The organism is Curvibacter lanceolatus ATCC 14669 (assembly GCF_000381265.1).
Taxonomy (GTDB): domain Bacteria; phylum Pseudomonadota; class Gammaproteobacteria; order Burkholderiales; family Burkholderiaceae_C; genus Curvibacter; species Curvibacter lanceolatus.
The window spans coordinates 1-57,671 of record NZ_KB906275.1; the positions used below are offsets into that span (position 1 = coordinate 1).

A 57,671-nucleotide genomic window follows, 5' to 3' on the forward strand; every position below is an offset into this window, starting at 1 on the left:
GATGCAGAACGGATACATCGAAAGCTTCAATGGCAAGTTCCGCGACGAGCACCTCAACGAGAGCTGGTTTGAGACCTTGCACCAGGCCAGAACATCCGTGGCCATCTGGCGCACGGACTACAACGAAGTCAGACCACACAGCAGCCTGGGCCGCATACCACCGGCTCGTTTTGCCGAGCTGCATCGCCAGCGCGCTGGCGATGCAGCTCAACAACCTTCAATTCAAAAACAAATCGATTAACCTTGAACTTGGACTTCCACTTTTGATTGGTACGTCTGTAGGGGGCAGGTCACTGCAAATTGACTTTGTCGACGGCGTCGTAAAACGGCTTGTCATAGCCGTTGTCATGGTTGTGAACAAATAGTAGCCCGCGGACTTCATGGGCCTCGCCGTCGTCGACCGAATATTTGGCTCTCCACGAATCAGAACATCGCGCGCAGTCGATCGTCATGCACAACGACTTGAAAGCGCCCCGTAGTCGTGTCGACGTGATCGAATCTTCTGCGTAACTCTTCAAGTCGGTGTGCAGATACACCGTCTTCCCCAGATACGGGTCTCGGTAGTGAAAGACAACATCGCCCGGATGTGTCCCTTTCGGCTTCCCTCCATCCCCGACGTGCTTTTCGTTCGAGCACTCGAAGTTGTCGTCGGTCTTGGGATGCGTTTTCCAAAGGAAATGCTTGAAGATGTCCCTCGAAAGGCGCGCTGCAATCTCGCCAATGTTTATGGTCTCCGCCACAACTCCTCCTTATTCCACAACTGCGGCTGATCGGAATGCCAGCTACGCCTGTCGTAGATAGTCAAGACAATCTAGCACATCGCCCCGAGCCGTTACATATCAGCAGCCAGGCGACCGCCGTGCTGCCCCTCGCGGGTCCAACATGTCAGGCGCAGGCTCGCCAGAAGGCTCATTCCCCTATGACTGGAACGCGGCGGATACCGCGAGTAGGGTAACCAAGACCGACTGACCGAGATCGCTGCAGAGCCGACATCCACAGTCGAACGGCGGCTCTAGGCTGGATGCAGACCCTCAGTTTTTTGAGGCTGGGTGTCGGCAACTGCCGATTCCTGTCGTTCAGCGCTCGCTAGGGCGGCCGGCCGGAGTGCACTGAAACCTGCCAGTCATCCACAGGATTGACGAAGCACGGCAAGGCGGCCGGTCAACGATTGCTCCCTAGCGTGGCGAACAGGCGCTGCCGACCCGTTGCAGTCCGTCAGGCAACGACAAGGCGACCATAGACCATCGGATTCCTGGTCTTGATCTTTCAAAGACCGACTCTGGACGGCCCCGGCCAACGGGAGAAAAACTCTAACGTTCGTTGGCGTTCTGAACGCCTTGTCGCTGAAAGCGCAGGCCCTGGAGGCCGCGGACCGCTTTGGCTACCTGCACGTCTCATTGGCATCGACGCGATAAAGCCGGACGACTTTCTCGCGAGGCCTCCATCAAAGACGTCTCGTCGGAAGTGACGGATACGAGCCTCAGCGAAGGCCCTCTGGCGCATCGGCGTCGACCTTCCTAAAGGTCACCGAAATTCGACGAACCCGAGGCCTCTTGTACTCCGTCTGACGCATAGGAATTTCGTGGAGCCAGCGACTCCGCGCTTCTCCGGCTAGCAAGGCAACGCTTCGACGAGGGAGTGGCTGAACGAACTTCAAGGTCTCGCCCGGGACCTTGCGCGTGAAGATCATGTCCCAGGTCTCAAGCAGGCTGATGGTCGCAACTGGTCCACGGAAACAATCGGGACAGTCGATGTGCTTGGATATGCCCTGCGGACCGTCGTAGTTGTTGACGATGACCTGGTCAGGAACCTCAGGGAAAAGCCCTTCGTCGAAGAGCTTCTGCGCAAGCTCTTCAGCCCACGATGGCAGCGGTCCGAGGTAGTCCTTCTGCGCTATGCCTCTTGCCTTGTAGTCATACCGCCACCCGTAATGCTGGACGCGTCGCCTCAGCTCCGTACTCCAGTCGCCGGAGTCGATGGCCTCAACGAGCTCAAGCTCTTGAGAAGCCGAGATGAAGTCCTCGAGCATTTCCAGCCCCGCAGGAGGCGTCTCGACCACGCGCATTGCGGAGGCGCGCTTTGGCTTGTCCACTGAAGCAGCCTTTTTGTGGCTTGCGTCTGTGAGGTTGCGGCCCTCAGCATCGCCAATCGGGAGTTGAAGGTCAGCCCGAGGCTCCTCGGGGAGGCCTCCGACCGGCGCTATTTTCGGAAGCTTCGATTTGATGGAAGCAGTAGCCAGCCACTCTTGGAAGCGCTCTACGTCGAGTCGCTCCTCAAACTGCAGGTCACGACCGACCTGCAAGTCCACGCGTCCCTTGACGGTGAGCTCGCGCTTCTTCGTATCGACAGCAAGGGAGCCGGTCCCGAAGTAAGGAACGGCAGTGTCGACAAGGGTCAGCACCGACGAGACTGCCTGGGGAACTGCTTCTCGAGCCAGCAGAAGGGCGCGCTGCCTGACCGCCTCACTGTCGAAATCTGCCTGGTACCACCGTCCACGAGTACCAATCTTGTGGGCCAGAAGATGCATAGGACCTGCTTCAATCGAGAACGACTCGCCCCGCATCTGCCAGTCGGCCCGTTCCGGCGCCAACAGCCGCCATGGTCCAGACCCGTCAGGCGCCCCGTACTCCCAGGTGCTCAGCGCGACGAACAATCGGCTATCGGGCGTGCCTCTGAACTGCTTTGGCAGAGCACGGAAGCCCTGCAGGTACCCCGAGAGAATCATCCCTGTCCACCAGGCACCAGGAGGGATAGCTGGGAAGTCCTCACGCCAACTGGCGAACCTCTCTGGAGACGAGCGAAGCAGCAGCAGTTGGAGGGAAAGTGCGAGGTCGTCGTCGCGTGCGCCGCACTCAGCGACCGTGCCAAGGTCGTTCAGCAGCTTTATCGCGCCGTCATAGAAGCTTTGCAACCGCTTCGGAGCTTCGTCCAGCGACATCGCTCGGTCGCAGATGGCGGAGAGGACGTTCTTAGGTCGCCATTCCCTGAGCCGGCCGGGCGCCGAGAACTCCTCAACCGCGGCGCGCCAAAGTCCTGGAAGCGAATTCCGAACTTCCTCCGCCGCTGTCCACGGCGCAGCACGCAACCACGGAACCCTGAGCCGGTCGGTCAGCTCAGGATGGGCCACCCCGTCTCGAAACCACTGGCAAAGCAGTTCAACCCAGGGGTCGATTGCCGGCACGGCGAAGGCTGCGGTCGCCGCAGCGCCTCGAAGGGCATCCCAATTCTCTGGAGGCTGCCAACGGACCGACAACTGCGGCTTCTCCGCCGGAGGCTCAACGTGTCGAGACAAGGCGACTTCGAAAGGCTGGACCGGAACATTGATGTCCGCGAAGCTCCTGGAAAAGGCCAACAGCTTCATGCGAACGTTCTCCGACCCGACGCTGAAGTGATGAACAGCGAACAGGGGGAGCTGACAGGCCAACGCGACGACGCTGTCGTTTGGCGTCCAACTCCTGGTCGACGCCTCGTGCCACTCACGTCCCCGCCACACCATGACGGTGGTGGCTGGAAGCCTGGTGGGGTCAAACCAAACGGTGACCGAGTCTGCATCTACTGGCCCGGTTGAGCAGCCGGCGTCGGCCCCGAGCATGAACAGGTTTCCCTCGGACAGAGGCAACCACTCTTCCGCAAGGAACTTTAGGAAAGCATCCTGGGACATCGTCAACCCTAGCAAAACCTCGGCGCGTTGGTCGTCCTTAGCTCCGCCTGTTGCGAGCAAGTCAAGTTGGCCGTTGGAGGTTGAGGTCATCGTTCGAGGAGAGGCGGAGGGGGTAGGGCTGCCAATTGTGCCGCCGAAAGGGTCACCGGCCCGTTGACAAGAATCAGCGTATCTCGAGCTCGAGAGCAGAGCATGTACATCCGCCGGTAGTCTACGTCCTGCGCCATCGGCAAGGACCGATTCAGGTCCTGCAGGAAGACCGTCTCGAACTCCAGTCCTATCGCAGATTGGCCCGAGATGATGGTAACCCCGCGGTCTCGCATCTTGATGGCCTGCTCAGCACTTGGTTCAGCCTGGCTGGTGTAGTAGTCGACCCGGTCGTTGGGCAGCAACGCGGTCAGAAGTCCGCGGAAGGACGTGATGTGACTCTGCTTGTACAGAATCACGCCGACCGCCGCGCCGACGTTTTGGTATCGCACCGCCACCCGTTGGGCCAACTCCTGCCAGGTCGCCACTTGCATCAACCGCGGCGCGTCGCCCGAGCGTCCTCGCTTCGCCGGCGCGTGTGGGACCTTTCCCTTGACATGGAAGGTCGCCACCAGGTCTGCTATCTCCTCGGTGTTGCGATGGTTCAGGGTCAGCGGAATGGCTGTCTTGTAGCCAGCGCGGAGAAGTTCGCCAACCCGGCACCCATCGACATCCGTGGTCTGGTTTTCATCGGCGAAGACGGACATCTCCTTGGCAAGGAACCGCTTCGCCCAGATGAAGAACTCGATGGGAAGGTTCTGCCCCTCATCAACAATCAAGTGGTCGACCGATGGCTGTACATCCTCAGCCTCGTATAACTCCATGATTTCGTCCCACTTGTGGTGGTACTGAGCCTGCGGGATGGGGTACGAAAACTTGTTGCGGTAGTAGTCGTTGGACACGCACTTGTGCATGGTGAGGCTCTTCACCGGAGCTCCGCCATGGTCCTTCGAAATTTGGACTGCGAGCGCGGCAAGCATGCGGTTTCGCGTCACGACGACAACGTTCAGGCCGTAGTTCTCGGCCAGCATCCGTGCTTTCCAGAGCGCGCAAGAGGTCTTGCCGGTGCCCGGTGGGCCTACCACCAAGATGGATTTCAAGGGGTCCTGCAGGAAAACCCCTTTTTGCTCCTCGGTAAGCTCGGTGAATGACGGCAGCTTCATCGTCAGAACTCTCCCAGTGGAATTTCTCGGCCGCCCAGTCGAACGAACAGGGCGTAGTGGAGCTTGCGTTCCTTACCTTCGAGGTTAAGCACTTCCTTGTCTTCAATCTTCACGTTGAAGCCCGCCTTGGTCATCGCCTGCTGGAAGGCCGGGTAGGCCTCGGTCGCCTCCTTGCGAGACGTGTTGGTGTACAGCAGAGCTACCGGCCCGGGACCGATGCGATCGCAGGCATCAACAATCTGCCGCACCAGCACGTCGACGTCGATGGACTGGCTGGCCAGCAGGTAGGAAAGCACCATGATGGTCCATGTCGACCTCTGCGCACCGAAGTCGATGTCGTCGGTGGACGAGAAGAACCTGACCGTGGTCTCGGGGCTCAGACCGCCGGCGGCTTTTGCTCCCTCGGCAAGTTCTCCACCGAAGGAGCACATCATCTGGGATGTGTCGACGCCGAAGTAGCGGAACGGAGTTGCGTTCCCAACTACCTCCGCCAGCGCCAATCCGGAGGTGAACGGGCCACAGCCGATATCGACCACCGTCGCCCTGTACAGGTCTCGGGGGTTGTTCAGCAGCTTCTCGAAGGCATGAACCAGCTCGTTGACATGCGACTTCTGGTTGAAAAAAGCATAGAGCAGGACGCGGTCCCTGGCGGAAAGAACCCCTATAGGCTCATCGAAGCTCGCTTGCCCGCCGCCGATTGCTTGATTGAAAACCCACGACGTCGGGAGACCAAGCCTGGTATCCGGCTTCCTCGACTCTCTGGGGTCATCCATGACAGGGTCGACGATGTGCGACCGACGCAAGCTCTCCAACCATTGGCTTCTTGCCATTGTGAAACACCTCGGCCTCCGCGGGGGCCCGTTAGTTAATTAATGCAGCCACCTCGGCGACCTGACTGGCGATATGCCGATATTAGCTTGCCGCGCCTACAGCGCCTTCTCTACCGCTTCGAGGACAAAGTCGGTGGTCATCGAGCTGCTCACGCGCCAGCCCACGATGCTTCGGACGAACACTTCCATCATGAAGGCCACATACAGCCAGCCCTGCTAGGTAGAGATGTACGTGAAGTCCGATACCCACGACTGCTTTGGCCGGTCAGCTCGTAACTGCCGGTTCATCGCGTCAGCGGGCAAGGCGCCTTGGCGTCGCTGGCGGTGGTGAGCACGACCTTGCCACGCTCGACGCCGCGCAGTCCCATGCGGCGCATCTGGCGCTCCACCGTGCCGGCTTATCTGCTTCCAGCGCTTGTCGTCGCCGTTGACCTGCGGGGCGGCGTTCCAGACTTGCTTGACCACCGGCATCAACGCCTTGGTGGTGTGGGCTTTGTGCGGCGGCCAGTCGTGACGAAATTCTGTTGAACTGCCTTGCCCTTGACGAACGGCATTCGGAAACGCCTGCTATGCAGTCTGCGGTTTCATCGACCCACGGACAGCTCAGGGTCGAAAGCGTTAGGACGCCAATGGAGGGAGCGGTCGTACGAGGTTCCTTTGTCGGCGTTCTGGCTCCCAAAGTTACCTGCGCCTCGATGGGCGGTCATTGATGGAAGCACGTCATCGCCGAGTCGATGACTCCGGTGTGGCAGACAGCAGTCATCGATGCCTCCACTGCGAAGGACCGCCCCCTCTGCAAAGCAACCTTCCAACTTGACGACCCATCGCCCCGGATGAAGAGAAGGTCACCGGGGTCAGCAGAACCAAGACCGGCAGCCAATCAGGAAAATGCCCGCCGCGCGACGAAGTCCCCCCCTCAATCAATCCTAGCCCCCGACTCCTTAGCCACCACCCCCCACTTCGTCGTCTCACTGCGAATGAAGCCCACCAACCGTTCCCCCTCCAAATCCCCCGCAGTCACCCCCAGCTCTTCAAACCGCCGGGTCACCTCAGCCAGCCCCAGCACCCGGTGCAGAGCTTCACGCAGGCGCTTGCTGATGGCCTGCGGGGTGGCGCGGGGGGCCATCAGGGCGAACCAGGTGTTGACCTCGTAGCCTTTGACGCCGGCCTCGTCTAGCGTGGGCACGCCGGGGTACAGGGCGGAGCGCTGCAGCGAGGTGACGGCCAAAGCCCGCACCTTGCCTGAGCGCACGGGTTGCGAGGCGGAGGGGCTGGTTTCGATGGCCATCTGGATCTGGCCGGCCATCAGGTCGCCCATCATGGGGGCGCCGCCTTTGTAGGGCACGTGGGTCATGGGGGCGCCGATGCGGGCGCTGAACAGGGCACCCGACAGGTGCTCGGTGCTGCCGGGGCCGGCCGAGCCGTAGTTGACCTCGCCGGGGTGGGCCTTGATGTAGGCCAGCAGCTCGGGCACCGATTTGACGGGCAGTGAGGGGTGCACCAGCAGCACATTGGGCGTGGTGGCCACCAGGCCGATGGGCTCGAAATCTTTGATGAAGTCGTACGACAGGTTTTTGTACAGGCCCGGGGCCATGGCGTGGGCCACGGTGGCCATGAACAGGGTCTGGCCATCGGCCGGGGCGCGGGCCACGGCGGCGGCGCCCAGGGTGCCGCCGGCGCCGGCGCGGTTGTCGACCACCACGGGCTGGCCCAGGTTCTCAGACAGCTTTTGGCCGATCACGCGGGCCAGGATGTCGGTGGTGCCGCCGGCGGCAAAGGGCACCACCAGGGTGATGGGGCGGGTGGGCCAGTCGGCCGCCTGGGCAGCGCCACAGGGGGCAAGTGGGGCCAGGGCGGCCAGCGTGGCCAGCAGGCCGGTTTGCAGCAGGCAACGCCGCGACGTGCGTGTTTGTTTCATGGTGAGGTCTCCGTTAGGTCAATGAGTTGCCTGGCGGCCACGCGCCGCCTCAGGCCACAGGGGCGGCCCGGGCGCAGGCCCGCGGCCGCGGGATCAGTCCGAACCCAGTTGCAGGCGGCTGGGCTGCCGCTTTTCCACCGCGTTGCGCAGCAGGGCCGCGCTGCGGAACACGCCGTGGGCAAACTTGCCGTAGGGCAAGGTGGCAAACAAGGCCATCACCGCACCCAGGTGCAGCACCAGCACGCTGGGCAAGGCCGAGGTGGCGCGGGCCAGCAGCAGGCCCAGGCCCGTGGCGGCCACCAGCCACAGCAGGGCGATGAAGCCCAGGTCCATGGGCTTTTGCGCGGCGTCGCCATGCAGCGGGTGGCGGCGCAGGCGCAGCCAGCCCAGGCCGGTGGTGCCCGCCAGCAGGGCCAGCCCGCCGCCCACGCCAAACAGCTTGGGCAGGCTGAACCAGCCGTAGGGCGCGGCCTGGCCCAGCCCGTAGTGGTACAGCGTGGCCAGCGAGGTGGCCGCAAAGCAGGCCATGAAGCCGTAGAAGGTCAGGTGGTGAAAGCGCCGGCGCCAATGGGTGTGGGCGTCATCTTCGTTGTGGCAGCCGTCGCCGTGGCCGCCGTCCAGGTAGCGCAGGGTCAGGGCCTGTTGGGCAGCCTCCAGGCCGGGGCCGACGCTGGCCGGGGCGCTGCCGGTGCCGGGCCGCAGCTCGCTCAGAAAGCGCCGCACGCCCAGCCCCAGGGCCAGGGCCGCAAAACAGAACACGGGGGCAAACAAAGACACCAGCAGGTTGTGCGGAAACACGCCATAAAAGCCCTGCTCGGGCACCATCCACAGGGTGCCGCGCGCGGCCAGTGCCAGCGCCATGAACAGGGCCAGCCCCAAGGCCAGCGCCACGCACAGGGTCAAGCCGTTGCGCTGGTACAGGCGCCCCAGGCCGGGCGGCCAGGCGTAGTCGACATAGGTCTGGCCGCGCACCACGGCCATGGCCTGCGGCACGTTGACGGCAAACTCGTGCGGCGGCGCGTACTGGCAGGCGTGCAGGCAGGCGCCGCAGTTGTGGCACAGGTTGGCCAGAAAGTGCACGTCCACCGGCTCAAAGCTCAGGCGGCGCGTCATGGCCGGGAAGACGGCACAAAAGCCCTCGCAGTAGCGGCAGGCGTTGCAGATCTGCATCTGGCGGGCCCCCTCAGCCTCGGCCTGTGTGGGCTCGCCGTTGGCCAGTGCGCGGGCCTGGCGGGTGAGTTCGTCAAGCGTTTGCATGGGCGGCCCCTTTCTCGTTTTGCTTTTGTGCCAGGGCGCCCAGGGCGGCCTGCTGGCCGGCGATGCGCCCGAAGGCGGTGCCGATCGACATGCCCACGCCGGCGGTGTAGCCCTTGCCCAGCACGTTGCCGGCCATCATCTCGCCGGCCACATACAGGTTGCGGCTGGGCTGGCCGCCAAAGTGGGCGCGGGCCTGCGCGTCCACCTTCAGGCCCAGGTAGGTGAAGGTGATGCCGGGCCGCAGCGCGTAGCCATAGAAGGGCGGCGTGTCGATGGGCCGGGCCCAGTGGGTTTTGGCGGGGCTCAGGCCCTCGGTGCGGCAGTCGTCCAGCGCGGTGTGGTCAAAGTGGCCTGGCCGGCAGGCGGCGTTGTAGGCCCCCAGGGTTTGCAGGAAGGTGGCCGGGTCCAGCCCCAGTTGACGGGCCAGGTCTTCCAGCGTGTCGGCACGTACGCCGGGGAACACCGGTGGCATGAAGCGGCCCACGGCCTTGGCGTCGATGATCGAGTAGCCGATCTGCCCCGGCTGCTGGGCCACCAGGCGGCCCCAGATGGCGTAGCGCTTGGGCCAGAAGTCTTCGCCCTCGTCATAAAAGCGCTGGCCGAGCTGGTTCACCACCACCCCCAGGCTCACGCAGTCGATGCGGGTGCAGATGCCGCCGTCGTACAGCGGGGCGCGCGCGTCAATGGCCACGCAGTGCGACTGCGAGGGGTCGCCCACCATGTCGGCGCCCTGCTCGTCTTGCAGGTGCTTGAGCAGCACGCCGCGGTTGAAACGCGTGCCACGGATCAGAAAGTTGTCGGCCGGCCAGCTGCCGTCGGGGTTCTGGCCCCAGGCCTCGCGCAGCCATTCGCGGTTCGATTCAAAGCCGCCGGCTGCCAGCACGCAGGCCCGGGCCGTGATGCGCTGGCCGCCCTGCCAGGCGGCCACAAAGCGGCCGTCTTCCAGCTCCAGCCGCTCCACCGGGGCTTCGTAGCGGATCTGCACGCCCAGCTTCTCGGCGCTGCGGTAGTAGGCGTTCACCAAGGCCTTGCCGCCGCCCATGAAGAAGGCATTGGTGCGGGCCACGTGCAGCGCCCCCGACAGCGGCGGCTGAAAATGCACGCCATGCGAGCGCATCCAGTCGCGGCAGTTGGATGAGGCGCGGATGGTCAGGCGCGCCAGCGCCTCGTTGGTGATGCCCCCGGTGACCTTGAGCAGGTCTTGCCAGTACTCTTCTTCAGGGTAGGCGTCGACCAGCACATCCTGCGGGGCATCGTGCATGCAGCGCAGGTTGCGGGTGTGGGCCGAGTTGCCGCCGCGCCAGGCGCGCGGTGCGGCTTCGAGCAAAAGCACACTGGCCCCTGCTTCGCGTGCCATCAATGCGGCACACAGGGCGGCGTTGCCGCCACCGATGACCAGGACGTCCAGGTCCATGGCTGTCTCCTTGCAAAACGGTCGCTTGCGCGATGAGTTGCCACTTTAGGAAGACAGCGCCCTGCCGTGCAGGCCCCGGCGGGCATGGGGCCATCAGTTTTTGTGATGGGTGGGGGGGTCTTGAGCTCAAAAGAGCGCTCAAAGCGCCAGTGTGGCGCCCACCCACAGGCCCTGCTGCACCAGTTGGCGCACACAGTCGGCCAGCACCACGCGGGTGGCCAGGGCCACGGGCGAGAGCTCGTCTTCGGCCAGGCTGCACAGCAGGTTCACGCGGCACACGGCCGGGCCGGTGATGCGCGCCAGCTCAAAGCGCTCGGCCGCATCGGCAAAGCGGCCCACCGCGGCCCAGGGCTGCAGGGTGGCGCCCAGGCCGGCGTCCACCGCGGCCATCAGCATCGAGAGCGAATCCACCTCCAGCACCACGTTCGGGCTGACGCGGGCCTGGGCAAAGGCGGTGTCCAGGGTGCTGCGCAGGCCGTGCGGGCCGGTGGGCAGGATCAGGCCGATGTCGCCCAGCTCGGCCAGGCCCATCTCGGCGGGCAGGGCCGGGCGGCCGGCCCGGGGGCCGCCGCGGATCAGAAACAGGGCCTCTTCGATCAGGGGCTGGATCTGCCAGCGGCGCCCGCCGGGGCCGTCGCCATTGGCGTACAGGCGCGAATCGAACAGCACCGCCAGATCGAGCTGGCGGGCATTGAGCATGCCGGCCAGGTGGCCCGACAGGCTCTCGACCATGTGCAGGCGCACCTCGGGGTAGCGCTCGCGCATGGCGCGCATCAGGGGCAGGCCCAGCAGCGCCGCCGTGGTGGGGGCCAGGCCCACGCTGACGGTGCCCGACAGCCGTGCCTGCTGGGCCACGCGCACGGCCTGGTCAGCGTGGCGCAGGGTCAGCTGGGCCTCGCGAAAAAAGGCCAGGCCGGCCTCGGTGGCCTGCACGCCGCGCGGGCTGCGCTGCAGCAGGCGGGTGCACAGCTCGCCCTCCAGCCGGCTGATCTGCTGGCTCAGGGCCGACTGCACCAGGTTCAGGTCGAGTGCCGCGCGCCCCATCGAGCCCAGTTCCACCACGCGCACAAAGTAGCGCAGCTGTCTCAATTCCATCTTGGGTCTTTCGGTTGGGTGGGCCGGTCGGGCCGCCGGCTCGGCTGCGAATATAGCGTGTGGGCCAGCCCTGGGGCTGGCGGGGCGGGCCCGCTTGGGTGCGGGTGAATGCGCTGAAGCATGGGCTCAAGAGTGCGACAGCAAGGGCGCTGTTTTCAGTTACGCTCAAGCCCGCCCGCGGCCCCGCTTGCCGGGGCTTTTTCTCAGACACCACCGCCTGCCCTCCGTGCCAAGCCAGCCCCCTGCCCCGGCGCCCGAACTGCGCAAATACCGCCCCTCAGCCAAACGCGATGCGCTGCGCGCCGAACTGCGCGACCGCCTGAAGGCCCAGGCCTGGCAGGTGTTTGCCGAGGTGGGGCTGGACGGGGCCACGGTGGCCGCCATCGTGGCGGGCAGCGGCGCCTCGAACGGCACCTTCTACAACTACTTCGGCACCCAGCAGGCCGTGTTTGCAGAGCTGCTGGGCGAGCTGCTGGGCGAGATCCGCAGCGCCACGCGCGAGGCGCGCCAGAGCGAGCCCGAGCTGGTGGGGATGATGGTGCAGTCGTTCCGGGCCTTCTTTGAGCTGGTGCTGCAACGGCCCGGGGCCACCGATTTCTGCCTGCGCAACCAGCACCACATCCGCGCCTACCTGCATGGCTTTGCCGACACCAATGGCCTGCTGGACGATCTGCGCGCCGACCTGCGCCGCGCCCTGCCCAACAAAGGCCTGAGCGATGGCGAGCTGGCCTTGCTGGCCTCGGTGGTGGTGGCCATCGGCCTGGAGGCGCTGATGCTGATGAGCCGGGGCGACCCGGTCGATCTGGAGGGGCTGTGCCAGGGCGTGGCCACCTTGATTGCCCACGGCGCCAGCCAGTGGCCGGGCTGCCGAACAAATATTTGACGAATTCGTCAAAAATCCTAAACTGCGCACTCCTACACGGAGACAAACATGGCGCAGACCACCCCCAACACCACATCGCTTCAGGCTGACTACATCGTGGTCGGCGCCGGCCCGGCCGGCAGCGCGCTGGCCACCCGGCTGGCCGAAGGCGACCCCGCAGCCCAGGTGCTGCTGATCGAAGCCGGGCCGGCCAAGCCCTCGTTTCTGTCGGTGATGCCGGCCGGCCTGGCCCTGCTGGTGCCCAGCCGCAACCGCCACAACTACGCCTACCAGACCGTGCCCCAGGCCGGCCTGGGCGGGCGCACGGGCTATGTGCCGCGCGGGCGCGGCCTGGGCGGCTCCAGCCTGATCAACGCCATGATCTACGTGCGCGGCCAGCGCGAAGACTACGACGGCTGGGCCGCCCTGGGCTGCCCGGGTTGGGGCTGGTCCGATGTGCTGCCCTTCTTCCGCCGCAGCGAGGCCAACCAGCGCCCGGGCGGCCTGGACGAGGCCCTGCACGGCCGCCAGGGCCCGCTGGTGGTGAGCGACCTGGCCTCGCCCAGCCCCGTGAGCCAGGCCTTTGTGGCCGCCGCCCAGGCCTGCGGCCTGCCGGCCAATGCCGACTTCAACGGCGCCCGGCAAGAGGGCGTGGGCCTGTACCAGGTGTTTCAGCAAGGGGGCCGGCGCCTGGATGCCTCGCGCGCCTACCGGGGCCGGGCCCCGCAGCCCAACCTGCAGGTGCTGGCCGAGGTGCGCGTGAACCGCGTGTGCTTCGAGGGGCGCCGCGCCACCGGGGTGGAGGTGGCCGACCGCGACGGGGTGCGCGTGCTGACGGCCCGCCGCGAAGTGATCCTGAGCGCCGGGGCCATTGCCTCGCCCCAGTTGCTGTGCCTGTCGGGCATCGGGCCGGCCGACGAGCTGGCCCGCCTGGGCATCCCCCTGGTGGCCGATGCGCCGCAGGTGGGGCAAAACCTGCAAGACCACCTCGACTACTCGCTGAACCTGCGGCTCAACGGCCCGGGCCTGTTCGGCTGGGGGCCGCGGGGCACGCTGCGCTCGCTGGCGGCCCTGCCGGCCTTCCGCCAGGGCCGTGGATTTTTGACCACCAACGGGGCCGAGGCGGGCGGCTTTGTGCGCAGCTCGCCCCAGTTGGAGCGGCCCGACCTGCAACTGCATTTCTGCGTGAGCAATGTGGACGACCACGGCCGCCGCAAGCACCTGGCCACCGGGGTGGCGCTGCATGTGTGCGCACTGCGCCCGCACAGCCGCGGCTCGGTGCGCCTGGCCAGCGCCAACCCGGCCGACATGCCCTTGATCGACCCGGCCTTTCTGTCGCACCCCGACGACCTGCCGCTGCTGATCCAGGGGGTGCGCCTGGCGCGGCGCATTCTGCGCAGCCCGCCCTTCGCCGGCCTGGGCGGGCGGCCGATCTATGGCACGCTGGACGACGAGAGCGACGACGCGCTGGCGGCCCTGATCCGGGCCCAGTCCGACACCATCTACCACCCGGTAGGCACCTGCCGCATGGGCACCGACCCCGCCTCGGTGCTGGACCCGGCCCTGCGGGTGCGCGGCGTGAGCGGCCTGCGCGTGGCCGACGCCTCCATCATGCCCACCCTGGTCAGCGGCAACACCCAGGCCCCCAGCGCCATGATCGGCGAACGGGCCGCCGACCTGATCCTGAAAGGCCGGGCATGACCCTCGACACCTTGTTCATGCGCCAGCACGAGGCCTCGCGGCGCCAGCCGGCCCCCGACCTGCAGGCGCGGCGCGCCTCGCTGCTGCGGCTGGAGCAACTCGTCAGCCGCAACGCCGAGGCCCTGATCAGCGCCATCGACCATGATTTTGGCGGCCGCTCCCGCACCGAGACCGAGCTGCTGGAGATGCTGCCCACACTGCGCGCACTGCGCCACGCGCGGGCCCATGTGGGCCGCTGGATGCGCCCCCGGCGCCAGGCGGTGGAGTGGCTGTTCCTGCCCGGGCGCAACCAGCTGCGCCACGAGCCCCTGGGCGTGATCGGCATCATGGCGCCCTGGAACTACCCGCTGCTGCTGACGCTGGGGCCGCTGTGCGACGCCCTGGCGGCGGGCAACCGGGCCTTGCTCAAGCCCTCGGAGCTGACGCCGGCGTTTTCAGACCTGCTGCAGCGGCTCATTGCCGAGGCCTTTGACCCGGCCGAGGTGGCCGTGGCCACCGGCGGGGGGGAGGGGGGCCAGGCCTTTGCCAGCCTGCCGTTCGACCACCTGGTGTTCACCGGCTCGACCGCCGTGGGCCGCAAGGTGATGCAGGCCGCCGCCGCCAACCTGACCCCCGTGACGCTGGAGCTGGGCGGCAAGTCGCCCGCCATCGTGGCCCCTGATCACGCGATCGACGCCGCGGCGCGCTCGATCGCCTTCGGCAAGTTCGTCAACGCGGGGCAGACCTGCATCGCCCCCGACTACGCCCTGGTGCCGGCCCACCAGCTGGAGGCCTTTGCCAACGCCGTGCTGCAACACGCCCGCCGCACCCTGCCCGACCCGGGCCGCAACCCCGACTACAGCGCCATCATCAGCCCCGCCCACCGCGCCCGCCTGCATGCCCTGCTGGACGAGGCCCGGGCCAGCGGCGCCCGCGTGCTGAGCAGCGCCGAGCTGCCGCGCGACGACCCGCATGTGGCCCCCACCGTGGTGCTGGCCCCCGGGCAGCACCTGCGGCTGATGCAGGAGGAGATCTTTGGCCCCATCCTGCCCATCGTGCCCTACCAGACCCTGGACGAGGCCCTGGCCCTGGTGGCCCGCCACGAACGCCCGCTGGCCCTGTACCTGTTCACCCACCAGGGCAGCACGCGCCAGCAGGTGCTGGCCGCGGCCCCCTCGGGCGGCGTGACGCTGAACGGCACCTTGCTGCACATTGCCCAGCACAGCCTGCCCTTTGGCGGCATCGGCCCCAGCGGCACCGGCGCCTACCACGGCCACGCCGGCTTTCTGCGCTTCAGCCACGCGCGTGGGGTGCACCAGGTGGGCCCCATCAACCCCTTTGAAACCCTGGGGCCGCCCTGGGGGCGCTTGGCGCGCTGGATGGGGCGCTGGCAGCGGGGTGGGTGACGGGCACCGACGCGCCCAGCGCCAGGCCACGCGCTGATCAACCCAGCACAAAGCGCTCCAGCAGCGCGGCAAAGGCCTGCGGCTGCTCCACCGCACTCAGGTGGGCTGCGTTCAGGCTTTGCAGCTGCGCTCCCGGGATGGCTTGCGCGATGGCCTCGGACAAGGCCGGGGGCGTGGCCTCATCGCGCTCGCCCGCGATGACGAGTGCGGGGCAGGTGATGGTGCGATTGCCTTCGTCCAAGGCGATGTGGGCCACGGCCAGGCAGGCCTCGGCATACGGGGCGGGCTGGGTGCCGACCAGCACCTGACGCAGGGCCGCCACCCGCTCGCGCCCCAGGCTGTCGGCGCGGAACTCGGGCGTGAACCAGCGCTGCAGGGCGCCGTCGGCAATCACCTCCATGCCGCGTTCCCGCACGGTGTCGACCCGGGTCTGCCACAGGGCTCTGGCCGCCTCGCCGTACTGGCTGGCCGAGTTCGCAATGCAGACCGAACGCACTGTGCCAGGGTGGCGCGCTGCCAGGGCCTGCGCCGTCATGCCCCCCATCGAAAGGCCGACAAAGTGCACCGGCCCGCTGGCGTGCTGCGCGATGAACTGCGCCGCATCATCGGCCAGATCGTCCATGCTGAAAGGCCCCGGCAGGGCGGGCGAGCGACCGTGCCCGCGGTGGTCATAGCGCAGCACGGTGAAGCGCTGTTGCAGGCATTGGGCGAGTTCGTCCCACATCGTCAGGTCGCAACCCAAGGCATGGCTCAGCACGATTTCGGGGCCGCGGCCCTGGCGGACAAAGTGAAAGGAAGGCATCAAGGAGTGACTGAAGAAAAAGGGGGAAGGGTCATCGGCAAAGGAGGTCGACCATAGCGCCCCTGCGCTGCCGCGACCAATGAAATTTGTTGGATCCATTGTTCGAAGCGGTCGTTTGATGCAGCCGCCCCCTGGGGGGCCAAGCCCGCGGGCACGGCGCAGGGCGCCACTTCAGGCGATCAGGGCGGCCCGCAGCAGGACGGCAAACTCGCGCGCGGCCACGCTGCGCGAGGCGGAGCGCCGCCACAGCAGGCCGGCGTGGCGCACCACCTCGGGCGCGGTGAGCGCCATCGCATGCAGATCAGGCATCTGCAGGGCGGCCCGCTCGGGCACGATGGTGGCCAGGGGGCCGTGCCGGCACACGCCGAGCAAGGCCTCGACCGACTCCATTTCGACCCGCACCTGGGGTTCGGCCCCGGCCTGCCTGAATTTCTCGTCGAGCATGCGCCGCGTGGCAAAACTGCGCGGCAGCAGGGCCATGGGCAATTGGGCCGCCCGCTTCAGCGTGATGTGCTGGCCCCGGGCTTGCGGAGCGGTCTTGCGCAGCACCACCATCATGCGTTCTTCGAACAGCGGCTCGGTTTCGATCTCGCCATGGCGGGGGGGGGGAAATGCGATGCCCAGATCCAGCTCACCGCTCATCAATTGGTCCTCGATCGGGCCGGCGCGCAGATCCCGCACCTCGAGCTGCACCTTGGGGTAGCGCTCGCAGAAAGCGGCCACGGTGGCCGGCAGCACGGTGTTGAGGAAGGTGGGGATGGCGCCAATGGTCAGGCGGCCCGACTGCAGGCCGCTCAGGTCGGCCAGGGCCATGCGGCCGGCCTCGATCTCCTTGAGGGCACGCGTGGCATAGGCCCTGAATTCAGCCCCCGCCTGCGACAGCTTCAGGCCTCGCCCGAGGCGGTCGAACAGGGCGGTGTCCAGCTCTTCCTCGAGCTGCCTCAGGCCGTGCGACAGCGTGGACTGGGTGACGAACAGGTTCTGCGCCGACTGCGTCAGGTGCTCGGTCTGCGCGATGTCGAGAAAGTAACGAAGCTGCCGGATTTCCATGCCTGTGCCCCAGGTCAATCATTCGATGAGATCGAACATTTGAACATAAATACTTCATTGGAATGCGGTGGGGCTTCCTCGTAACCTTGGCCATCCATTGCACAGAAGCACAGAAAAAAGGTCATTCATGTCGAGTCGTTTCGTGGTTGAGCGCATTGAGGCGAGGATTCTGGACATCCCCACCATCCGGCCGCACAAGCTGGCATTCGGTGCCATCAACCGCCAGAGCCCGGTGGTGGTGCAGCTGTGGCTGCGCAACGGGGCCTGCGGCTTCGGCGAGGCCGCCACCATCGGCGGGCCGTCGTGGAACGAAGAGTCGCCAGAGAGCATCCGGCACGCCATCGAGGCCTACCTGGCGCCCTGCCTGCTGGGGCAGGACGGCGCCGCCTTCGGCCACGCACTGGCCCGCATGGACACCTTCTGCCGCGGCAATGCCTTTGCCAAGAGCGCCGTCGAAATGGCGCTGATCGACGCCGTCAGCCGCAGCCTGGCCCTGCCGGCCTACCAATTGCTGGGGGGCAAGCGCCACGCCAGCCTGCCCCTGGCCTGGACCCTGGCCAGCGGCGATGTGCGCAAGGACCTCGAAGAGGCCCAACTGCGCCTGGAACAACGGCGCCACCGCATCTTCAAGATGAAGATCGGGGCACGCAGCCCGGCCGACGATGTGGCCCACGTGAGCCAGATCGCCCGCGGCCTGGAAGGCCAGGCCACGCTCACGGTCGACGTCAACCAGGCCTGGGACGGCAGCACCGCCAGGCGCTTCCTGCCGCAGTTGATCGACGCCGGTGTCACGCTGATCGAGCAGCCGGTGGCCAAGTGGAACCGGGAAGCCCTCAAGGTGTTGAGCGCCACGCTGGGTTCGCGGGCCTGCATCATGGCCGACGAATCGGTGTGCACCCCCCAGGATGCGATGGCGCTGGCCCGCGACCAGGCCAGCCAGGTGTTCTCGCTGAAGGTGGCCAAGCATGGCGGGCTGTTGCGCACGCTTCAGGTGGCCGCAGTCGCCGAGGCCGCCGACATCGGCTGGTACGGCGGCACCATGCTGGAGACCTCGATCGGCAGCGCCGCCTCCGCCCATGTCTTTGCCACCCTCGGAGACCAGCACCATGGCTGCGAGCTGTTCGGCCCTCAATTGCTGGTGGACGACATCGTGACCGAGCGCATGGCCATCATCGACTTTGAACTGCAACTGCCCGACGGGCCCGGCTTCGGCGTCGAAGTCGACCTGGGCCAACTCGACCGATTCGACCGGGCCCGCACGGGCCTGAATGCCGTGCACATCGACCTGGGCCAACGCCCCCACCCCTGAGGAGACAAGACATGCTGTACCTGGTCCGCATGGACGTGAACCTGCCCGCCGACCTGCCCCCTGCGCAGGCCGAGGCCATCAAGACCCGAGAGAAGGCCTACTCGCAAGAGCTGCAGCGCGATGGGCGCTGGCGTCATCTCTGGCGCGTGGTGGGCGAGTATGCAAACTACAGCGTCTTTGACGTGGCGTCCAACGATGAGCTGCACACCCTGCTGTCGCAACTGCCGCTGTTCCCGTACATGAAGATTTCGGTGACCCCGCTGGCGCAACACCCCTCGGCCATCGCCTGAGCGCCGGCCTGCAACCCCTTTCCCCCAACCTTCGGAGACAAAAATGAGCACCTCAAAAAATGAATTCACCCAGCAAAGCCTGCTGGAGCGCGTCAACAGCGTGAAGATGGCCGAGGGCAACCCGCGCGCCCGCGCCATCGTGGCCCGCATCGTGAGCGACCTGTTCAAGACGATTGACGAGCTGGATGTGTCGCCTGACGAGTTCTGGGCCGCCGCCGATTGGCTGAGCCGCCTGGGCGCCTCGGGCCAGATCGGTCTGATCACCGCCGGCCTGGGCTTTGACCGCCTGCTGGACATCCGCATGGACGAGGCCGATGCCAAGGCCGGCATCGCGGCCGGCACGCCGCGCGCCATCGAAGGGCCGCTGTATGTGGCCGGCGCCCCGCTGTTCCAGGGCGAGGCCGTGCTCGACGACGACAGCGACACCCGTGGCACCGGCAAGGTGCTGGTCATGGAGGGCCGGGTGCTGGACCACACCGGTCAGCCCGTGGCCAATGCCATCATGGACGCTTGGCATGCCAACAAGAGCGGCGGCTACTCGCACTTCTTCCCGGGCCTCAAAGAGTTCGAACTGCGTCGCAAGATCGAAACCGATGCCCAGGGCAACTACCGCTTCCGCACCACGCTGCCGCCGGGCTATGCGATCCCGCCGAACAGCCCGACCTCCGAGCTGTTCCAGGTGCTGGGCCGCCACGGCCACCGCCCGGCCCACATCCACTTCCACATCGTCAAGGAGGGGCATCGCACCCTGACGACCCAGATCAACATCCCAGGCGACACCTACATCGACGACGACTTTGCCTTTGCCACCCGCGATGGCCTGGTGCTGAAGATCGAACACGACGTTGCCCCGGCCGGCTATGAATCCCTGGGTGTGGAGGCTCCGTTTGAGCGCGCCCGCTTCGACTTCGTGATGCAGCAAGCCGTGACCGAACGCGACACCGATCCGCGCACCCGGATCGCACGCGCCGTCGGGGCCTGATCTCCGGGCCTGAAGAGGCCTGCCCCTTCAAGCACCGACCCCCGCACCAGGGCGGCCACGCAAGCACTGCGGGCCGCCCTTTTTTCATGGCGCCGCACGCGCTGTCTGGGCCACGACGCGCTCACCCGCTCATCCGCATGCCCTCTGCGAGGCGCATCAACACCCAGCTGGCAACCCAGGCCTGCACACCCCAGGGCCTGAGGCTTAGACACCGTGCCGGGCAACGTGCACGCCGGTGGCAAGCGGATAAAGAACGCGCGAAATGTGGATAGCCGTTTCTGGGGCGGCTGGGCCTAATCGAGTTCATCGATCCACCCCACAGGAATTGCCCATGAACCCCTCACGCAGCCCCCAACAATGGCGCGACTTCATCGACGGCTGTCTGGACTTCAGACCCGAAGACGAGGTCTATCGCGTCCGTCGCTCCATGTTCACCGAGCCCGAGCTGTTCGATCTCGAAATGGAGTTGATCTTCGAGAAGACCTGGATCTACGCCTGCCACGAAAGCGAGATCAGCCAGCCCAATGACTTCATCACCCTGAACGCGGGCCGCCAACCCCTGATCGTGACCCGCGACGCACAGGGCGAGCTGCACGCCCTGGTGAACGCCTGCGCGCATCGCGGCACCACGCTGACACGGGTGTGCAAAGGGCGGCAAGCCGCCTTCACCTGCCCCTTCCACGCCTGGACCTACAAGCCCGACGGGCGCCTGATCAAGGTGAAGGCGCCCGGCGAATACGGCCCAGGCTTCGACCTGCATCAGCATGGCCTGAAGAAGGCCAAGGTCGCAAGCTACAAGGGCTTTGTGTTCATCAACCTCGATCTGAGCACCCCGCTGAGCCTGGAAGACTACCTGGGCGACGCCAAGGTGTTTCTGGACCTGATGGTGGAACAGTCTCCGACTGGCGAGCTCGAAGTGCTGCCCGGGCGCTCCACCTACACCTTTGACGGCAACTGGAAGCTGCAGACCGAGAACGGCCTGGACGGCTACCACGTGAGCACCGTGCACTACAACTACGTGGCCACGGTGGTGCACCGGCACGAGCTCGACAGCGCTCAGGGCAGCACCGACTTCAAGACCCTGGACTACCGCAAGCTCGGGGCCGGCGACGCCACCACCGACGACGGCTGGTTCTCGTTCAAACACGGGCACTCGGTGCTCTTCAGCGAAATGCCCAACCCCGAAGTGCGCCCTGGCTACGCCAGCGTGATGCCCCGGGCGCAGGCCGAATACGGCACCGAAAGAGCGCACTGGATGATGCACCGCCTGCGCAACCTCAACCTGTACCCCAGCCTGTTCTTCATGGACCAGATCAGTTCGCAGCTGCGCATCATCCGCCCGGTGGCCTGGAACAAGACGGAAATCGTCAGCCAGTGCATCGGCGTGAAGGGCGAGTCGGCCGCGGATCGCGAAAACCGCATCCGCCAGTTCGAAGACTTCTTCAACGTGAGCGGCATGGGCACGCCCGATGACCTGGTCGAGTTCCGCGAAGCGCAACGCGGCTTCCAGGGCCGCGCCGAGCCCTGGAACGACATTTCTCGGGGTTGCCAGGCCTGGACCCGCGAACAGACCGGCAACGCCAAGACCCTGGGCATCCAGCCCGTGCTCACCGGCACGGAAATCACCCACGAGGGCCTGTTCGTGAACCAGCACAGCGCCTGGCGCCAGCTGATGCTGGACGGACTGGCACAACAGGAACAGGCCTCCACCCAGAAGGAGGTGCAAGCATGAACACCCTTGAGCTGCAACACGCCGTCGAACAATTCCTGTATGCCCAGGCTGAGCTGTGCGATCGCCAGCAGTGGGATGAGTACCTGGCCTGCTTCGACCCGACGGCCGAATTCCATGTGCCGCAGTGGGACTCGGAGCACGTGGCCACCACCGACCCGAAGCGCGAGATGTCGATGATCTACTACGCCAACCGGGGCGGCCTGGAGGACCGCATCTTCCGTCTGCGCACCGGCAAATCGGCCGCCAGCCACCCGATGCCGCGCACGCTGCACCAGATCAGCAATGTGCGCATCCAGGACCGGGGCCAGGGGCTGCTCCAGGTCGGTGCCAAATGGAACACGCATTACACCCGCCACGGCCAGGCCGACTGCTACTTCGGCGAGGTGAGCTACGAGCTGCGTCAGGTTGACGGTGGCTTCAGCATCCTGCGCAAGCATGTGCTGCTGCTCAATGATCGGATCAATGCGGTGCTGGACTTCTACCACCTGTGATCAAGGGCGAGACCATGGAACATCAGATTGGCCTTCGCTTTGAAGACGGTGCCACACGCTTCATCCAGGTGCGCTCCGGCGAGACCCTGGCGGATGCCTCGATCCGCCAGGGGGTGCGCTTTCCGGTGGACTGCCGCGAGGGTGCCTGCGGCACCTGCCGCTGCCAGGTGGAATCGGGCAGCTACGACCCGGGCGACTGCGCCGAAGACGCGCTGAGTGCAGAAGACGCCCGACTCGGCTGGGCCCTGGGTTGCCAGATGCGCCCACGTTCCAGCGGTGTGGTGCACGTGCCCATTGACGCATCGGCCTGCCTGCACAAGCCGCTGGAGCAGGCGGTGCAAATCGGTGCGCTGAGGCGCCTGGGCCCGCGCATGGTCTCGCTGACGCTGGAGCACCCGGATCTGATGGCCTTGCGCTTTCTGCCCGGCCAGTACCTGCGCCTGTGGCTGCCCGACGGCAGCGCCAGCCGAGCCTACTCCTTCAGCTCGCTGGTGCGCGCACCCGGCCAGGTCGACCTGCTGGTGCGCCTGCTGCCAGACGGGCGCATGAGCCAGTGGCTGAACGACACGGCCCAGGTGGGCGACACGCTGAAGCTGACCGCGCCCTATGGCGGCTTCTACCTGCGCCCCGCACAGCGGCCCTTGCTGATGCTGGCCGGTGGCACGGGCCTGGGCCCGATGCTGGCCATGCTGGAGCTGCTGGCCCAGGCACCGGACCAGGCGCCGCCTTGCCACCTGGTGCTGGGCCTGGCCGACGACCAGGACCTGCCCGTGCTGGACCTGCTGAGCCCCTTGAAAGAGCGCTTGCCGCAGCTGACGCTCACCGTGTGCGTGTCGGATCCGCAATCCACACAGGGCTTGCGCGGGCATCTGGTCACGCATCTGCAGCCGGCCATGCTGAACCAGGGCGATGTGGACCTGTATGTCTGCGGCCCGCCACCCATGGTGCAGGCCCTGAACGACTGGCTGGCCGCCGCACCGTGCCAACCGGCCGGCTTTCACATCGAACGCTTCACGCCGGGCGCATGAATGCAGGGCGCCCTGGCGCCCTGCATTGCGCGAAGGCTTGTTTGCCCCCTATAGTGAACGCGCCTGGCGACGCCTGGCGCGGACGGTCCGTCAACCGGTATGTTCTGCATGAACCCCATGGCTGCAAAAGAAAAATCCGGCGGCACCGACCTGGCCAAGAACGCGCCCGGCCTGATGGCCACGGTCGAGGAGTTGCTGCTGCTGGTCGAAGTGGTGGAGTCCGGCGGCTACCGGGCCGCGAGCGAGCGCACAGGCATCCCGCTGTCGAGCATGAGTCGGCGCGTGTCGGCCCTGGAAGATCGCCTGGGCGTGTGCGTGATCATGCGCAATTCGCGGCGCTTCGAGGTGACCGACATCGGGCGCCAGTTGTTCGAGCAAGGCATCAAGATCCGCGAGGCGGCCCATGCGGCGGTCTCGGTGGCACAAGATAACGCCAAAGAGCCGGCCGGGGACCTGCGCATCGCCTGCCCCATGGCGCTGTCGACGCTGCTGGTGTGCTCGGTGGCCGTCAGGTTCGGGTGCCAGTACCCGCGCGTGCGCCTGTTCCTGAGCACCACCCGGGGCACGCCCGAGGCCTTGGCGCAGAACTTCGACATCGTGATCCACCCCAGCTCCCAGGCGCTGCCCGATTCGGATGTGGTGGCCCAGCAATTGGTCCAGGCGCCCTATGGCCTGTATGCCTCGCCTCAGCTGCTGCAGGGCAGGGAAAGCAGCGATGAGCCCTCGGCCTTGGCCGGGCTGGAGTCGATCGGCTGGAACTCGGGCGAATCCCAGACTTGCTGGACCTTGCAAGACCCGCAAGGCCGCACCGAGGAACTGCGCCTGGCCGTGCGCTTCGTGACCGACAACCTGCTGGCCGTCAAGGAAGCGGCCATCGCTGGCCTGGGCATCACCCGGCTGCCCACGGCCCTCGCAGCCCCGTGCGTGGCGGAAGGCAGCCTGCGCCAGGTGTTGCCACGCTGGTCACTGGCGCCCATGACCATCTATGCACTGTACCCCTCGCGGCGCCGGCTCAGCCTGGCGGGGCAAGAGTTTCTGCAATGGGCCAAGCCGGCCTTGCAGGCCCTGGTGGACGGCAGCAACACCGAAGCCCTGAATTGAGCTGGGCCAGGCCTCAGGACTTGACCCGGTGCCGCTCTGCCGTGGCCGACGGCGACTCGCCAAAAGCCTCCCGGTAGGCCTCGGCAAAGCGGCCCAGGTGGCTGAAGCCCCAGGCCAGCGCAATTTCCGAAATGTAACGGGTGGAGGCGTTGCGGACGATGTCGAGGCGCGCCTGCTGCAGGCGGTGTTGGCGCAGGAACTGCATCGGCGTCAGGCCCAGGTGGGTGCGGAAGTCGGCCACCATGCGCCTCGGGCTGAGCCCCTGGGCAGACACCAGGGCGTCGACATCCACCTCTTCACGGGCGCGCGCCATCAACGCGCTCTTCAGGTTCTCGACATGCCGGGGCAGCTCTGGCGAACCCTGGCGGGCCAACTCGGCCGAGTAGTTGTGCGGCTGAAAGCTCAGCAGACCGCGGATCAAGGAGGTTTCGACCCCTTGGGCCAGTCCGTTGTAGTGCATGAGGTTGCCGTTGTGCCCCATGTCCTCCCACAGCAATCGCACCCAGCGCCACCAGGTCAGCGCCGCCCCCTGGTCGAGCGCCATGCTGGGCTCGAAGGTGATAGCTGAATGCACCGGCCGGCCCAGCATCTGCTCCAGGGCCGTGCGCATGGCACCGCGATCGATGGCCACCAGCAGCTTGCGGCAATCGCCGCTGATCGAAAGCTCCTGGTAGGCAGAGGGGTCGATGATCAGGCCGTGCTCGGGGTCGGAGCCGAACACGGCACCGCCCAGGCGCAGCTCCTGATCGCCCATCAAGGGCAGGCTGATGCTGTAGCTGTCCAGAGGGCGGCTGTCATTGATGCCGATGCGCACATCGGCCCCGTATTCGATGCAGCCAATGGCGGTGGACAGGGCGCCCAGGCGGTCTCCCGCATGGACAAACCGCAGTGAACGCCCTGGCTGCACCATCAGATCATGCGGGCCGCAGACCCGCCGCATCCAATCCTGAGCGCCGGACACATCGGTGAATGCGCCACACAGGCGGTGATGCAGCACGGAATTTTGCTCATTCATGTACGTTCAATTCCAATAAGAGCATTTTAAAAATCGGGCTTCCGAGATCAACAGGAATATCCCACCATATTCAAAAATACCGAGCCAAATTCGTGCCATCGAAAAATGCCGGAAATCATTCAAAACCACCCTGAACGCGCAATCAGCGCACCAAATCAGCGCAGATTCTTTTATTTGAATGACGCGGCATTCCAAAATCGTGCACCTTCTGCCCCAATATGCGACATCCATCACCGGGCGGCCCTGACTGATGCTCGGCCATCAGAAGCCGCTTGAGCCCAGGCCGATCAGGGATGACCCGGATTCAGGGCCCGAGAAAGGCCGTTTTCATGGGCTGATGCTGGCCATCTGCTGATTTGGCGCGGCTTGCGGGGTCGTCGTGAGCGTACACCAGACTGCCCGAAAAAGAGCTTCCAGGGCTGCAAATTGCGTGAAAACCCCAATAAGAAAACCCCAACCGGGGCGACAAGCCATGCCAGACAAAGTGCCCAACATCTCAAGAAAATGACAGATTTGTTTTGAGACGGAGCGTTCCACGAAACCCCATCGACGCTTGGCAAATACTGAAACTATATTCAGCCGTCACCCCCACTCACAAAACAAACCATGCAATACCCTCTGAAAAAACTGACTCTGGGAATCATTACCGGCACGGCTCTTGGTGGATTATGCAGCCCGTCCCAGGCGCAATCGCAGGCGCAAATATATGGCTTGCTGGACGTCAGCACGGGCAGCACGCAATTGGCAGGGGCCGCCAAGACGGCCGGTGTGTTCAACGGGTCCATGACCACCTCGTTCTGGGGCATCAAGACCCAGGAGGACCTGGGCGGCGGCTGGGGCGCCCTCTCGCAGATGGAGTCGTTCATGCAGGTGAACAACGGCTCGGCGGGACGCAGCAGCGCAGACCCGTACTGGGCCCGCACCGCCTGGGTGGGGCTCTCCAACCCCTGGGGCGTGCTTCAGCTGGGGCGTGCCGTGACGCCGGGCTTTCTGATGGCCATCAAACTGAACCCCTTCGGTTCGGCGTCTGCCCTGGGGCCATTCATCATGCACACCTACCTGCCGAGCGCGACCCAGCCCTTCATGACCAGTGAAGGCGCCAGCGATTCGGCCTGGTCCAACAGCGTGGCCTTCACGAGCACCGACATGAGCGGCTGGCGCTTCACCGTTCAAAGCGCCTTGGCCCAGGGCGGCACCACGGGCAAGCGCAACACGGCGGGCCTGAGCTATACCCAGGGTGCGTTCTACGGCGGGCTGGTTTACGAGAAGATGGACCAGATGAGCATGAACTGGGGCGCCCCCGTGGCCCCGCTGGCCACCGCGGCACGCCCCTTGATCACAGCCAGCAGCGTGCAGAACGTCCAGACCGGGGCCAGTTACGACCTGGGGCCGGCCAAGCTGTATGCCCAGAACCTGAAGTCACGCATCGATGCGGCCAGCGGGGCCGAAGCCCGCTTGAACACCTCGCAGCTCGGCACCTCCGTGGTTGCAGGCCCCGGGCGGGTTCTGTTCTCCGTGGCACACACCGCCCAGACACAAAGCGCCAAAGCCAGCCTGGCCCGCACCACGGTGTCGGTGGGCTATGACCAGTGGCTGTCGAAACGCACCGACGTCTATGTGGCGCTGCTGCGTGACCGGGTCACGGGCATCAACCCCGGCACCTCGGTGCTGGTCGGCCTGCGGCACACCTTCTGAATCTCATGCAGCCGGCCCTTGCGGGCCGGGCGATTTTTCCATCACACACCTCCACCACACACCACGCCTCTATTCCATGTCGACTGTTGACCATCCCATTGCCCACGCCCCCTGCGGTACCTTTGCAGGCCTGGCCCTGGAAGGTGTTCAGGCCTTCCGAGGCCTGCCTTACGCCCAAGCCCCGGTGGGCGCACTGCGCTTTCAACCGCCCGCACCTCGGCCGGCCCCCGTGCCGACGGATGCCCCGCCCGCACAGGCCCGCGCAGCGGGCGCCGTCTCGCTGCAAGCGCCCTCCCGCCTCAGCCGGGTCATGGGGGACTCTCAGAGCCCGGCCTCCGAAGACTGTCTGCGCCTGAGCGTGTGGACCCCGGCGGCCGATGGCAAACGGCGCCCGGTGATGATCTGGCTGCATGGCGGCGCCTTCATGACGGGTGCAGGCGACCTGCCCTGGTACGACGGCGCCCGGCTGGCCCGCGAAGGCGACATCGTGGTGGTGGGTGTGAACTACCGCCTGGGCGCCCTGGGCTTTCTGTGCGGCCCCGGCGTCTCGCCCGGCAACCTGGGCCTGATGGACCAGGCCCTGGCGGTGTCGTGGGTGAAGGACAACATCGCGGCGTTTGGCGGCAACCCGGAACAGCTGACGCTGATGGGGCAATCGGCTGGCGGGCTCTCCATCGCACTGCTGTTGTGTGCCTGCCCCCAGTTGCCGATACAGCGCGCCATCATGATGAGTGCCCCCCTGGGCCTGGAGCTGGCCACGCCCGAGGATGCGGCCCCCATGGCCGCGGCCTATGCGCGCTCGCTGGAGCCCTTCCGGCTGCAGTCGGCCTTGCTGCCCGGCCAGTTGATGGCGGCGCAGGGCGCTGCAGCCAAATTCTTCATCGAGAACCAGGCCAAGGCGGGCGACGTGGCGCCACCGTTTGTTCCGGTGGCCGATGGCGCCTTCCTGCCCACACCGGCCGGACTCCAGGCCGCGCTGGCGCAAGCAGCCACCCGGGTCGACGTGATGATCGGCACCACACGCGATGAATCGACGGCGTTCTTTGAGCGCGGCCCATACGATGCCATGACCCAGAATGTGTTTGAAACGCCGTCACTGCAGTGGGCGCGCCAGGCGGCCGAAGCCGGGCGTGGGTCCTACGTCTACCGCTTTGACCACACGCCCGGTGGTGAAGCCTTGGGCGCCACGCATTGCATCGAACTGCCGTTTGTGTTCGGCAACCGCGAGGCCTTTGCGACGGCACCGATGCTGGGGGGCTTGGATGAAGAGGCGTTCGAGCAGATCTCCCGCCCCATGCGGCAGGCCTTTCTGGGCTTCATCCGCGATGGGCGCCCCGCAGCCGAGACCCTGCCCGACTGGCCCGCGGTGCAAGCGGATCGGCCGATCCAGCGCCTGCACTTCGCCCCCCGCACAGCGTTGCAGCAGGTGGCCGGCACACCCTGACCACCGCACCGGCCCGCCCTGACCTCTGACCCCCATCCCCTTCTGCGGAGTACCCCATGCGCAAGATCAGCTTGCTAGCGTTCCTGACCATTCTGGTCGATGGCTTCGACACGACCTCCATCGGCTTTGTCGTCCCGACCCTGGCGGCCCAATGGCAGCTTCCGCTGTCGGCCTTCACCCCGGTCTTCGTGGCCACCAGCCTGGGCGCGGCCCTGGGCTATGCCCTCAGCGGTCGACTGGCGGTGAGCCTGCAGCGCCGCGACATCGTGCTCGGTTCGGTGTTTCTGTTTGCGCTGGGCTCTTGCCTGGGCGCGCTGGCCGGGTCGGTGCCCGTTCTGGCCGCCATCCGCCTGCTGTCCGGGATCGGCCTGGGCGCGGCCATCCCGGCGGTCGTGTCGCTGGCCGTGGAGGGCACCGCGCCGGAGCGCAGAGAATCCGTGACGGTGGGTGTGACGTCCGGCCTGTCCCTGGGCGCCGCGCTGGGGGGCGTCATCGGCGGCAAGCTGATCCTGAGCTGGGGTTGGGGCTCGGTGTTCCTGCTGGGCGGCATCGCCCCCTTGCTGCTGCTGCCAGCACTCTGGGCGCACCTGCCCGCCGATGCACCGGCGCCGGCCGGCATGGCGAACACAGGCTCTGCGGGGCACCCTCACGCCGCGCGGGTCAGCGCCCTGTTCGGTGCGGGCCTGGCACCCCAGACGATGCTGCTGTGGGCGTTTTCGTTTTTGATTTTCACGGCCGTCTATGCCTTGACCTTCTGGGTTCCGTCCATGCTCCATCGCTTGGGCTTTGACACCTCTGGCGTGGCCTTCGGCTCGGCGGCCATGGGCATCGGTGGCGTGGTGGCCGCACTGGCGTTGATCCCGCTGAGCTATCGCTTCCATGTGCGCAAGATCCTGCTGGCCTGCTCGCTGCTGGGCGCCGTCGCCTTGGTGCTGGGCTGGTCTCTGGCCGCAACGCCAGGCCTGCTTCTGGCGCTGATCGTGGTGGTGGGTGCCTGCCTGATTGCGGGCACCATCGGGCAGGTTGCGCTGGCGGTGAGCCTGTACCCCCCGGCCCTGCGCACGGCAGGGATTGGCTGGAGCGCCGCCATCGGCCGCCTGGGATCGGTTCTGGGCCCGGGCCTGATGGGCGCCTTTGTGGCCAGCGAACTGCCCGCCCCGCAGTGGTTGCTGCTGCCGGTGGCCCCGATTCTGCTGGCCGCCGTGGCCCTCTGGGTGGCACAAAGAATGACCTCCCGCAAGCCGGTCGGTCTTGGCAGGGCCTGAGTGAAACGACAGCCCCCTATCGCCCTATCGCCCCCTCACCATGGCCGCCTTGCCATTCATTCACGCCCAAAGGTGCTGACATGAGCCTCACCATCCGAGCCAAGATCGTGCTCACCTTCGGGCTGTTGATCGTGACGCAGCTCGCCGGGCTGCTGGCGGACCTGCTGGCGAACACCACGACCGCTTCCACCAACGGGGCGTTCGTGGGCACCTTCAACCGCGCCCAGCAAGGGGTCTCGATCCTGATCTGTCTGGTGGCGGGCCACCACTTCTACCAGGTCATCTGCGGCGGCCTGAACCGGCAGGGCCTCAAGTTCAAGGCCCTGACCGAGTCGCTGGATCTCAGCATGCGCGCCAACAGCCCGCGGCCGGATGAGTTTGGCACCTCGGCCAAAGCCTTCGACCGGCTTCTGGACAGCCTGGAACAAGCCCTGGCGAACATCCGGACGGCCACCGAATGGGTGAGCCTTGCGACACAGGAGATCTCGGCCGGCAACCTGGACCTCTCTGCTCGCACAGAGCAGCAGGCCGCGGCCCTGGAGCAGACCTCGGCCAGCATGAGCCAGGTCGCCGAGGCCGTGAAAACGAATGCCGCTCGAGCCCAGGAGGTTTGTGGCTTGGCTGAGGCGTCCCGGCTCATCACGCAACAGGGCTGGACGGCCGCCCACCAGATGAGGAACACGCTGGACAGCCTGAGTGGCAATTCAGAGAAGATCACGGAGATCACCAGCGTGATCGAAGGCATCGCCTTCCAGACCAACATCCTGGCCTTGAACGCGGCCGTCGAAGCCGCCCGCGCCGGAGAGCAGGGGCGGGGCTTCGCGGTGGTGGCGGCAGAGGTGCGCAACCTGGCCCAGCGCTCTGCCAGCGCAGCCCAGGACATCAAGAACGTCATCGCCTCGTCGGTGTCCGATATCCGGGACGGGGCGCAACAGGCGCAACAGGTCCAGACCCTGGTTGAGAAGATCCAGGCCTCTGTGAAACAGGTGACCGAACTCACGGCAAGCATCGCCAGCTCATCGTCCGAACAAAGCCTGAACATCGACCAGATCCATGAAGCGATCCGGTTGATGGACCAGAGCACGCAGCAGAACTCGGCCTTTGTGGAGGAGATCGCCGCAGCCGCCAGCTCCCTGGACGAGCAATCGAAAAGTCTGTTGCACACCGTGGGCATCTTCAAGCTGAGCGCCACCGTGCCGACACCTGGGGGCCCGGCCACCAGCCCACCGGGATCTTTGAGGCAGCTTCAAAGCGTCGTGGCCGCCTGAATGGCGGTGCCGGTTCAGCCAAAGAAAGTCCGTGACAGATCCTCATGGACCTTGAACACCCCTGGAACGCACACCTGCGACACCGCTCAGGCGGCTGCGACGCAACTGTCAACACCATCGCGGTGATGAACCTGCAGGGGAGCAATGGCCTGGCGTTTCGAGTGGCGACCGGACAGGGCACCTTTGGGCTGTGCTGAGTGCCTGAGGCCAGCAAGACGGCGGCTTGGCAGGGCGCGCACCTCGGCGATTTCAGGCCGAATGGCCCCAATCCAGTGCGTTTTCGTCTTTTTCCATCCACAAACCCTGTCGAAAATCAGGGAATGAAAAAAAAAGAGCGGTGCGACCCCTGATTGATGGTTTTTTGGACCCGTATGCGCGTTTAATCGGTTGGCGCGGATTTTTTATCCAAGCAATTTGCGGTGAATGGCCAGGTTTTCGTCTGATGTGTGCGTTTTTCGGGACTCCATCGCTTTGTCAATGTGTTTTTTAGGAGTCCCAAATGGGCAACAAACTGTATGTCGGCAACCTGCCTTATCAGGTTCGTGACAACGATCTGGAACAAGCTTTCAGCGAATTCGGCACTGTCACCAGCGCCAAGGTCATGATGGAACGTGACACCGGTCGCTCCAAGGGTTTCGGCTTTGTCGAAATGGGCAGCGACGCTGAAGCGCAAGCCGCCATCAACGGCATGAACGAACAATCCCTGGGTGGCCGCAGCATCACTGTGAACGAAGCCCGCCCGATGGAACCCCGCCCGCCCCGTAGCGGTGGCTTTGGCGGCGGTGGTGGTGGCGGCGGCTACGGCGGTGGCCGCAGCGGTGGCGGCGGCGGCTACGGTGGTGGCGGCGGCGGCGGTTACGGCGGTGGCCGTAGCGGCGGCGGCTACGGCGGCGGCAACAGCTACTGATTCTCAACAGGCCTCTGGCCTGTGAATTGAAAAGATACCCCTCTTGCAGGGGTATTTTTTCGTCTGTACGGTGTCAGATGGGCTGCGTTCGGGGCGCCCCAACTCGGCACGGGCAATTCAGCAATCCGAAACCGCACCCCCTATCAGGCTCGGCGCCTCAGGCTGACGCCGGAGCGCGCCGCCCCAGCCCGGCGCCAACCTCAAGTTCTGAAAACCAGTTGATAAAACGCTGTACATCCGCGCCCTGGTAGATTGAACCGTGCTGCGGGCAGAGCATGTCCAGGCCCAGCGCGCTAGCGCGATCGCACCAGTCAAGCACAGCCTCGCGCGAGCCCATCCAACGCTGGTGGAAGCCACGCGCATAGCGGCAGTGCCGATCGAAGTCGTGCACAAACAGGGTGTCTTCCTCCGGGGGCAACATGGCAGCACCGACGTCACCCGTGAACAGGATGCGGGCCACCGGATCGTGCAGATGAAAATTCCCCGACGAGTGTAGGTAGTGCGCCGGCATTGCCTGCAGCGTGAGGGTACCCACCTGCAGCGTTTGGCCCTCGTCTGGCAGGCAGATAAAAGTATCCGCATTGCCGCCATAGTGCGGCAAGAAGGTATGCCAGATCTTCGAGGCATAGCACTTGAGCGCCGGGTTGAACTCCAGCCACAACGCCAGCGAGCTGACCACGTCGGGATCCTGGTGCGAAGAGAAGATCCAGCGCAAAGTGCTGGCGTCGGCGCCATTGGCCAGCGCGGCGAACACGGCCGGGAAGATCTCCATACCACCCGGGTCGGTCAGTAAGGACTCGCGCCCATGGCTAACCAAATATTCATTGGTGTCGATCAGGGCCGAAGCGCGTTCCGGATCTCGCGCGATCACCGCCCAGCGGTGCGGGCCTTGCTCGAAAAGGGTTTCCATTCGCTTCATGACGCAAGTTTCTCCAGAGATGTTTTCATGCCGACCAGCACTTCGATGATGCCGGCGACGGCCTGGCCCAGATCGATCGCCACCTGGGTCAATTGGGGAGCCATGTCTTCTGCATGGGCCGCTTCGATGAGGGCACAGCGCGCCAGATTGCGCCCGGCATCGCACAAGCGCAGCGCCTGAACCATCGCATGGTTCAGGCGCTGGCGTTGTCGGCTCTGGCGCTCGCAGGCCAGGACGACGTCGCGGTTCATAACGCTCACGAGCGCCATCAGCCGGGCATCAGGCCGCTCCAGACCAGCCGCGGCCTGGCGCAGCTGGCCTTCCAGGCGCCCACGCTGGCACAGCCGCCCTACCTCGTCGCTCAACTCAGCCACGGCTGCGGCCACACGCACCATCAGGCTGGCCAATTCGGTAGAGAACACCCGCATCTGTGCGGCCGCGGTGCGAAAGCCGCGCGCCTTGCGACGGGCCCTGTGCGCGCTCAGCATGGCGTTGAGTGCCGCCAGATCGACCGCGGCAGCGCCTTCGGCCACGCGCTGAGTGCACAAGCCGAGTTGCACCACAGCCTCGAGCCGGCGCTGACTGTCCGCCAACGGCGCGACAGGGGCCTGGGCAGCCCTGGCCGAGCCGGGCCGGGGGACGGCAGAAGAATCAAACATGACCGAATCCTAGGGAAACCCGCTGGCGCACGATATCGGTGCGGCACTGATTCGAGCCTCAGCGCGCTCTGATCCCGACTCAGGAAAGCCTGAGCATGGGGTCGCTCAGTCGCTCTGCTGGGCGACATAATTGACACTTTTGCTAACAAATAGATAAGCGAGTAGCGCGAGTGTTCGACCTGCGAAAGATGTCCCTGCTGGGCCGACTCGGTCACATCGGGGCCTGGGCCGCGTTGCTCTGGATCGTGGTGCTGATGCTGCTCCAGTTCAGCACGTCGCTGCGCGCTCTGTGGCCCGCGCTGGCTGCGCCCGAACTGAATCCGGTGTCATTGCTGGCGCTCGGCCTGCCACCATTGGCCCAGGTCTTGCGCCCTCATGCGCAGCGCCTTGCTGCCCTGGCGATCCAGGCCGGCCTGGGCCTGGTCGGGCTGATGCTGCTGGAATGGGGCATGCGGCTCGACAGCGCCGTCTTGCTCTCCAACAGCGTGGTCGATGGGGTATCAATGGCCGGTCGTTATGCACTGGCCGGCTGGTTGCTGCTCAGCGGCCTGGCCACCTGGGCTTTGCAGCGCCCGGGCCACACCCGTCTGACCGTGGCGCTGTCTTTGCTAGCCCTGCTCAGTATGGGCGACAGTGCTCTGGCCGTTTTCACGATCACCTGCTGGCTGGTCTTCGGAGACGTCCCCGGGGCCTCGCTGCTGTTCAGCCTGCCGGTGCTGCTGGCGCTGCTGTGGTTCGGTCTGGCGCTGGTGATGATCGCTTTGGGCGAAATTGACCGCCAGGGCCGGTCGGCGCCCGACCAGGGCTACCGCTGGGTGTTCGCACGCAATTTAGGCCTGTTGCTGACCACCAGCGTGCTGGCCGGCCTAGCCGCCGCGGCGGTGGTGTCGGCGCAGTCGGCCGACCTGCTGACAGAGGGCCTGCGTGCCCGGGCCGAACGCCAGGCACGGGTGCTGGAGCGCCACGTGGGGAGAGCCGCGGCCCTGGTTGCGGGGGCTTACCAGCAAGCCTGGGCACAACCGGCTGCCGCCACCACAGCAGGCTGGGATCGGGACGGTTTTCTGCGCACGCTACAGAGCCAGGGCGAGCACATCGAACTGGCAGCAGACGCTCGTGAGGCAGCCCGTCGACACTGGGTCGCCGCAGCGCCGGTTCTGCGCACGGCGGAACTGACGGCCAGCGTGCTGGCCGATGGCCGGGTACGCATCGAGCTGCCCGCAAAGGGGCGCCGAAGTAGTCTACAAGTGCAGCTGAAACTGTGGTCAGAAACGGGCAAAAGCCGAACTGAGAGCGATCGACAACTGCGGCAGCCCTTGCTGATCTGCCAAGCTGGTGAACAAGACCTTCTTTTGTGCTCGGAGTTCGATCCGGGCAGCGATGGTGCACCGGCTACCGCCGAACGATTCAGCGTAGCAGCGCCAGGCTGGCGTGAGCAGGGACACCGCCTGGTCGAATTGTCGAGTGAGGGTCAGCGCCTGGGCCTGGGGGCGCAGGCGCCGATCGGTGACGAAGGCAGCTACCTGATGCTGCGTGTCGGCGCCGCGAGCCTGTTCCGCTCGGTGGGTGGGCCCATGTTGCTGGCCATGCTGCTGCTCAGTGGCCTGGCATTGCTCGGAGCCGCATGGAGCTACTGGCGCCAGTTGCCGCGGCTGCGCAAGCTCTACTTGTCCCATGCCCAGTCTCAGGCCACGCTGCACCACCTGCCGCTGGCCACGCTGGTGCTGGATGCCCAACAGCGCGTGATCCGAGTCAATCCGGCGGCCGAGCATTTGCTCGGGGCGCCGGCGTCGCATTGGCTGGGCCTGCCGGTGGCTGGATTGCTGCCCGACTGGCCACGCCGCATCGACCTCAGCCCCCTGGCAGACGGCACGTCACAAAGCCATAACCTGGATCTGCTGACGGCAGCCAGCACGCGTGTTCCGGTCGAGGTGCTGCTGGCAAGCTACACCTTGCTCGGGCGGCGCGGCATCTTGGTCATGCTGCGCGATCTTCGCGCTGAGCTGGACGCTGCGCGTACCATGAGGCGCTGGACTCGCGTATTCGAGGACTCGGGCTGGGGCGTGGTGATCGGCTCGGTCGGCCCATGGCCGGTGCTGGAGCTGGTCAACCCTGCCTATGCCCGGATGCTGGGCTACCGACCCGAGGAACTGGTAGGCCAGCCGGTGCGCCAGCACGTGCCGGTATCGCATTGGGAGACGCTGACACAGCTGCGGCGCGATGCCGAGCTGGGAGGCAGTGTCCAGGGTGAAATGCGCCACCAGCGCCGTGACGGCAGCGAGATCCCGACCCTGGTGAGCATCTCGGCGGTGCGCGATGACTCGGGGGCACTGCTGCACTTCGTTGTCAGTGTGCAGGACATCAGCCCTCTCAAGAATGCAGAGCAGACCGCCACCCGCCACGCTTTGCACCTGCGCGCCGTGCTGGACGCGCTGCCGGTGGGCGTGTGGATCGGCGATCTGCACGGCCAGACAACACAGACCAACCCGGCCGCCCGCCAGTTGTGGCTAGGCGACTCGGCACAGCAGATGCCCGACTGGCGCGGTTCTGGAGCGCTGCCGATACAACACGACTCGCTGATGCGCCGCGCGGTCGTCCTCCGCGGCACCCTTGACAGCGGCCTGGTCGACTTCGATCGTGCACCCGGTGAACGGCGCAGTCTGCTGACCACCGCGAGCCCGATGTTCGACCCACAAGGCGAGGTGATCGGCGCCATCGCGATCGACGAGGATCTGAGCTCGCTGCGCCGCAGCGAGTTGGCAGCCCGCGCCGCACACGACCTTCTGGAGCGCATCCTGGACGCTGGCGTGGTCGGCGTGGCACTGTGTGATGCGGTTGGCAGGGTGCTCCGCCACAACCTGGCCTGGAACCTGTTGATCGGGCCAGACGCCGAGGCCGATGTGCTGCGCAGCTGCCTGGAGCCCGACGATGCGCTGTTGCAGAAGAACCTGATCGCGCGCGTGGCGCGCGGTGAACTGCCAACCTATGTGAGCGAACATCGCATGCACCGGGTGGGGGGCAGCCTGGGCTGGACCTTGCTGATCGTGTGCCGACTGCCGGCGAACCTGGGCGAGGAAGACCGCGTGCTCGTGCAGGTGCTCGATGTTGATGAGCGGCGCCGCAATGCCGAAGAACTGGCCAGCAACCACCTTCGCCTGGCAGCGGCGCAGAAGCTGGCTGGCATCGGTGACTGGCAGTGGGACAGGGACAGTGGCCTGTTCAGCTGCTCAGATCAGATGCTACGCATGTTGGACAAGAGCCTGGCCGCCTCACGCGAACTCTCGCGCGAGCAATTGCTGGCCCACGTGTACCCGGATGACCGCACAAGCCTGGCCAAGGCATTGGACCAGGCGTGGCGCCATGGTGAGGGCCTGGCACTGGACATGCGCCTGATCCGCAGCGAAGGCCCCGAGTTGATCGTGCACATGCACGGCACGGTGCAGCGCGCACGGGGCACTATGAGCATGAGCGGAACAATGCAGGACATCAGCGAACGCAAGCGCATCGAATCCGAACTGCGCGATTCGCGCGAGCGACTGCGCGAACTGGTGGCCTACGAGAGCGAGGTGATCGAGCAGGAGCGCAAGCGCATCGCACGCGAGGTACATGACGAACTGGGCCAGTTGCTGACGGCGCTGCGAATGGACCTGTCGATGCTGCGCGGCCAGTTGGAACCCGATGGCGCCAGCGCCCAGCGCGCTGCCCAGATGCGCGAAACCATGGTCACCATGACCGAGGTGGTACGCCACATCGCCTCCAATCTGCGACCGGCTGCGCTGGACCTCGGCCTGGTGGCCGCCATCGAGTGGCTGGCCGAAGACTTCTCGCTGCGCTGGGAAACACGGTGCGTGCTGCAGTTGCCACGAGCTGAGGAAGGGGACCTGACCAGCTTGTCCGAGGCCGCCTCACTGGCCCTGTTCAGGGCCGTGCAAGAATCATTGACCAATATCGCGAAGTACGCGCGCGCCAACGAGGTGGTGATTGCACTGTCCTGCGAGTCGGGGCAACTGCGCCTGTGCGTGAGCGACAACGGCTGCGGCTTCGACCTGGCCGAAGTGGCCGCGCGCCGTGGCGGCGGCCTGGGCCTGCTGGGCATGCGCGAGCGCATGCACGCGCTGGGCGCCCGGCTGCACATCGAGTCTGGCTCCGGCGGCACCCTCATCGACATCAGCTACAACATCGGCAGGAGTCCTGATTCATGAACCCGATCGACGTCATCGTCACCGACGACCACAGCATCGTGCGCAGCGGTTTGCGCCAGCTCCTCAGCAGTGCCCCCAACCTGCGGGTGGCTGGCGAGGCCGCCGATGGCCATGCGCTGCTGGAGTTGCTGCGCCACACCGGTGCCGACGTGGTGCTGCTCGACCTGTCGATGCCCGGCCTAAGCGGGGTAGACCTGATCAAGCGGCTTCAGCTCGACCACCCGGACCTGCCGGTGCTGGTGCTGTCCATGCACGTTGAGGCGCAGATCGTGGCCCGGGTGCTGCGCGCCGGCGCAGCCGGCTACGTGACCAAGGACTGCGAGCCCACCGCGTTGATCGGGGCGGTGCGCAAGGTGGCGGCCAAGGGCCGCTACATTGATCCGGCCCTGGTCGATTCTGTGGTCTTCCACGGCGCACTCAACCCGGGCTCCGACTCTCCGCATGAACAACTGTCGCCGCGCGAACTGCAGGTTCTGGAGCGAATTGCCGCCGGCCAGCCCCTGGGCCAGATCGCCGACGCGCTGCACCTGAGCCCGAAGACGGTGAGCACCCACAAGATGCGGTTGATGCAGAAGCTGGCGTTGCAGACCAATGCCGACCTACTGAAATACGCTCTGCGCCATGGCATCACCAGCCACTGAGGCCAGGGTCAGGATTTCCCGACAGCGAATCCGGCATGACTGAACGGGGCGTGAGGCCGGGCCCGACAGACCACCACGGCAGGCTCAGGCAGCATCGGATGCCGTAGCGTGCCGCATGGCGGCCCTTTGCGCACATCAGGTCCCCAGCGATAACCCCAGGAATGCCCATGGATCAGAACGAACTCATTCGCCGGCTGTCGGGCGAGTATCCCTACCGAGTGCTGATGATCGACGACGATCCGCTGCAACGTCTGCTGATCGAGGAGATCCTGGAGCCGCCGCAATACCACCTCACTTATGCGCCGGGCGGCCAGGATGGCCTGGACTGGCTGTGCCGGGCCGAATTCGATGTGGTGCTGACCGACCGTCGCATGCCCGGCATGGACGGTGACGAGTTCTGCCGCCGGGTCCGCAGCGACCTCGGCCTGGCGGTGCAGCCCATCCTGATGATCACCGGCAGCACGGCGGCGGAAGACTTGATGGGCGGCCTGTCTTCAGGTGCCGACGACCTGTTGCGCAAGCCCTACCACCCAATGGAGCTGCGCGCCCGCGTGCAGGCCGCGGTGCATCGCAAGCGCATCACCGACCAGCTCGACAGCACGGAATCCACCCTGTTCGCCCTGGCCCGCATGGTCGAGGCCAAGGACGAAAACACCGGCGATCACTGCTCACGCCTGGCGCACAAGGCCGTGTTGCTGGGCCTGGAGTTGGGCCTGTCGACGGCCGAACTGATGGCGCTGCGCCGCGGCGGCGTACTGCACGACATTGGCAAGCTCGGCATCCCGGACGCGATCCTACTCAAGCCAGGCCACCTCACCCCCGAAGAATGGGTTGTGATGCGGGAACACACCACCATTGGCCACCAACTGGTGTCGCAGCTCAAGAGCATGCGCCTGACCGCGCCGATCATCCGGCACCACCACGAACGCTGGGACGGCAGCGGCTATCCCGACGGCCTGGCCGGCGAATCCATTCCCTTGCTGGCGCGGGTATTCCAGTTGGTCGACATCCACGACGCGCTGATATCGCCTCGCCCCTACAAGGAGGGCATGAGTGCCGAGCAGGCCTCAGCCATCCTGGCTGATGAGGCCGAGCGCGGCTGGCGTGACCCCTACATGACGCGTCGCTTCCTCGATCTGGTGCGGCGGCGCCCCGAACTGGCCAGCATGAGCACGCCCCAGGCCGATCCAGCCAACGACGACCTGGGTGTGCGGCTATATGCCAGCATGACACGCCGCAACTGAAGCCCGTGCGGCCCGCCTTCCTCGATTTTTGCCATTCATGCCAACCTTCCAAGTATTTGTTGCCAACTCCCGTGCCGAATGGCGGCGCGCCCTGCCCCTGCTGGTGCTGATCCCGCTGGTCTGGCTACTGGAGCAGACCTCGCTGAGTGCCCTGCCCCAATTTGCCCGGATGGGCTTTCTGGCCGCTCATACCAGCGTGGAGGTCGTGGCAGTTGTTCTGGCCTCGCTGAGCTTTGGCCTGCTCTGGATGGCCCCCGACAGCCCCCGCCGGCCTGCCTCCGTGCTGCTGGCGGCCGTGATGGGTGGAGCGGCTGTGCTGGACTTCCTTCACATGCTGTCCTACGACGGCATGCCGCCTTTGGTGACGCCCTCGGGGGTGGAAAAAAGCATCGGCTTCTGGCTTGCCGGGCGAGCACTGGTCGCCTTCGGTCTGTTGGTGATGGCCATCACCCCACCGGCCTCCCGCCCGCAACGCGGGTACCCCCGCCTGTCGCTGGGCCTTGTGGGCTGTCTGGTAGCGCTCAGCAGCGCCATGATCCTCTTCTGGCCCGATCTGCTGCCGCGCACCTTCGAACCCGGCCAAGGCTTGACCGCGGCTAAGGTAGGCAGCGAAATGGCCCTGATCGCCCTGCTGCTGACGACAGCCCTGCGCCTGGAATACCTCTGCCGACGTGGCGCCGGCGTACCGATGACGGCCATGGCCATCGCGGCGGTACTCTCGGCCATCGCCGAAGGCTGCTTCGCCACCTACAGCAGCCCGACGGACATCTTCAATGCACTGGGGCACATCGCCAAGATCGCGGCCTATGGCTACCTCACCCGCGCAGCCTACCTGCTGGCCGTGCGCCAGCCGCTGCAGGCGGCCGGTGGCATTGCCGACGCCTTGCAAGCCACACTCAACCCAGCCCTGATCTGTGACGAGGACGGCACCATCGTCTGGATGAACCCAGCCTTTGTACAGGTTACCGGCTACGAAGCACAGGCCTTGCTGGGCCGCGAGCTCGACGTGCTGCGAGTGGCCGGCGACGAGCAGGCCTGGGCCCAGATGCGTGAGGCGATGATCCAGGCCCAGCCCTGGAAGGGACAGGTTCAGGTGCGGCGCCACAACGGCAGCATCTACCTCGATGATCGCAGCGTGACACCGATGCGGGGCTCGCAAGGCCATCTGAACGGGTTTGTGATCCTGGGCGACGACGTCACCGAGCGGCATCGGATCGAGCGCGAACTGATCGCCAGCGAGGAACGCATGCGAGCCCTCCTGAGTTCGGCCCCTGACGCCGTGGTGGTGATCGACGCGCAGGGCCACATCCAGATGGTCAACCACGCGGTGGAACGAATGTTTGGCTTCAGCAGCGACGAACTGCTAGGCGCCAATGTCAATCTGCTGATGCCCGACGGGGTGGCGCGCCTGCACGACGGATTTGTACAGCACTACATGGACACCGGTGAACGCCACATCATTGGCGTGGGCCGCGACATGCTGGCGCGCAGGCGCGACGGGCGCGAATTGCATGTGCAACTCACCGTCGGTGAGGCCCGCCTGAGCGAAGGCTTGGTGTTCATCGGCTTCATGCGCGACATCAGCGAGCGGGTGCAGGTGCAAAAAGAGCTGGCCGAGCGCGAGGCGCGCTACCGCGCGTTGATGGACACCGCACTCGATGGCGTCTGGATCTGTGACGAACAGGGCCGCTTTCTGGAAGTCAACGATGCCTATGTGCGGATGTCGGGCTACAGCCGCGCCGAACTGTTGCGTATGCGCATCCCCGACGTCAATGCCGACGACCAACCCGGCCATGTGAGCCGCCACATCCAGATCACACTGGTGTCGGGGCACGACCGCTTTGAGACCCGGCACCGACGCAAGCACGGTGACCACTGGCCGGTGGAGATCACCACCAGCCGCTCGCCTTTGGGCGATGGGCACTTCTTTGTCTTCGTGCGCGACCTGTCCGAGCGCCGTGCTGCCGCACAAGCACTGCGACAGAGCGAGGAACGCTTTGAACTGGCCTTGCGCGGCACCAATGACGGGCTGTGGGACCGCAACCTGATCGACGGCAGCGTCTACCTTTCACCGCGCTGCGAGGAAATGCTGGGTTACCAGGAAGGCGAACTCAAGCTCAATGCCGAGACCGCCTCGCGCCTCATCCATCCCAGCGACGCACTGGCGCTGCACCTTGCGCTGGGTGACGTGTTGGCAGGTCGCAGCGACGAACGCTTCGAAATTGAAACCCGCCTGCGACACAAGCACGGCCATTGGGTCGATGTGTTGTCTCGGGGCCAGCTGTTACGGGATGGCGCCGGCACACCGGCGCGCATGATCGGGACTGTACGCGACCTGACCGAGCGCAAACGCGCCGAGCAGGCCCTGTTCGAGAGCGAAAACAAGCTGCGCTCGCTGTTCGAGCTGTCGCCACTGGGCATTGCGCTGTGCACACTGGATGGCAATCTGGTCGAATTCAACGAAGCCTATCGAACCCTGACCGGCTACAGCGCCGAGGCCTTGCAAGGCCTGTCGTACTGGGACCTCACGCCGTCAGAGTACATGCGCGCCGAGGCCGAACAGCTGAAGATGGTGGCACGCATCGGACGCTACGGCCCCTATGAAAAGGAGTACGTGCGCGCCGACGGCAGTCGCGTTCCGGTACGCCTCAATGGTGTTCGCATCGAACTCGGTGGCCAAGCTTATCTGTGGTCGATCAGCGAAGACCTCACGGTACAGCGCCGCATCGAAGCCGAGCGCCAGGCCGTACAGCAGCAGCAGATGCAGTCGCAAAAGCTGGAGGCTCTGGGTCACCTCACGGGCGGCATCGCACACGACTTCAACAACATGTTGGCCGGCATCATGGGCCTGGCCAGTCTGGGGCTGGAGCGCTATATCAGCGATCCTGGTGGCAAGCTGGCTGGCTACCTGCGCGAGATTGTGCGCACCAGCGAGCGCGGGCGCGATCTGGTCGCCAAGATGCTGGCCTACGTGCGCACCGAGGAACCCGAGGACGTTGCGCCACGCCAGCTCGGCGCCATGGTCGGCGAGATGTTCGACATGCTCAAGTCCTCCATTCCAAGCGGCATCCTGCTGAGCTACGGGGCCGATCACCCGCTGCCCGCGGTGCGAATCTCGGCGGTCGACGTGCAACAGATCGTGATGAACCTGGTGATCAACGCGCGCGATGCACTGGGGGCCAGCGGCAACATCGACATCCGCCTGCTCAACGCCCAACTGGCCGCGGAATCCTGCAGCAACTGCCAGGGAATCGCACACGGCCGTTTCGTGGTGCTGGAGGTGGCTGACGACGGCCCGGGCATTGCGCCCGAGGTGCTGCCCAAGATCTTTGACCCTTTCTTCACCACCAAGGGTGTGGGCAAGGGCACCGGCCTGGGGCTGTCCTCGGTAGTGGGTCTGGTTCACAAGGCAGGCGGCCACATTCAGGTGCATGACAGAACGCCGCATGGCACTGCCATGCGGGTGCTTTTGCCGGCGGCGCAGGATGTGCCGGTGGACGAAGTGGCGCCACGCCCCACCCTCGAGTTCGTGTCCGGCGAGGCGATCTGGGTGGTCGACGACGACCCGGCGGTACTGGTGTTCCTGAGCGAACTGTTACGCGAACACGGCTTCACCGTGTCGGCCTTTGCCGACCCTCGGCAGGCGCTGGCGGCCCTGGGCCAGGCACTGCGCCCAGGACAGGGCGCAGCACCGCCTGCAGCCTTGATCACCGATCAGACCATGCCCGGCATGTCGGGCGTGGCCCTGTTCAAGGCGGCCCAGTCGCTGTGTCCCTCGCTGGGCGTGATCATCTGCACAGGCTACAGCGAGTACATTGATGCCGAATCGGCGCGCCAGATGGGAGTGCGCCACTTTCTGCGCAAGCCTTTCGACTCACACGAACTGCTGGAAAAAATCGCTGACATGCTGGGCCGCGGCAAAGCCTGATGCGCCAAGCCGGCGTCTCGCCCGGTATGGGGGTCAGGTTTTACTGACGCGATTTCAGTGCGCTCTGAGGACATTAAAAGCCCTCGCCTTATAGCGGCGCCAACCGGTCCTCCCTAGCATCGGTTGCATGAAGTCAGAACCTTCTCGAAACACTCTGCCTGGCCTGGATGCGGGCGCCGTGGTCTGGTTGGCCTGGCCCCTGATCGTGGGCGCCATCGGCGCCCTGGCCTGCCTGCAACTGGGCCGGCCGCTGTGGGCAGGGGGCCTGATGCTGATGGGTCTGCTCGGCGTGGGCGGAGGCTGGCGCGTGCTACGCCGACCCCCACCGCCCCCGCTGGCAAAAGACCTGTTGCACGACCTGGAATCCCTTTGTGCACAGGCCCTGCCGATCTGGAGCCGGCAGATCGACAGTTCGGCCTCGCAAAGCGAAGTGGCCATCGGCGCACTGGCACGCCAGTTCGGTGCCATCAAGGAGCGCCTGCAGCAGACGCTGGGCCTGTTTGCCCAGGTGGGGGGCGAAGACGGGGGCAGCGCGGCCGTGTTCGCCTCAGCCCAAAGCGAACTGCGGCAGATGGCCAGCGGCCTGCAGCTGGCGATGCAGGCCAAGGAAGAGATGCTTTCAGGCATACAAGGCCTGGGCGGTATTGCCACCGAGCTGCGCGAGATGGCAGAACTGGTCGGCTCGATCGCCCACCAGACCAATCTGCTGGCCATCAACGCGGCCATCGAGGCGGCACGCGCCGGTGAGCAGGGGCGGGGTTTCGCGGTGGTGGCGCACGAGGTACGGCGCCTGTCAGCCCTGTCCGCAGACACGGGCCGCCAGATCACCAGCAAGGTCGGCTCGGTAGGTCAGGCCATCGGCCAGATCATCGAGGCCTCAGACCGCTTTGCAGAACGGGACAAGCAATTGCTGCAAAGCTCCGAGGCCACGATCGAAGGCGTGCTGACCCAGCTGCGCGGCGCCGTTCAGCAACTGGAGCAGCGCAACGACGTCCTGCAGCACGAGACCTCGGCCATCGACGGCGACATCAGCGAGGTGATGGTGGCGCTGCAGTTCCAGGACCGCACGGGTCAGATCCTGCGCCACGTGCAAAGCGACCTGCTGCGGCTGGAGTCCGACCTGCAGTCACGCGCCCTGCAGCCCGACACGCGGCTGGACCCGCAGGCCTGGCTGGACCAATCGCGGAACAGCTACACGATGCAGGACCAGCTGGACAACCACGGCCAGACCGGCGACGCAGTCGCGTCCGCACCGGCCAGCGAAGAGATCACTTTTTTCTGAGGGAGCGAATAGGCAATGGCAAAGACAGTCTTGATCGTGGATGACTCCATCAGCGTGCGCCAGGTAGTCGGCATGGCGCTGCGCGGCGCAGGCTACGAGGTAGTCGAGGCCACCGACGGGCACGACGCGTTGCGCAAGCTTGACGGCCGGAAGATCCACCTCGTCATCAGCGACGTGAACATGCCCCAGATGGATGGGCTGACCCTGCTGCGCCACATCAAGGCGCTGCCGGCCTACAAGTTCACACCGGTGATCATCCTGACCACAGAAACCGATGCGGCCAAAAAGCTGGCCGGCCAGCAGGGTGGCGCCAAGGCCTGGGTGGTCAAGCCCTTCCGCCCCGATCAGCTGCTGGCCGCCGTGGCCAAGCTGATCCTGCCCTGAGGAGCGCAGCATGGACATCCTTACCGAAGCCGGCGCAGACACCCTGCGCCTGCGCCTGCAAGGTGACTGCAACATCTACAGCGTCGGCGAACTGCGCAACACCTTGCTGGAGCGTCTGCGCGAACAGGCGGCGCTGGAGCTCGACCTGTCGGCGGTGACCGAATTCGACACCGCGGGGCTCCAGGTGCTGATGGCGGCCAAGAACTTCGCCCGCCTGGGTGGTCAGTCACTGCGCCTGAGTGGCCATAGCCCGGCCGTGCTTTCGCTGATCGCTCTATACGACCTCGCAGACTGGCTCGGCGACCCGCTGGTGGGCACCGATGGCGAGGCCGCAGGCCTCAGCCGAGAAAGGGACCCCATGGAATTCAACGATGTGCTGCACACCTTCTTCGCCGAGAGCCGCGGCCTGCTCGGCGAGATGGAGAGCGCGCTGATGAGCCTGGAGCGAGAGCCCGGCGATGCGGAGGCGATTCACGCGGTATTCCGCGCCGCACACACCATCAAGGGCTCGGCCGGCCTGTTCGGGCTGGACGATATCGTTGGCTTCACCCACCACGTGGAGACCCTGCTGGACCGGGTGCGCTCGGGGAGTCTGAACCTCCAGGGTGACATGGTCGGCCTGCTGCTGCAGTGCGGCGACCACATTCACCGCCTGATTGACGTCGCCGGCGACGCGGCCGGCGAACGCGACGACGGTCTGCCGATGCTAGGCCAGACCCTGGTCGAGCGCCTGCGGGCCCTGGCCCCGCTAGACGCGGCCGCGTCACCGGCCCGCGCCACCGACCCCATGGCGCAAGCCAGCACCCGCGATGACCAGGACCTGTGGCATCTGTCACTGCGCTTCTCGACCGGCCTGTTCCAGGAGGGCTTCGACCCCGCCCCCTTCATTCATCACCTGCGCACCCTGGGTCGCGTGGTGCACATCAGCACCCTCAGCACCCAGTTGCCAGCGCTTGAGACGATGGACCCAGAATCCTGCTACCTGGGCTTCGAGATCCGTCTGGCCAGTGCCGCCAGCAAGCTTGAGATCGAGTCGGTGTTCGAGTTCGTGAGCCAGGACTGTGAGCTTCGCATCCTGCCGCCCGACAGCCGGGTCGACGACTACCTGCGCCTGATCGAGGCCCTGCCGGCCGATCGGCTGCGCCTGGGTGAAATCCTGCAGGCCTGTGGTGCGCTGACCGCCCACGAGCTGAGTCGGGCGCTGGCGGAACAGCAGGCAGAGCCCGATGCAGAACGGGCCCCACTGGGCGAGATCCTGGTCGAGGAGCGCGCGGTGCAAGCCGAGTTGGTGCAAGGCGCCATCGGGCGCCAGACCGAACTGCGCCAACGCCAGTCGCAAGAAGCCAAGATGATCCGCGTGCACTCAGACAAGCTCGACGCGCTGATCAACCGGGTGGCTGAGCTGATCATTGCCAGCGCTTCGGTGAGTGTGCATGCCACACGCAACCAGGACCGCGCGCTGCGCGAGGCGGTGTCGGTGATGTCACGCCTGACAGAAGACGTGCGCGACGGCGCAATGCGCCTGCGCATGGTGGAAGTCGGCGACACCTTCAACCGGTTCCGCCGCGTGGTGCGCGACGTGTCCAAGGATCTGGGCAAGGAAATCGAGTTGCACATCCATGGCGGCGACACAGAACTCGACAAGTCGATGGTCGATCGTCTGGGAGACCCTTTGACCCATCTGATGCGCAATGCCATGGACCATGGCCTGGAAGCACCCATGGACCGACTGGCAGCCGGCAAGCCTGCAGCCGGGCGACTGGAGCTGCGCGCCCGCCATGAGGCGGGTGGCATCGTGATCGAGGTGGCGGACGACGGGGCCGGGCTGAACCGCGAACGCATCCTGACCAAGGCGCGCGAGAAGGGCCTGCTCAGCAGCGAGGCCCACCTCAGCGACGCCGAGGTCTGGGCGCTGATCTTCGAGCCTGGCTTTTCGACTGCCGAGCAGATCAGCAAGTTGTCGGGGCGGGGTGTAGGCATGGACGTCGTACGACGCAGCATCGAGGCACTGCGCGGCACGCTGGACATCGAAAGCGTGGCGGGCCGGGGGACACAGTTTCGCATCCGCCTACCACTCACCCTGGCCATCATCGACGGCTTTCTGATGGCCGTGGGCGAAGCCCATTACGTGGTGCCACTGGACGCGGTGCTGGAATGCGTGCAGCTCGGCGCCGAGGCGCAGGACTACATGAATCTGCGCGGCGAGGTCCTGCCACTGCTGCGGCTGAGGCGCCATTTCGGGCTGCCGGGCCGGGCGACGCGGCGCGAGAACGTGGTCGTGGTTCAAATTGGCACACGCAAGGCAGGCCTGGTGGTGGACCAACTCAAGGGCGAATTCCAGGCGGTGATCAAACCTCTCGGGCCCTTGATGGAGGGCCTGCCTGGCATCTCGGGCTCAACCATCCTGGGCAGCGGCGAAGTGGCGCTGATGCTGGACATACCGGCCCTGGTCAACCAGGCCTCATGGAGCGCCTCGCAAGAGGCCCGCTCGGTGTTTTCAACCCATTGATTCTCGGAGCATTCCTTATGTTGAACAATTTTCGCATCGGCCTGCGCATGGGCCTGGGCTTCTTTCTGGTGATTGCGGTTTTGCTGGCCACGCTGGCCATGGCCGTGTTCAAGATGAGCCAGATCAACGACGACATGCAGACCATCGTCAACCGGCGCTTCCCCAACACCATCACGGCCAACGCGCTGATCGATTCGCTCAATGTGGCCAACCTCGCCATGCGCAACATCGTTCTGTCTCGCGAGCCCACGGTGGTCAAGGCAGAGCTGGAAAAGATCGCCAAGATTCGCAGCAACTTCACCGAATTACTGGACACCCTCGACAAGGGCATCAACACCGAGACCGGAAAGATGCTCCTGTCGCGCATCAAGGAGAAACGAGCCAAGTTCGGTCAGGGCCTGGTTCAGTACCTGAGTCTGGTTGAGGCCGGCAAATTCGATGCCGCCACAGTACTGATGGTGACGGAGATGCGCGACGCCCAACGCGAGTACGAGGGCGTGGTCAATGAAATGATTCAATTCCAGGTGAGCATGGTGAAAAAGGCTGGCGAACAGGCCGACGCCCAATATCAGGCCACGCGCGAGTTGATGGCCATCCTCGCGCTGGCTTCGGTCTTGGTGGCCCTGGCGGTGGCGTATGGCGTGACACGCAGCGTGACGCGCCCCCTGGGCGAAGCAACGGTGGCAGCGCGGCGTCTGGCTGAGGGGGATCTGAGCGCCCGCATCGAGGTGCGTGGGCGCGACGAGGTGGGTCAGTTGCTGCAGGCCATGGGCGAGATGGTGGCCAAGCTGGCACAGATCATTGGAGAGGTGCGCGCCGCCTCCAACAGCCTGTCCAGCGCATCCGAGCAGGTCTCGTCTACGGCGCAGTCGCTGTCTCAGGGGGCCACGGAACAGGCGGCCGGCGTCGAAGAAATGTCGGCCACCATCGAACAAGCCAGCGCCTCGATCCAGCAAAACGCAGAGAACGCGCGCGTCACGGACGGCATGGCGGCCCACGCAGCCCGGGATGCCGGTGAGGGCGGCGAGGCCGTGAAGCTGACCGTTGGCGCCATGAAGAGCATCGCCGGCAAGATCGGCATCATCGACGACATTGCCTACCAGACCAATCTGCTGGCACTGAATGCAGCCATCGAGGCCGCGCGCGCCGGTGAACATGGCAAGGGCTTTGCCGTGGTGGCCGACGAGGTGCGCAAGCTCGCCGAGCGCAGCCAGGAGGCGGCACAAGAGATCGGCGAACTGGCCACCAACTCGGTCGAACAGGCTGAACGGGCAGGCAAGCTGCTGGAGGAGATGGTTCCTTCGATCCGCAAGACTTCTGACCTCGTGAAAGAGATCGCCGCAGCCAGCGAGGAGCAGAACACCGGTGTCGCCCAGATCAACACCGCCGTCAACCAGCTCAACCAGACCACCCAACAAAGCGCATCGGCCAGCGAAGAGCTCGCCGCAACGGCCGAGGAAATGAGCTCCCAGGCTGAGCAACTGCAAAGCCTGATGGCCTTTTTCAAGCTCGGTGCCAGCGAGGTCGCGCCTGCGGCACAGCCACCCGAGAACCGCGCCACGCCCCGCCCGGCCGCGGTGCCTGCGCTGCGTCGGAATGCGGTGGCGGTCACCTCGCCGGGCCCTGACTTCGTGCGTTTCTGAACAAGGGGTTGCGATGAGTACAGCCTTGGCCGCACGTGACCGCGGGGCCCTCACCGGCACCCACAAGTACCTGAGCTTCACCCTGCAGGGTGAGGTCTATGCCATGGGCATCGAGCAGGTGAAGGAGATCATCGAATTCAGGCCTATCACCCTGGTGCCGATGATGCCGGCCTTCATGCGCGGGGTGATCAATCTGCGCGGCACGGTGGTGCCGGTGATCGACCTATCGCGCCGCTTCGGTGGCGGGCCCAGCGTGGTCGGCCGGCGCACCTGCGTGGTGATCCTGGAGCTGCCCGCCGATGAGGCGTCGGAGGTCGGCCCACAGGTGATCGGGGTGATCGTCGATGCCGTCAACGCGGTGCTGGACATCGCCGCCGGCGCCATTGAGCCGCCGCCAAGCTTCGGTACCGGCATCCGGCCTGACTTTCTGCAGGGAATGGGCAAAGTCAAGGAACGCTTTGTGCTGATCCTGAACGTGCACAAAGCCTTGTCGCTCGAAGAGCTCAAAGAACTGCGCAACGCCCCGACCCACGAGGCCCTCACCTGATCGCGCAAGCCGCCTGCTCACCCCCCGCACGCAGGCGGTGCACCGCGCCGCCAAATGGAGATGGCAGCACATGCACAGTCACAGTAGCCACAGCACCAACTCGCATCGCACCGCGGAGGCCGGGCCATGAGCCGCGCCCTGCAACCGGGCGCCGCGCCCGCAGGATGGGTACTGGGCGACACCGAGTTCGGCCTGTTCCAGCACTGGATACACCGGGTGGCCGGCATCACCATGGGCCCGGCCAAGAAGGCGCTGGTGGCCGGTCGGCTGGCACGACGTGTGTCCCAGCATGGCTTGGGGAGCTTCGAGGCCTACTTCGAGCTGCTTCAGCGCGATCCTCAGGAACACCAGTTGGCAGTCGACCTGCTGACCACCAACGAGACCCACTTCTTTCGCGAGCCGCGGCATTTCGAGCTGATGCGCGGCACGGTGCTGCCCCAGCACCCGGCAGGCCGCCCGCTGCGCGTGTGGAGCGCCGCCTGCTCTACAGGGCAGGAACCCTACAGCCTGGCCATGCTGATGGCCCATGTGCTGGGCGCCGCGCCCTGGGAGGTGCTCGGCACCGACTTGTCGACCCGTGTGCTGGAACGGGCCCGCCAGGGCTTGTACGACACGGCACTGGCACGCGAGATACCTGAGCCCTTTCTGCGCGCGTTCTGCTTCAAAGGTGTAGGGGCACAGCACGGGCGCTTTCTGATTGCCCCCGAACTGCGGCGCCGGGTCCGCTTCGAGCAGGTCAACCTCAACGAGGCCTTGCCCGACTTGGGCGAGTTCGACGTGATCTTCCTGCGCAACGTGATGATCTACTTCAACGATGTCACCAAGCGTGGCGTGATCGAACGCCTGCTGCGTGCACTGCGGCCCCGGGGCTGGCTGGTGGTCGGTCATTCGGAAAGCCTCAACGGGATCAGCCCGCTGCTGCAGGCGCATTCGCCGTCGGTCTATCGCAAGCACGCATGACCGCCACGCAATGGACCCCGAGGCCAGAGAAGATGGTCATGCCCGGCGAGGTCTGGTTCGGCCAGGGCGCGCAACGGGTCGGCACCCTGCTGGGTTCATGCGTGGCTATCACGCTGTGGCATCCCAAAGCCAAGGCGGGCGGGCTGTGCCATTACATGCTGCCCGAACGAGGCCCGGCCGCTCGCGGCCTGGAGCGGCGCGTGCTCGATGGCCGATACGGGGACGAAGCCCTGGCCCTGCTGCTGGCCGCAGCCCGGCGCGCTGGCTGCATGCCGACCGAGTGTGAGGTCAAGCTGTTTGGAGGCGGACGCATGTTCGCCAGCACGGCGGGCGGCGGCGAGACGCTGCAGGTGCACCTGCGCAATGTCGAGCAGGCCCACCGGCTGGTGCGCCACCACGGGCTGCGCGTGGTGGCGCAGCACCTGGGTGGACAGGGGTATCGGCAACTGCGGCTCGACCTGAGCAGCGGCGATGTCTGGGTGCGGTTCTCGCCTTGCGAGGGATTCGACGAAGGCGTGGCGACAACAGGAGTACAGGCATGAAGCAAATACGCGTGATGGTGGTGGACGACTCGGCAACAGTGCGCAAGGTGCTCACCCAGGTGCTGTCGGCGGTGCCGGACATCCAGGTGATCGCCACAGCGCCTGATCCGCTGTTCGCGCTCGACAAGATGAAGCGTGACTGGCCCGACGTGCTGGTGCTTGACGTGGAAATGCCGCGCATGGACGGCATCACCTTCTTGCGCCGCATCATGGCCGAACGGCCCACGCCGGTGGTGATCTGCTCCACGCTCACCGAAGCCGGAGCGCAGACCACCTTGCAGGCACTGGCAGCCGGCGCCGCTGGCATCGTGACCAAGCCCCGAAGCGATGTGAGCGGCTATCTGGTCGATGCCTCTGATGACGTGATCTCGGCCGTCCGAGCGGCCAGCCGAGTCAACCTGAGCCGATTGCGCAGCACGCCAGCACGCACGCCCCTGAAGCCCCTTCACTCGGCCGCGGTACCTGCCCTGGCCGCCCGCCCGTTGCTGGGGCCCAACCTGCAAGATGCCCTGCATGAAACCACCGACCGCGTGGTGGCCATCGGTACCTCTACGGGTGGAACCCAGGCCCTGGAAGAGATTCTGGTCGCACTGCCTCCGACTGCGCCTGGTATCGTGGTGGTGCAGCACATGCCCGAGAAGTTCACAGCGGCCTTTGCCGCCCGGCTCAACAGCCTGTGCGCCGTCGAGGTGCGCGAGGCACGGCCCGGTGACCGGGTACTGAATGGGCGGGTGTTGATCGCGCCGGGGCGTCAGCACATGCAACTGCGCCGTAGCGGCGCCCAATACCACGTGGATGTGGCGCCCGGCCCGCCAGTGAACCGCCATTGCCCCAGCGTGGACGTGCTGTTTCGCTCGGTAGCCGCAGTAGCGCGTAACAACGCCCTGGGCATGATCCTCACCGGCATGGGCGACGATGGGGCGCGCGGCCTGCTGCAGATGCGTGAGGCCAAGGCTGACACCATCGCCCAAGACGAGGCCAGCTGCGTGGTCTATGGTATGCCGCGAGAAGCAGTGCAGTTGGGCGCGGCACGGCGTGTACTGGGGCTGGAGGCCATGGCGAGCGCGATCATCGAGTTTGGGCGCAGGCACTGACCCCACTGGGGATACCGTTGCCCTACGGGCTTCAGACGACTGAGCGGTCGCCCTGCGCCACCCCTAACAAGTCAAATATCACATGGCAGCCAGCACCCGCGCCACCAGGCCCTGCACCGACCCATCGTGCACAAAGCCTGCGGCTTCGGCCAGCGGCGTGAGCAGCGGCGGCTGGCGGCCGAACAGGGCTTCGATGCGGCTGTCGGGGCGGTGCTGGATCAGCGCAGCGGCCGGGCGTCCCAGGTGCTGGGCGGTGGCCTCGATGACGCTGGCCACCGGCAGGCACAGCACCGGCAGTTGCCAGCAGCGCGAGGCCGGCATGGCCGAGGCGCTGAGGCTGGCCGCGTGCAGCAGGTTGTCGAGGCAGCCATCGAGCGACATCCACCAGGCGCTGGCCTCGGGTGACACGGGGCACTCGTAGGGGCGGCCTTCGCGCAGGGCATGGAAGATCTGGCTCATGAAGGCCGAGCCATGACCGCTCTCGGTGGCCGGGCGGGCCACGATGCCGGGCAGACGCAGGCTGCAGCCGTCCAGCTCGCCACGGCGGCTGAAGTCGGCCAGCAGAAGCTCACTCATCCACTTGTGGGCGCCGTAGCTGAGCTCGGGCTGGGGCAGTTGCTGCTCGGTGACGGGCTCGGGCCCGAGGGCGCCGTAGACGGCCACCGAGCTGGCCAGCACCACGCGGGGTGGCGAGGTACGCCCCTGGCGCCCCTGACGTGTCAGGCCGGCCAGGTGCTCCAGCAGCTGCACGGTGGCCAGCAGGTTGGCCTGGATACCGGCCTCGGGCTCGCGCTCGGCCAGGGCGCCGGGCATGCTGGCCAGGTGGAACACCTGTTGCGGCGGGTCGTCCGACAAATGCTGAAGCAAGGCCGGATCGGCAAAGCTGCCGGTGTAGTGGCGATGCTGGGGCCCCGGCGGGCCTTGGCGAAAATGCCGGTCAACCAAGGTGAGGCGTATGTCACCCTGCCCGGCCCCGCCCTGCACCACCCCGCCCTGCCCTGCCCCTGTGGGCGGCCCCTGCAACAGGCGTCGCACCAGCGCCGCGCCCACAAAGCCGTCCGCCCCGGTGATCAGCACATGCATCAGGCGGCTCCTGCGGCGTGGGCCGCGCGGCCGGCCAGGCTGCGCGCGATGCCGGCGTCGTAGTGCCCATCGACCAGCACGAACAACATGCGGCACGGCCGGCCCGAGCGGTTGGCCCAGGCGTGGTTGGTGCCGCGCTGCACCACCACGCTGCCCGGGCGCAGCAGCACCTCGGAGTCGTCCAGCACCAGGGTCATCTCGCCTTCGATGACCACGCCGTAGTCCACCGATTCGGTGCGGTGCATCAGGGGGTGGGGCGAATCGGCGGCCACGGTGGAGGCGGCGGCGTCGCCGATCTGGGTGAAGGCCTCTTTCATGCGGCCGGCCCCGGTGGCCAGGTAGTCGGCGGTGTCGGGCGGGATGTCGACAAAGCGCATGCGCGTGCCCTGGGCCGGCGGCGGCAGGCGCAGGGCGCCCAGGGTGGGATCGGCGCCGTTGTCCACGCGGGCGGGGCTGGCGTCGGTGCTCCAGACCTCATGGAAGACGGTGCCCGGAATGGCCTCGATGGCCACCACGGTGGGCAGCGGGCCCTGGCTGCTGATGATGGCCCGACCCTGGTCGTCGTGGCCGGTGACCACGCGGTGGATGGGCGGGAAAGAGGGGGTGGTGCTCATGGTGTGCAGACGCTGGGTTCGTGTGGAGGGTTTTTGCGGAAGCTTCGTTCGGATGGAAAGAGGCGGATCAGACCGGGTCGAAGATGGCCACGGCCCGGGTCCAGCCGGCCGAGGCGCCGCGGATCTTGTGCGGAAAGCAGCTGATGGTGAAGCCGTGCGGGGGCAGCACCTCCAGCTGGTGCAGCTTCTCGAGGTGGCAGTAGCCGATGTCGCGCCCGGCCTTGTGGCCTTCCCAGATCAGGGCCTTGTTGCCGGTCTCTGCGATGCGCTGGGCGGTGTACGAAAAGGGGGCGTCCCAGCTCCAGGCGTCGGTGCCGGTGAGGCGCACGCCGCGCTCGAGCAGGTACATGGTGGCCTCGTAGCCCATGCCACAGCCGGCGTTCAGGTAGTCGCTGTGGCCGTAGCGCTCGCCCGCGCGGGTGTTGACCAGCACGATGTCGAGCGGCTGCAGGCTGTAGCCGATGCGGGCCAGTTCGGCCTCGACATCGGCGGCGGTGGCCACGTAGCCGTCGGGGAAATGCCGGAAGTCGAGCTTCACACCGGGCTGGAAACACCACTCCAGCGGCACCTGGTCGATGGTGATGGCGGGCCGGGCCTCGCCCAGGCGGGCGTCCATGGTGGCGTGGAAGTGGTAGGGCGCGTCCAGGTGGGTGCCGTTGTGGGTGGTGAGGGTGACCCACTCGGCTGCGGCGGCCTGGCCGTCGGGGTAGTCCGCCGGCACGGTGCCCGGCAGCATATGCATGAACTCGGGCAGGGTGTCGGCGTGGGTCTGGTAGGTGATGCGCGGCGCCAGCGGCGGTGGGTCGGACAGCACATCGTTTTCGAGGTAGATCGACAGGTCGACCAGGCGGCGGGTGGGTTTGGTACTCATGGGGTGCTTGGCTAAGACTTGAAGGGAGGCGCGCTCAGACAGGCTGCGCTGGATGGGCTGGCGTGCGCTGGCGAGCCTGTGAGAAGCAGGCCACGGCACAGGCCGCCGTGAGCACGGCCGCCACGGCCAGGCTTTCGTAGCCGGCCCACTTGACCAGGGTGCCGCCCAGCACGGGGCCCAGGGCGGCGCCGGCCATCATCATGGCCGGGGTGGCGGCCAGGGCCCGGCCGCTGGGGTCGAGCCGGGCCAGCAGGCCGAAGGCAAAGGTGTGGGTGAAGATCATCACCGCGGCAAACACCGAGGCGGCGGCGGCATAGGGGGCAAACTGCTGGCTTTGGGTGATCACCAGCACCAGCACGGCCTGGGCCAGCGGGCCGCACAGCACCACGCGCTCGGCCGGCCAGCGCCGTTGCAGCAGCGCGGCCAGGCCGGCGGGCAGCAGGTTGACCAGGCCCAGCGCCACCAGCACCGCATTGACGGCCTGCAGGCCAAAGCCCCGGTCCATGCCGATGCGCTCCAGAAAGCTGAACATCATGGCCTGCACTACCGCCATGCAGCTGACCCCCAAGGCCCCCAGCCAGACGGCTCGGCCCAGGGCCACACGGGGGGCTGCGGCCTGGGTGCCCTGCCCTGCCACCGGCAGCGGGCCCCGCACGAGCTGCGGGAACGCCAGCCCGGTGGCCACACAGGCCACGGCCATGACGCCGGCAAACACCTGGAACAGCAGAGCCCCGCCCAGCTGGGCCAACAGGGGTGGCACCGCCGCAAAGAACAGCACGGCAAACACCCCCAGCGCGATGCCGACAAAGGCAAACAGCCGGTGCGGGTTGGCGCTGCGCGCAATGGTGCCGTGGGTGCAGCTGAGGGCGGCGGCCGAGGTGACGCCGGCCAGGACGTGCAGCACGGCCATGGTGGCATAGTCGGTGGTCTGCGACACGCCGGCAAAGGCCAGCGCGGCCAGGCCAAAACCCAGCGCGGCCACCAGCCGCCCGGGCAGGCGGTGCAGGCGCGGCGCCACGGCCAGGCTGCTGAACACCGCCCCCACCAGGAACAGGGTGGCCAGGCCCCCGGCCTGCTGCGGGTCCAGGTGGTAGGCCGAGACCAGGGTGCCCACCCAGACCGGCAGGGCCACCAAGTCGAGCATACCGGCGCAGTGCGCCAGCATCAGCGCCAGCCGGGCCGGCCAGCGCTCGGTGTCGGCCCGTTCTGCAAAAGCGGAAGCAGGAACAGAAGCCGCGGCGGTGGCCGCAGCCGGCGGGCGCGCGGTGGACACCGGCTGGCTCATACGGGCTCCGCCAGGCTCATCAGCGAGGCGCGCATGATGCGCGCGTGTTCGGCCTTGTCGCCGCCCGTGATCTCGATCTCGCCCAGGCGGCCCGAGTTCTCGACCACCATGCGGCAGCGCTCCCAGCGCCGGTTCTCAAAGCGTTGCAGGGCGGCGTCCAAGCCGTCGCCGGGCTCCAGCTCCTGGGCCAGCACCAGGGCGTCTTCGATGCCGATGCAGGCGCCCGAGGCCAGGTGCGGCGTGGTGGCGTGCACGGTGTCGCCGATCAGCACCACCCGGCCCTGGTGCCAGGGGCGCGGCATGAGCAGGCCTTCGAGGGGGCGGAACACGATCTGCGACTCGGGCGTCAGCAGGCTGCGCAGCTGCTGCACCTGGGGGGCGCTGAAGGGGGCCAGCAAGGCGTCGAGCAGGCGATAAAAGTCGGCCGGCGGCACGTGGGTGTTGTGCTCGCGGTCTTCGGTCAGGAACAGGTACATCTCGGTCTTGGAGACCGGGTTGACGCCCACCTTGATCTTGGGGCCCACCCACATCATGGCGTGGTCCACGCTGTCGGGGCGGGGCAGCACGGCGCGCCACACGGCCTGGCCGCTGTAGCGCGGGGTCGGGGCCTGCGGGAACACGGCCTGCCGCACCTTGGAGTACAGGCCGTCGGCACCGATGACCAGGTCGTAGCGGCGCTGGCTGCCGTCGGTGAAGCGCACGTCGACGCCTTCGGCGTCCTGGCGGATCTCGGTGAAGGTGCTGCCCAGAAACACCTGGGTGCCCGAGGCCCGGGTGGCCTCGGCCAGCAGGCGCGCCAGCACGGGGCGCATGATGGCGCCGCCGCCCGGCACATCGGCCCCGGCGATGCGGGGCGTGGGCAGCAGGGCCAGCGTGGCACCGTTGGGGGCCAGCAGCTCGACACCATCCGAGGCATGGCCGACTTGCAGGAAGGGGTCCAGGATGCCCAGTTGCCGGAAGGCCCGCAGGGTGGCGCCACCCAGGCTGATGCCCGCGCCATAGGAGCGCCAGCCGGGGTCGATCTCGACCAGGTCAACCTGCTGGCCGCGTTTGCGCAGCTCGATGGCGGCCGCCATGCCGGAAAAGCCGCCGCCGATGATCAGGATCTTGTGTTGCTGGGACGATGGTTGTGGGTGGGATGGGCTCATGGGATGTCTCCGTTTTTTGAAATCAGTTGGTGGCGATGCAGGCTCAGCTCGCCCTGGGGGCTTTGCTCGATGGCCAGCCGCGCCAGGGCCTGCCCCAGGCAGGGGCCCAGGGTGCATTGCCCGGTGGCGATGTCGAACTGTGCGCCATGCGCGTGGCAGACGATGCTGTCGCCGGCCGCGTTGAGGTAGGCGTCTTTGCGCCAGGCCATGGGCGTGCCGCCGTGGTGGGGGCAGGCATCGCGGTAGGCATGGACCTGGCCCTGGCGGCGCACCAGCAGCACCGAGTCCTGCCCCTGCTGCAGGGGGTCGAAGCCACGCGAGCTGCCCTCGGGCAGATCGTCCAGGTGGCACAGGCGGATCCAGGGTGACACGGTGGCGCTCGCCTCAGTGTTCTGCCTGAGCGGAGTGAGCGGCCTGAGCTGCGCCG

General features: G+C 66.3%; 47 protein-coding genes and 2 pseudogenes (1 of these 49 running past the window's edge). 28 read left to right on the forward strand and 21 right to left on the reverse strand.

The window, feature by feature from the left end:
• On the forward strand, positions 1-241 hold a 241-nt coding region (locus F624_RS0126110), incomplete at its 5' end, for an integrase core domain-containing protein (RefSeq protein ID WP_019577336.1).
• Between the two features lie 49 nt (positions 242-290).
• Here F624_RS0126110 and F624_RS0126115 read toward each other — a convergent pair.
• From F624_RS0126115 to F624_RS0126160, 9 genes and pseudogenes are all read right to left on the reverse strand, one after another.
• Positions 291-740 carry a PD-(D/E)XK nuclease domain-containing protein gene (locus tag F624_RS0126115; RefSeq protein WP_019577337.1) on the reverse strand — a complete coding sequence of 150 codons (450 nt, stop codon included), beginning with the start codon at positions 738-740 and terminating at the stop codon, positions 291-293.
• A 740-nt stretch (positions 741-1,480) separates the two neighbouring features.
• Positions 1,481-3,751, reverse strand: a complete 2,271-nt coding sequence (locus F624_RS33700; RefSeq protein ID WP_019577338.1) for an alpha-ketoglutarate-dependent dioxygenase AlkB — start codon at positions 3,749-3,751, stop codon at positions 1,481-1,483.
• Positions 3,748-4,851 (reverse strand): AAA family ATPase, encoded by a 1,104-nt coding sequence (locus F624_RS0126125; protein ID WP_019577339.1) that lies wholly within the window; start codon positions 4,849-4,851, stop codon positions 3,748-3,750. Before F624_RS0126125 ends, F624_RS33700 begins: the two co-directional genes overlap by 4 nt.
• 2 nt (positions 4,852-4,853) lie before the next feature.
• Positions 4,854-5,624: a hypothetical protein gene (locus tag F624_RS0126130; protein ID WP_157443648.1), complete on the reverse strand. Its 771-nt coding sequence runs from the start codon at positions 5,622-5,624 to the stop codon at positions 4,854-4,856.
• A gap of 156 nt (positions 5,625-5,780) precedes the next feature.
• Positions 5,781-6,176, reverse strand: a pseudogene (locus tag F624_RS36060) (DDE-type integrase/transposase/recombinase); the annotation flags it as partial.
• A 421-nt stretch (positions 6,177-6,597) separates the two neighbouring features.
• Positions 6,598-7,599 (reverse strand): Bug family tripartite tricarboxylate transporter substrate binding protein, encoded by a 1,002-nt coding sequence (locus tag F624_RS0126145; RefSeq protein WP_019577341.1) that lies wholly within the window; start codon positions 7,597-7,599, stop codon positions 6,598-6,600.
• Positions 7,600-7,692: 93 nt separating this feature from the next.
• On the reverse strand, positions 7,693-8,856 hold the full coding sequence (tcuB, locus tag F624_RS0126150) for a tricarballylate utilization 4Fe-4S protein TcuB (protein WP_019577342.1): 1,164 nt from the start codon (positions 8,854-8,856) through the stop codon (positions 7,693-7,695).
• Positions 8,843-10,270: an FAD-dependent tricarballylate dehydrogenase TcuA gene (gene tcuA, locus F624_RS0126155; protein WP_019577343.1), complete on the reverse strand. Its 1,428-nt coding sequence runs from the start codon at positions 10,268-10,270 to the stop codon at positions 8,843-8,845. Before tcuA ends, tcuB begins: the two co-directional genes overlap by 14 nt.
• Before the next feature lie 138 nt (positions 10,271-10,408).
• Positions 10,409-11,365 carry a LysR family transcriptional regulator gene (locus F624_RS0126160; RefSeq protein ID WP_031256340.1) on the reverse strand — a complete coding sequence of 319 codons (957 nt, stop codon included), beginning with the start codon at positions 11,363-11,365 and terminating at the stop codon, positions 10,409-10,411.
• Between the two features lie 226 nt (positions 11,366-11,591).
• Here F624_RS0126160 and F624_RS0126165 point away from each other — a divergent pair, with 226 nt between their 5' ends.
• Genes F624_RS0126165 through F624_RS0126175 form a run of 3 tightly spaced genes read left to right on the forward strand, consistent with a single transcriptional unit; the run spans position 11,592 to position 15,313 of the window.
• Complete coding sequence (locus tag F624_RS0126165; protein ID WP_019577345.1) at positions 11,592-12,248, forward strand: TetR/AcrR family transcriptional regulator; 657 nt, start codon at positions 11,592-11,594, stop codon at positions 12,246-12,248.
• Positions 12,249-12,296: 48 nt separating this feature from the next.
• Positions 12,297-13,928: a GMC family oxidoreductase gene (locus F624_RS0126170; RefSeq protein ID WP_019577346.1), complete on the forward strand. Its 1,632-nt coding sequence runs from the start codon at positions 12,297-12,299 to the stop codon at positions 13,926-13,928.
• Positions 13,925-15,313: a coniferyl aldehyde dehydrogenase gene (locus tag F624_RS0126175; RefSeq protein WP_019577347.1), complete on the forward strand. Its 1,389-nt coding sequence runs from the start codon at positions 13,925-13,927 to the stop codon at positions 15,311-15,313. Before F624_RS0126170 ends, F624_RS0126175 begins: the two co-directional genes overlap by 4 nt.
• A gap of 37 nt (positions 15,314-15,350) precedes the next feature.
• Here the strand turns inward: F624_RS0126175 and F624_RS0126180 are convergent, their stop codons facing one another.
• Positions 15,351-16,115, reverse strand: coding sequence for an alpha/beta fold hydrolase (locus F624_RS0126180; protein ID WP_019577348.1), 765 nt, complete (start codon positions 16,113-16,115; stop codon positions 15,351-15,353).
• 171 nt (positions 16,116-16,286) lie between these two features.
• On the reverse strand, positions 16,287-17,165 hold the full coding sequence (locus F624_RS0126185) for a LysR substrate-binding domain-containing protein (protein ID WP_019577349.1): 879 nt from the start codon (positions 17,163-17,165) through the stop codon (positions 16,287-16,289).
• Positions 17,166-17,292: 127 nt separating this feature from the next.
• On the opposite strand from F624_RS0126185, the gene F624_RS0126190 reads away from it, so the two are divergent.
• From F624_RS0126190 to F624_RS0126220, 7 genes are all read left to right on the forward strand, one after another.
• Positions 17,293-18,474 (forward strand): muconate cycloisomerase family protein, encoded by a 1,182-nt coding sequence (locus F624_RS0126190; RefSeq protein ID WP_031256344.1) that lies wholly within the window; start codon positions 17,293-17,295, stop codon positions 18,472-18,474.
• Between the two features lie 11 nt (positions 18,475-18,485).
• On the forward strand, positions 18,486-18,764 hold the full coding sequence (gene catC, locus F624_RS0126195; protein ID WP_019577351.1) for a muconolactone Delta-isomerase: 279 nt from the start codon (positions 18,486-18,488) through the stop codon (positions 18,762-18,764).
• A gap of 43 nt (positions 18,765-18,807) precedes the next feature.
• On the forward strand, positions 18,808-19,746 hold the full coding sequence (locus F624_RS0126200; protein ID WP_019577352.1) for a dioxygenase family protein: 939 nt from the start codon (positions 18,808-18,810) through the stop codon (positions 19,744-19,746).
• Positions 19,747-20,077: 331 nt separating this feature from the next.
• Positions 20,078-21,478, forward strand: coding sequence for an anthranilate 1,2-dioxygenase large subunit (gene antA / locus F624_RS0126205; protein WP_019577353.1), 1,401 nt, complete (start codon positions 20,078-20,080; stop codon positions 21,476-21,478).
• A complete protein-coding gene (gene antB, locus F624_RS0126210) occupies positions 21,475-21,969 on the forward strand; it encodes an anthranilate 1,2-dioxygenase small subunit (RefSeq protein WP_019577354.1) in 495 nt (164 codons plus the stop codon). The genes antA and antB overlap by 4 nt, the downstream gene beginning before the upstream one ends.
• A 14-nt stretch (positions 21,970-21,983) precedes the next feature.
• Positions 21,984-22,997, forward strand: a complete 1,014-nt coding sequence (locus tag F624_RS0126215) for a 2Fe-2S iron-sulfur cluster binding domain-containing protein (protein WP_031256345.1) — start codon at positions 21,984-21,986, stop codon at positions 22,995-22,997.
• Between the two features lie 117 nt (positions 22,998-23,114).
• Entirely contained in the window at positions 23,115-24,098 is a 984-nt protein-coding gene (locus tag F624_RS0126220) for a LysR substrate-binding domain-containing protein (RefSeq protein ID WP_169426704.1), read from the forward strand.
• A gap of 13 nt (positions 24,099-24,111) precedes the next feature.
• On the opposite strand, the gene F624_RS0126225 is transcribed toward F624_RS0126220, so the two are convergent.
• Positions 24,112-25,113: an AraC family transcriptional regulator gene (locus F624_RS0126225; protein WP_019577357.1), complete on the reverse strand. Its 1,002-nt coding sequence runs from the start codon at positions 25,111-25,113 to the stop codon at positions 24,112-24,114.
• Positions 25,114-25,719: 606 nt separating this feature from the next.
• Here F624_RS0126225 and F624_RS0126230 point away from each other — a divergent pair.
• The 5 genes and pseudogenes from F624_RS0126230 to F624_RS0126250 form a co-directional block, all read left to right on the forward strand.
• Positions 25,720-26,808, forward strand: coding sequence for a porin (locus F624_RS0126230; protein WP_084679694.1), 1,089 nt, complete (start codon positions 25,720-25,722; stop codon positions 26,806-26,808).
• 76 nt (positions 26,809-26,884) lie between these two features.
• Positions 26,885-28,252 carry a carboxylesterase family protein gene (locus tag F624_RS0126235; RefSeq protein ID WP_019577359.1) on the forward strand — a complete coding sequence of 456 codons (1,368 nt, stop codon included), beginning with the start codon at positions 26,885-26,887 and terminating at the stop codon, positions 28,250-28,252.
• Between the two features lie 56 nt (positions 28,253-28,308).
• On the forward strand, positions 28,309-29,517 hold the full coding sequence (locus F624_RS0126240; RefSeq protein ID WP_019577360.1) for an MFS transporter: 1,209 nt from the start codon (positions 28,309-28,311) through the stop codon (positions 29,515-29,517).
• A gap of 80 nt (positions 29,518-29,597) precedes the next feature.
• Positions 29,598-30,785, forward strand: coding sequence for a methyl-accepting chemotaxis protein (locus F624_RS0126245; protein ID WP_019577361.1), 1,188 nt, complete (start codon positions 29,598-29,600; stop codon positions 30,783-30,785).
• Between the two features lie 499 nt (positions 30,786-31,284).
• Positions 31,285-31,680: pseudogene (locus F624_RS0126250) on the forward strand (RNA recognition motif domain-containing protein); the annotation flags it as partial.
• A 169-nt stretch (positions 31,681-31,849) separates the two neighbouring features.
• On the opposite strand, the gene F624_RS0126255 reads toward F624_RS0126250, so the two are convergent.
• Together F624_RS0126255 and F624_RS0126260 are read right to left on the reverse strand one after the other, a co-directional pair.
• Entirely contained in the window at positions 31,850-32,611 is a 762-nt protein-coding gene (locus F624_RS0126255) for an oxygen-binding di-iron domain-containing protein (protein WP_043426777.1), read from the reverse strand.
• Positions 32,608-33,270, reverse strand: coding sequence for a hypothetical protein (locus F624_RS0126260; protein ID WP_019577364.1), 663 nt, complete (start codon positions 33,268-33,270; stop codon positions 32,608-32,610). The genes F624_RS0126255 and F624_RS0126260 overlap by 4 nt, the downstream gene beginning before the upstream one ends.
• Positions 33,271-33,440: 170 nt before the next feature.
• Here F624_RS0126260 and F624_RS33705 point away from each other — a divergent pair, with 170 nt between their 5' ends.
• The 12 genes from F624_RS33705 to F624_RS0126320 all read left to right on the forward strand — a co-directional run bounded on the left by F624_RS33705 (position 33,441) and on the right by F624_RS0126320 (position 52,243).
• Positions 33,441-37,469, forward strand: coding sequence for a PAS domain S-box protein (locus F624_RS33705; protein WP_019577365.1), 4,029 nt, complete (start codon positions 33,441-33,443; stop codon positions 37,467-37,469).
• Positions 37,466-38,110, forward strand: a complete 645-nt coding sequence (locus F624_RS0126270; RefSeq protein ID WP_019577366.1) for a response regulator — start codon at positions 37,466-37,468, stop codon at positions 38,108-38,110. Before F624_RS33705 ends, F624_RS0126270 begins: the two co-directional genes overlap by 4 nt.
• Positions 38,111-38,277: 167 nt before the next feature.
• Positions 38,278-39,354 (forward strand): HD domain-containing phosphohydrolase, encoded by a 1,077-nt coding sequence (locus F624_RS0126275; RefSeq protein ID WP_051107523.1) that lies wholly within the window; start codon positions 38,278-38,280, stop codon positions 39,352-39,354.
• 37 nt (positions 39,355-39,391) lie between these two features.
• Complete coding sequence (locus tag F624_RS0126280; RefSeq protein ID WP_019577368.1) at positions 39,392-43,282, forward strand: PAS domain S-box protein; 3,891 nt, start codon at positions 39,392-39,394, stop codon at positions 43,280-43,282.
• A 127-nt stretch (positions 43,283-43,409) separates the two neighbouring features.
• A complete protein-coding gene (locus F624_RS0126285) occupies positions 43,410-44,564 on the forward strand; it encodes a methyl-accepting chemotaxis protein (protein ID WP_157443650.1) in 1,155 nt (384 codons plus the stop codon).
• A gap of 15 nt (positions 44,565-44,579) precedes the next feature.
• Positions 44,580-44,948 carry a response regulator gene (locus F624_RS0126290; protein ID WP_031256362.1) on the forward strand — a complete coding sequence of 123 codons (369 nt, stop codon included), beginning with the start codon at positions 44,580-44,582 and terminating at the stop codon, positions 44,946-44,948.
• Between the two features lie 10 nt (positions 44,949-44,958).
• On the forward strand, positions 44,959-47,457 hold the full coding sequence (locus tag F624_RS0126295; protein ID WP_019577371.1) for a chemotaxis protein CheW: 2,499 nt from the start codon (positions 44,959-44,961) through the stop codon (positions 47,455-47,457).
• A gap of 17 nt (positions 47,458-47,474) precedes the next feature.
• Positions 47,475-49,100, forward strand: coding sequence for a methyl-accepting chemotaxis protein (locus F624_RS0126300; protein WP_019577372.1), 1,626 nt, complete (start codon positions 47,475-47,477; stop codon positions 49,098-49,100).
• 13 nt (positions 49,101-49,113) lie between these two features.
• Positions 49,114-49,647 carry a chemotaxis protein CheW gene (locus tag F624_RS0126305; protein ID WP_019577373.1) on the forward strand — a complete coding sequence of 178 codons (534 nt, stop codon included), beginning with the start codon at positions 49,114-49,116 and terminating at the stop codon, positions 49,645-49,647.
• 126 nt (positions 49,648-49,773) lie between these two features.
• Positions 49,774-50,607 (forward strand): CheR family methyltransferase, encoded by an 834-nt coding sequence (locus F624_RS0126310; RefSeq protein WP_019577374.1) that lies wholly within the window; start codon positions 49,774-49,776, stop codon positions 50,605-50,607.
• A complete protein-coding gene (locus F624_RS0126315; protein ID WP_157443652.1) occupies positions 50,604-51,149 on the forward strand; it encodes a chemotaxis protein CheD in 546 nt (181 codons plus the stop codon). Before F624_RS0126310 ends, F624_RS0126315 begins: the two co-directional genes overlap by 4 nt.
• Positions 51,146-52,243 carry a protein-glutamate methylesterase/protein-glutamine glutaminase gene (locus F624_RS0126320; protein ID WP_031256366.1) on the forward strand — a complete coding sequence of 366 codons (1,098 nt, stop codon included), beginning with the start codon at positions 51,146-51,148 and terminating at the stop codon, positions 52,241-52,243. The genes F624_RS0126315 and F624_RS0126320 overlap by 4 nt, the downstream gene beginning before the upstream one ends.
• Before the next feature lie 78 nt (positions 52,244-52,321).
• Here the strand turns inward: F624_RS0126320 and F624_RS0126325 are convergent, their stop codons facing one another.
• The 7 genes from F624_RS0126325 to F624_RS0126355 all read right to left on the reverse strand — a co-directional run.
• The gene (locus F624_RS0126325) at positions 52,322-53,326 is read right to left on the reverse strand and encodes an NAD-dependent epimerase/dehydratase family protein (RefSeq protein ID WP_019577377.1); all 1,005 of its coding nucleotides are present in this window, start codon (positions 53,324-53,326) and stop codon (positions 52,322-52,324) included.
• Positions 53,326-53,940 (reverse strand): cupin domain-containing protein, encoded by a 615-nt coding sequence (locus tag F624_RS0126330; protein WP_019577378.1) that lies wholly within the window; start codon positions 53,938-53,940, stop codon positions 53,326-53,328. The genes F624_RS0126325 and F624_RS0126330 overlap by 1 nt, the downstream gene beginning before the upstream one ends.
• Before the next feature lie 67 nt (positions 53,941-54,007).
• Positions 54,008-54,811: a cyclase family protein gene (locus tag F624_RS0126335; protein WP_019577379.1), complete on the reverse strand. Its 804-nt coding sequence runs from the start codon at positions 54,809-54,811 to the stop codon at positions 54,008-54,010.
• A gap of 34 nt (positions 54,812-54,845) precedes the next feature.
• Positions 54,846-56,096 (reverse strand): MFS transporter, encoded by a 1,251-nt coding sequence (locus F624_RS0126340; protein ID WP_019577380.1) that lies wholly within the window; start codon positions 56,094-56,096, stop codon positions 54,846-54,848.
• The gene (locus tag F624_RS0126345) at positions 56,093-57,244 is read right to left on the reverse strand and encodes an FAD-dependent oxidoreductase (RefSeq protein ID WP_019577381.1); all 1,152 of its coding nucleotides are present in this window, start codon (positions 57,242-57,244) and stop codon (positions 56,093-56,095) included. The genes F624_RS0126340 and F624_RS0126345 overlap by 4 nt, the downstream gene beginning before the upstream one ends.
• On the reverse strand, positions 57,241-57,615 hold the full coding sequence (locus F624_RS0126350; RefSeq protein WP_019577382.1) for a Rieske (2Fe-2S) protein: 375 nt from the start codon (positions 57,613-57,615) through the stop codon (positions 57,241-57,243). Before F624_RS0126350 ends, F624_RS0126345 begins: the two co-directional genes overlap by 4 nt.
• Before the next feature lie 13 nt (positions 57,616-57,628).
• On the reverse strand, positions 57,629-57,671 hold the final stretch of the coding sequence (locus F624_RS0126355; protein ID WP_019577383.1) for a VOC family protein. The gene runs 929 nt beyond the window's last position; 43 of the gene's 972 nt are visible here — the last part of the coding sequence; the start codon falls outside the window, past its right edge; its stop codon occupies positions 57,629-57,631.

Coding starts and splice junctions, on each gene's coding strand:
- F624_RS33700 (WP_019577338.1), bottom strand. CDS start 3,751: ATGACCTCAACCTCCAACGGCCAACTTGACTTGCTCGCAACAGGCGGA.
- F624_RS0126125 (WP_019577339.1), bottom strand. CDS start 4,851: ATGAAGCTGCCGTCATTCACCGAGCTTACCGAGGAGCAAAAAGGGGTT.
- F624_RS0126130 (WP_157443648.1), bottom strand. CDS start 5,624: ATGGATGACCCCAGAGAGTCGAGGAAGCCGGATACCAGGCTTGGTCTC.
- F624_RS0126145 (WP_019577341.1), bottom strand. CDS start 7,599: ATGAAACAAACACGCACGTCGCGGCGTTGCCTGCTGCAAACCGGCCTG.
- tcuB (WP_019577342.1), bottom strand. CDS start 8,856: ATGCAAACGCTTGACGAACTCACCCGCCAGGCCCGCGCACTGGCCAAC.
- tcuA (WP_019577343.1), bottom strand. CDS start 10,270: ATGGACCTGGACGTCCTGGTCATCGGTGGCGGCAACGCCGCCCTGTGT.
- F624_RS0126160 (WP_031256340.1), bottom strand. CDS start 11,365: ATGGAATTGAGACAGCTGCGCTACTTTGTGCGCGTGGTGGAACTGGGC.
- F624_RS0126170 (WP_019577346.1), top strand. CDS start 12,297: ATGGCGCAGACCACCCCCAACACCACATCGCTTCAGGCTGACTACATC.
- F624_RS0126175 (WP_019577347.1), top strand. CDS start 13,925: ATGACCCTCGACACCTTGTTCATGCGCCAGCACGAGGCCTCGCGGCGC.
- F624_RS0126180 (WP_019577348.1), bottom strand. CDS start 16,115: ATGCCTTCCTTTCACTTTGTCCGCCAGGGCCGCGGCCCCGAAATCGTG.
- F624_RS0126185 (WP_019577349.1), bottom strand. CDS start 17,165: ATGGAAATCCGGCAGCTTCGTTACTTTCTCGACATCGCGCAGACCGAG.
- F624_RS0126190 (WP_031256344.1), top strand. CDS start 17,293: ATGTCGAGTCGTTTCGTGGTTGAGCGCATTGAGGCGAGGATTCTGGAC.
- catC (WP_019577351.1), top strand. CDS start 18,486: ATGCTGTACCTGGTCCGCATGGACGTGAACCTGCCCGCCGACCTGCCC.
- F624_RS0126200 (WP_019577352.1), top strand. CDS start 18,808: ATGAGCACCTCAAAAAATGAATTCACCCAGCAAAGCCTGCTGGAGCGC.
- antA (WP_019577353.1), top strand. CDS start 20,078: ATGAACCCCTCACGCAGCCCCCAACAATGGCGCGACTTCATCGACGGC.
- antB (WP_019577354.1), top strand. CDS start 21,475: ATGAACACCCTTGAGCTGCAACACGCCGTCGAACAATTCCTGTATGCC.
- F624_RS0126215 (WP_031256345.1), top strand. CDS start 21,984: ATGGAACATCAGATTGGCCTTCGCTTTGAAGACGGTGCCACACGCTTC.
- F624_RS0126220 (WP_169426704.1), top strand. CDS start 23,115: ATGGCTGCAAAAGAAAAATCCGGCGGCACCGACCTGGCCAAGAACGCG.
- F624_RS0126225 (WP_019577357.1), bottom strand. CDS start 25,113: ATGAATGAGCAAAATTCCGTGCTGCATCACCGCCTGTGTGGCGCATTC.
- F624_RS0126230 (WP_084679694.1), top strand. CDS start 25,720: ATGCAATACCCTCTGAAAAAACTGACTCTGGGAATCATTACCGGCACG.
- F624_RS0126235 (WP_019577359.1), top strand. CDS start 26,885: ATGTCGACTGTTGACCATCCCATTGCCCACGCCCCCTGCGGTACCTTT.
- F624_RS0126240 (WP_019577360.1), top strand. CDS start 28,309: ATGCGCAAGATCAGCTTGCTAGCGTTCCTGACCATTCTGGTCGATGGC.
- F624_RS0126245 (WP_019577361.1), top strand. CDS start 29,598: ATGAGCCTCACCATCCGAGCCAAGATCGTGCTCACCTTCGGGCTGTTG.
- F624_RS0126255 (WP_043426777.1), bottom strand. CDS start 32,611: ATGAAGCGAATGGAAACCCTTTTCGAGCAAGGCCCGCACCGCTGGGCG.
- F624_RS0126260 (WP_019577364.1), bottom strand. CDS start 33,270: ATGTTTGATTCTTCTGCCGTCCCCCGGCCCGGCTCGGCCAGGGCTGCC.
- F624_RS0126270 (WP_019577366.1), top strand. CDS start 37,466: ATGAACCCGATCGACGTCATCGTCACCGACGACCACAGCATCGTGCGC.
- F624_RS0126275 (WP_051107523.1), top strand. CDS start 38,278: ATGGATCAGAACGAACTCATTCGCCGGCTGTCGGGCGAGTATCCCTAC.
- F624_RS0126280 (WP_019577368.1), top strand. CDS start 39,392: ATGCCAACCTTCCAAGTATTTGTTGCCAACTCCCGTGCCGAATGGCGG.
- F624_RS0126285 (WP_157443650.1), top strand. CDS start 43,410: ATGAAGTCAGAACCTTCTCGAAACACTCTGCCTGGCCTGGATGCGGGC.
- F624_RS0126290 (WP_031256362.1), top strand. CDS start 44,580: ATGGCAAAGACAGTCTTGATCGTGGATGACTCCATCAGCGTGCGCCAG.
- F624_RS0126295 (WP_019577371.1), top strand. CDS start 44,959: ATGGACATCCTTACCGAAGCCGGCGCAGACACCCTGCGCCTGCGCCTG.
- F624_RS0126300 (WP_019577372.1), top strand. CDS start 47,475: ATGTTGAACAATTTTCGCATCGGCCTGCGCATGGGCCTGGGCTTCTTT.
- F624_RS0126305 (WP_019577373.1), top strand. CDS start 49,114: ATGAGTACAGCCTTGGCCGCACGTGACCGCGGGGCCCTCACCGGCACC.
- F624_RS0126310 (WP_019577374.1), top strand. CDS start 49,774: ATGAGCCGCGCCCTGCAACCGGGCGCCGCGCCCGCAGGATGGGTACTG.
- F624_RS0126315 (WP_157443652.1), top strand. CDS start 50,604: ATGACCGCCACGCAATGGACCCCGAGGCCAGAGAAGATGGTCATGCCC.
- F624_RS0126320 (WP_031256366.1), top strand. CDS start 51,146: ATGAAGCAAATACGCGTGATGGTGGTGGACGACTCGGCAACAGTGCGC.
- F624_RS0126325 (WP_019577377.1), bottom strand. CDS start 53,326: ATGCATGTGCTGATCACCGGGGCGGACGGCTTTGTGGGCGCGGCGCTG.
- F624_RS0126330 (WP_019577378.1), bottom strand. CDS start 53,940: ATGAGCACCACCCCCTCTTTCCCGCCCATCCACCGCGTGGTCACCGGC.
- F624_RS0126335 (WP_019577379.1), bottom strand. CDS start 54,811: ATGAGTACCAAACCCACCCGCCGCCTGGTCGACCTGTCGATCTACCTC.
- F624_RS0126340 (WP_019577380.1), bottom strand. CDS start 56,096: ATGAGCCAGCCGGTGTCCACCGCGCGCCCGCCGGCTGCGGCCACCGCC.
- F624_RS0126345 (WP_019577381.1), bottom strand. CDS start 57,244: ATGAGCCCATCCCACCCACAACCATCGTCCCAGCAACACAAGATCCTG.